The following is a 57,671-nucleotide window of genomic DNA, read 5'->3' on the forward strand; positions in this document are numbered from 1 at the left end:
TCGGCCAGCTCGTCGTACCCTTGCTGGCTGAGCGCCGGGGAATTCGCTTTGACGTCCGACACCCATTTGTCGAATTCGTCCTGGGTGGTCGCCTTGGCGATAAAGCCCATCTTGCCGAAATGCTCGCCTGTAAAGTTCGCGCCTTTGCCCGGATATTCGCCCGGCTCATCCGCCATCAAGTTCAGGTTCATCGCCATGCCCGACATCGTGTAGATCTGACCGCCGAGCTGCGGAATCCAGAACGAGTTCATCGGGGAATCGGCCGTCAGTTTAAAGTGAACGGGCACGTTCGCGGGGAACTCGAAGTAGTTGACGGTGGCGATTCCTTGATCCGGATACGTGAACAGCCATTTCCAGTCGAGGGAAGTGACCTCGATCGTAATCGCCTTCGAGTCGGACTGGATCGCCTTGGAAGGCTCCAGCTTGTGCGTGTACTGAACGGTAATAATCGCAAGGATCAGAATGATGACGATCGGCACGCCCCACATCACCGCCTCGATCTTCCCGCTATGCGCCCAGTTCGGCTTGTAATCGGAGTCGTTGTTCCGGGCTTTCTGGCGATAGCGCCAAGCGAACCAGAACGTCATCACGAGTACCGGCACCAGAATAATCAAGCACAGTATGGACGCGATGATCATCAGGTCCAACTGCTGCTTCGCGATGGTTCCTTTCGGGTCCAGCACGCCCATGTTCACGCTGCATCCCGACAGAAGGAATGCCATCGCGGCAAGCGGAATCGCGGCAGCGAGGCGACGATACCATCCCTTCTTCTTCATCCTTGCTCATCTCCTTGCATGCCTGACGGCATCGTCATTGCGCAGACGGACTGCTCCTTCTGCGCTGCTGAACCTAAGATACCAGAAAGATCGGGCTTCGGCTCCTCAGTTAACAAATGCGTCAATGAACCGTTGATAATTTGCAATACTTTGTTCACCGATTTGACGTAAGTCGAATCTTAAACGCAAAAAGACTGCCGGAGAGCGGACCGGAAGGTCCGCGCCGGCAGTCCCGACGAGATTTCATTTAAGCTGGAGAGCCGCGTTCAGACGAGCTCTTCGGTCGTATCGAGCGGAAGCTCCTCCGTCTTCTTCTGCATCAGCGGAGCGACCATGCCGAACATCAAAATTTGAATGCCTCCGACCAAAAAACCGATTCCGACCATCAGGCCGAGGTTCCGATCATTGAACTGAGACAGGTTCCATACGCAGCAAACGATACCGCAGGCGATCACGATGGCGGAGATCCATTTCAACGCTCTGAACATGTCAAAACCCTTCATCCCGAGCTCACTCCATTCTGGAAGCGCTATATGTGAACATTATATCACAGAAATTTGACGAAATCATGTACTTCTAAAAAAATAGTTGACTGCCCCTATGCGCTTGTGGTTTAATCAGCGCCTTTACCTCCTTGCCATCCCCACCGGAGGTCGGGGATGGTTCCCAACTCCCGACCGTGCCGATCCACTTTCCGGTAATTTATAATGCAATTATCAGTTGCGGACGACTCCGCAAGTTCCAAGGGAGAGTAACATGACGAGAAACGAATATTTGAACGTTCTTTATCATTCCCTAACTTTCTTACCCGATGAGGAACGCCTTGCGCTCGTTCGGAGCTACGACGATTATATCGAAAGCTCCCTTAGGCAGGGACGCAGCGAGGAAGAACTTTACCGTGAGCTTGGGGACCCGAGCGAATTGGCCCTTCGAATCCGCGGCGCGCGCCAGACTCCGCCTCGGCCGGATCCGCGGCCCATGCCGCCTCCGGCCCCTTATCCGATCGAACCGCCCGCTCCGCGGACGGGAGGCCCGGCACGCTGGTTGGGAATGGGGATCGTCCTGTTCTTCCTTAACCTGGCGGCCGTTCCGACCGGCATCGGGCTTTGGTCCGCCTTGGCGAGCTTCGGCGCCGCCTCCGTGGCCGCCCTGTTCGCTCCCTTCGCCGTGCTGCTCGACTGGGTCAGAATACAGGAATTTTATCCGGCGACGCTGTTCGCCTCCATTGCAGCTACCGGAGCAGGACTGCTGATGATGGCGCTGTTCGTTCTGCTCTTCAAGGCCGCGTGCCGGGCAACCGCGGCATACGCCAGATGGAATTTGAGAACGTGGAGAGGCTGGTAATCACATGGCAAAACGATTGGCAAGCATCGGCATCGGCTTAATCCTCGTCGGGATCGGCGGCGCCGCGTTGTACGGCTTCAATTTCGGCAAAGACCTTCCGACCTACAGCCAGCAATGGACATTCAACGCGAATGAGCTCCACCGCCTGAACGTAGTCGGCGATCAGGGGTCGATGGAAGTACGGTTCCAGCCCAGCGCGAACGGCGTCAATTCCGTCAAGATCGAAGGGCGAGCGGATGAAGACGTCGTCCGGAGTATGAAGGAAGCCCGGCTTCAGAACGGTTCGTTGGATGTGCGGTTGAAGCCGGCAAAGCAGCGGATTTTCAACCTGGATTTCAAATCGTTCCGCACGCGGCAGATCGTGACCGTCTCTCTGACCCCCGAAGCCGAGAACGCCCTGGAGACGCTGAACCTCAGCAATGACTCCGGCTCCATGCACGTGAGCGGCGCCAAGGCTCGGACCGCCGAGATTTCGACGGATTCGGGGAGTATCGACATCTCCGGATATGAAGGCAAGCAGCTTTCGCTGGCCAACGACTCCGGCAAAATCCACGCGGCGAATATTCATGCCGATCTGAAAGTCAAGAACGATTCCGGCGGCTTCAGCGGAGAGCAGCTGGTCGGCGCCTTGACGGTCACGGTCGATTCCGGAAGCATTCACGTGGAGCACCTGACGGGCGCGGCCCAACTCAGCGTCGAATCGGGAAGCGTAGGGCTGCTCAAGGACGATACGTCCTCGGCCGACATCAAGACCGATTCCGGCAGCGTGAGCGTTCAGCTTCCGTCTTCGTTCGCCGGCTTCTACGACCTGAAGACGGACTCGGGATCGGTTCACGCCCCCGAAGCCAAAGGAACGTCCGGCGAAAAAATCAAAGTCCGCACCGACAGCGGCAGCATCCGCGTCAGCACGACGGACGAATAAGCAAGCGATCGGGCGGGCCGTGAGGCCCGCCCGATGTTTTTGACGCGCCTCCGAACGGACTCCCCGGGCAACATTTTTTGCCCCGCTCTAGTAAGAAAAGACCTTTTGTGAGAAAATGAGAGTAACGTTGACATATGGAGGCCAAAGCGTGGCAAAGCATGAGGATTTGGTCGAACTTTTCGGACTGATACGGCTCCATACCCGTCTGTGGCGGAACGAGTGGGAGAAGGACAATCCCCAAGATATCTCGTTCAGCCAGCTTCAAACTTTGGATATTCTGATGTCGGAAGGCCCCCGGCCCAGCACTTACCTGTCCCAGATGCTCGGCGTAACGTCGGGAGGCATGACCGTCATCTCGGATAAACTCGTCCGGCAGGAATTGGCGCAGCGGATCAGCGACGCCAACGACCGCCGGGTCGTCAAGCTGGAGATTACCGAAGCCGGCAAAGCCGCGCTGGAAGAAGCCCAGGAGAAGCGAATCGCCTTGATGGAGAAGCTGTTCAATCCGCTTACCGAAGACGAAGTCCATTCGATGGTCCTGTTCTACCGCAAGCTGACCGATCCCGAAGCCGATAAACTGATCGGGGACGCATCGTTCTGAACGGGCGGGCGCCCCGCTTCGTTTTGCCCCAAACCGGGCCGGCCGCGGCCCGGTTGCGGAATGTCCCGCCTTATTCGCTTCGCTCCGCACATCATCCCAGCCGGCGTGCGGGCGTTTATCCTCCCTTTTTTGCCGATCTGCCCGGTGGAATGAGAATGCCCGGAAATTGGGCGATAGGACCTATTCATTGAAGCTGCCCAAAAGCCGATGGCATGAATGACGGAAGAACCATCGGATTACAAGGAATGCACGGATCTACGGAGGTTTAAGAATGAAAGGCTTGTTGGTCGACGACGAGGCGCTGGCGCTGTTGGATTTGGAGAAGCAATTGGGCAAGGTCGGCGGAATCGAGATCGTCGGGACCTATCAGAACGTGCACGATGCCCTCGAAGCGGCCGAACGGCTCAAGCCGGACGTCGTCTTCCTGGATATCGACATGCCGGAGATCGGCGGATTGGAAGCGGCCGAGCGGTTTCACGACCTTCTTCCGTCCATCCAGATCGTTTTCGTTACCGCCTACGAAGAGTATGCCGTGAAAGCGTTCGAGCTGCAGGCGCTCGATTATATACTGAAGCCCGTCCGCGCGGAGAGGCTGCGCTTGACAGTGGAGCGCATCGCATCCCGGTTCCGGACAGAGGAGTCTCTCGCCCCGGTCTCCGGCCCGATCGCCATCTACAGCTTCCAGAGAATGCAAATCGAGTACCACCAGCGCGAGCAGCTGCCTTGGCGAACCGCGAAAGCGCAAGAGCTGTTTGCCTACTTGCTGTTCCGGCGCCATCAGCCGGTGCGCAAGGACATGCTGGTCGATATCCTGTGGCCGGAAGCGGATGCCAAGAAGGCATACACCCAGCTCTACACGACAATTTATCAGCTTCGCCGGTCGCTCGATGCGGCCAAGCTGCCGATTCGCATCGTCAATTCCGGGAACAGCTACTCCCTCGATCTGGGCGAACTCGAGAGCGACGCCGAGCAGTGGGAAGCGAACCTGAAGGCGGAAGCGGAATCCGATACGATCACCACGGAGCGGTATGCGGAACTGCTAGGGCTTTATCGCGGGGATTACTTCGAAGAACATGACTACGTATGGGCGGAGAACGAACGTCAGCGGCTGCGCGACCTATGGCAGCATCACGCCCTGCGGTTGGGCAAGCTGCTGGAGGAGAGCGGGGACCGGACTTCCGCCGCGGACTGGTACGCTTCCGTGCAGCAGCGGGCTCCGTATTTGGAGGAGCCGTACTTTGCCCTGATGAAGCTGCACGCCGGCCGGGACGAACGCGTTCTTGTCGTGCAGCAGTACAATCGTCTGCGCGCCATGACCGAAGAAGAATACGGCGCCGAACCGGCACGGGAGATCTTAGCCTGGTTCGAAGAGTGGCGGCAAGGATCCCGTTAGTCCGAGACGCCCTCGCCGAATGACGCAAGGTAGTGCTCGCCCCATTCCTGCATCATCGAGATGAGCGGGATCAGCGTCCGGCCGAGCTCGGTTAGGCTGTAGCCGACCCGCGTGGGCATCTCCGAGTAAACCCGCCTGTGAACGACGCCGCTCCGCTCCAGCTCCCGCAGTTGCAGCGTCAGCATTCTTTGGGTAATGCCGGGGATGACCCGGCGGATTTGGTTGAATCGCAATTCGCCGGCGGCGAGATGGTAGAGAATGATCCCTTTCCACTTGCCTCCGACGACCTGTACCGTCGTTTCGACAGCCGCTTCCGGCCAGTGACGGGACTCTTTCCTCTCGCTTTGCAACATTTGGTTCCTCCCTGATTTCCGTCTTCTTCATTTGTAACATGGCCCGCTGAACAATTTCTGAAACGACAAACGAGAACCCCCCCGAATTTCCGATTCGGGGGGGTTCTCGCCATATTGCGACGCTTATCGTTATTGCATCGAGCGCGAGCTCGTCGAGCTCATGCCGGCTGCGAAACCGGAAGAACCGGTCGCGGACGTACCGTGCTGCTGCGAACCCGAAGCGGACATGCCGTATGAATTCGAAGCCGTAGCGGACGTGCCGTAATGGGAGCCGATGTTGGAAGAACCGTAACCGGAAGCGGAAGAGCCGTAGTTCTGCGACGCATAGTGGGAACCGCCGAAATTCGACGGTTGGCTCATGGAAGACTGGCTGACGTAAGAAGGAGCGGAGAAATGAGTTTGGTTCGTTTGAGCCATGGCCATGCGGGATTGAGCTTGAAAGCTTTGCTCCGCTTGATGGCACAAGCCGGAAATTTGCTGCAGCTGTTGAACCACCGATTGATGGCCTTGCAGCGCCGTTTGAATGATCTGAGCGGCTCTTTGCTCCCGGGCCGCCAATTCTTCAAGACGCTGGGCGTTTTGCTGCTCTTGCTGCAGCAGCTGCTGATAGTTCTGGCTGGCTTGGTTCGTTTGGTTGATCAGCTGCTGAACGATTTGCTCGCATTGGTGAATTTGCTGCGACCAGTTGGCGCTGTTGGATTCGTACACGGTTTGGTATTCCTCCTTTGAGTTTAGAACCGCATTTATTATGTCAAAGGAGGTCCGTTGTATACCTACCGGATTATAGGCTGTTCTCGTCCCGTTCCGCGATGTCGCGAGCCACCTGCCGCATCGTGATGCCGGCCAGCTCCCGTTCCATCGCCGTCTGCGCCCTCGCGAACACCCGATCCAGAGCGCCCTGGATATTCCTTCCAACCTGGCAGTCGGGATTCGGATTCTCATGCATGGAGAACAGCTCCTCGTCCGAACGCACGGCGCGATAGACGTCGAGCAGCGTGATCTCGTCCAAGTCCCGGGCCAGCGTCGCGCCGGCTACGCCGGCGACGGTTCGCACGAGCCCGGCTTTGACGAGCATCCCGATAATCCGCCGCACGACGACGGGATTCGTATTGACGCTTCCCGCCATCGTCTCGGAAGACAGCCGTTCGTTCGGGTTCAAGGCGATGAGCGATAACAGGTGAGCGGCCACGGAAAACTTGCTGCTGATCGCCACTTTTCTCGCCTCCCGTCATTCGTTGCCGTTAGATATATATCAGCCTTCAACGTCCCCCGGATCCGGCAGGACGCGCAGCTTCCCGAGCGCTTCCGCGGCTATCCGGCGAGCTTCTTCCGCCGTATCGGCCGCCGCCAGCGCCACGGCCAGCCGGCGGCCGGGCTTGGCAACCGGCTTGCCGAAGACGCGAAGCTGCGTGTCCGGCAGCGCGAGTGCGTCTCCCGAGCCGGCGATTCGGTAGGATTGCGCTTCGACGTCCGACTTGAGCGGGCGGCTGGCGCCCGCGGAGACGAGCTTGATCTCGGGAATCGGCAGCCCGAGAATGGCCCGTACGTGAAGCGCGAACTCGGACAGGTTCTGGCTGGCGAGCGTCACCAGACCCGTATCGTGAGGCCGCGGCGATACCTCGCTGAAGTAAACCTTGTCCGCGGCCAGAAACAGCTCGACGCCGAAAATGCCGGTTCCGCCGAGCGCATCGGTGATGGCGCGGGCGATCCGCTTCGCTTCTTCCAGTTGGGAAGCCGACATCTCATGGGGCTGCCACGATTCGATATAGTCCCCGTCCTGCTGGATATGGCCGATCGGAGCGCAGAACAAAGTCCCTTGGGCCGAACGGACGGTCAGCAGCGTAATCTCCGACTCGAAGCGGATGAATTGCTCCACGATGACCCGACCCTGCTGAACGCGTCCTCCCTCCATCGCGATCCGCCAGCTTCTGTCCAGCTCCTGCTCGGACCGGCAGACGCTCTGCCCTTTGCCGGAGGAGCTCATCAAAGGCTTGACGACGCACGGAAAGCCCATCTCCCCGGCTGCGTCCGCAAACTGCTCATACGTGTCGGCGAAGCGGTAGCGCGCGGTCGGCAAGCCGAGCGTCTCGGCGGCCAGGCGGCGAATGCCTTCGCGGTCCATCGTCAGCCGCGCCGCTCTCGCCGTCGGAACGACCCGGAAGCCTTCCTCCTCCAGCTTCTCCAGCTCGGAGGTCGCGATCGCTTCGATCTCCGGCACGATCACGTCCGGCTTTTCCCGCTCGACGACGTCTCGCAGCGCCTGCTTGTCCATCATGTCGATCACGTAGGACCGGTCGGCGACATGCATCGCCGGGGCGCCGTCATAGCGGTCGACGGCCACCGTCTCGATGCCGAGCCGTTGGGCTTCGATAATGACTTCCTTGCCGAGTTCTCCCGATCCCAGCAGCATCATTTTTGTCGTATGGAACATGCTCCAGCCTCCGTCATCCTGAATCTTGTTCCTATTATACATGAACGAAGGAACGGCAAGAAACACCGAAACTCCCTTTCCGGTGCTTGCGCAGGGTATGAACGTCCGGTTTTTCACCCATCCTATTCGGTGAAGGGAGGTGAGATCATGGCCAAGGACGTGCTGTGCGAAGTCAACTCCTGCAAGTTTTGGGCAGCAGGCAACCAATGCTCCGCTTCCTCGATCTATGTCGTGAACAACCGGGGCAAGGACGCCAAAAATTCCGAAGAAACCGACTGCAAAACGTTCGAAGCGAAAATTTAATCCGCATCCGCAAGCCGGAGCGGGACAGGGGGAGCGGCCGGGCATGGCCGCTTCCTTTCTCATTATATCCGCCAGTGAGAATAATTATCATAGTCACGGAAAATTTTCGCCGCCTAATCCTCCAGCACTTCTTCCGTCACGGACGCTTCCATCGTGTTGATGAAGAAACGCAAGCCGTTCATCATGCCGTAGGACACTTCCCCGGCTTCGTACATCGACTGCAGCGCGTCCCGTTCCATCTGAATCGCTTTGCGCTCGTACTCCTTCTTGCAGCGGTCGAACTCTTCCCGCCGATGAGGCGCTCCCAGGTCATGCGACAGCCGCTCGACGATTTCTTGATATTGCACGATGACGGGCAGCGCCGATTCCTTTCGGCTGTTGTCTGTTTCCTCGCCGAGCTTTTTCAGAGCCGCCTTGCACGTCTGCACCTTCAATCGCCGAATCTGCTCCCGCTCGGCGTAGCCGTCCGCCATCGGCCGAGTCCCCTTCAGCTTCCGCCGCAAGCGGCGTGCCGCGATCTTCGCCGTGCGCGCCAGCATGCGGACGCGTCCGCCGGCAAGCAGCGATTCCGTTCGCGACAGCTGCGCTTCCAGCATGCCGGCCGGTTCGCCGCCGGCAAGCCCCGCCCGGACCAATCCGCCAAGCTCTTCGCGCTCCGCCTTGAGCGCCTCCATCCAAATCTCGCGCATCGCCTCCCGCCATTCCGGCCCGATTCCTCCCGCCTGCATTCGAATTTGGTTCAGCTTGCGGTTGTAATCGCCGATCACGGCCTGCACGACTTCCTTGTTGTCCTCGTCGATCTCTTCCCGCAAAGCCGCGACCGTTCGGCTCAGAATGCGCATCTGCGCTTCGTGTTCCGACAGATGCTTGCTCTCGGCTGCCGGCCCCGCACGACCCGACAGGAGCGGCAGAACGACGCTTGCCGCAAGCAGCGTTAGCAGGATCACGCCGGCGGACAGGAACAGGATGAGATCCCGGACGGGAAAAGGACTTCCGTTATTCAGCCACAGCGGGATGGAGAACGCGCCGGCCAGCGTCACCGCCCCGCGGACGCCGGACAGTGTGGTAAGCAGAGAGATTTTGAACCGCTGCCGCCCCGTCTTTCCTTCGCGCGCCAGCGCCGAGAACAAAAACACCCAGACGAAGCGGAGGGCATACAGCAATAAGGTAATGACGACGATATATCCGATCGCTTGATAATTATTGAAGTCCGGCGAACGGAAAATAACGGCGGCTACGTCCGGAATCTGCAATCCGAGCAGCAAAAACACGAGGCCGTTCAGAACGAACAGAAGCACCGACCATGTGCTGGCCGACACCACTTGAAGCTTCGTGGCGTAGGGCTCCATCCGGTCCTTGGCGACCGCATGGAAGATGCCTCCCGCCACCACCGCCAGCACGCCGGATACGCCGGCTTCTTCCGCCAGCAGATAGATGACGAACGGGGTCAGAATCTGGATGAGCACGTGCATCGTTACGTCCTCGATGCCGAGTCGGCGGAGGAACGTGCGAAGCACGATGATCAGCGCGGACAGCACGACGCCGGCCAGCAAGCCCCCGACCGCGATCAGCACGAAGCTAAGGGAAGCTCTCGGCAGCGAGAAGATACCGGTCACGGTAGCCGCGACCGCGAATTTGAACGCCACGAGACCCGATGCGTCGTTCATGAGCGCTTCGCCCTCGAGCAATCTTAGGATCCCTTCGGGCAGCCGAATGCGTCCCGCAAGCGAGCTGACCGCCACCGCGTCGGTCGGCGACAGAATGGCCGCCAGCGCGAACGCCGCGGAGAGCGGAATCGTCGGAATCATCCCGTGAATGGCGTAGCCGCCGATCAGCACCGTCGCGAACACGAGCCCGACGGCCAGCAGCAGGATCGACCCGCGAAGCTGCCAAAGCTCGTCCCGCGGCGTCCTCCTGCCGTCGTTGAACAGAAGCGGCGCGACGAACAGCACGAAGAAGAGCTCGGGGTCGAATTCCATGTGAATGCCGAACGGATTCGCGGCCAATACGGCACCCAGCGCGATCTGGAACAGGGGCACCGGGACGGCCGGAACGATCCGGTTCAGCACGTTGGAGAGCGCGATCAAGGCCAGCAAGCCCAATACGATGAGGAAAAGCTCCATCCCGACTTTTTCCTTTCCTAGCCGCGGGAGTCCGCCCGCTTCCGTAGACATGCGGCGGACGCCGGCAGCGATTGTCCTTAAAATTCCTTGCATTCCGGGAAACCATTCAAAAACGGCTCCTCGTTCGCGGAAGAAAAAAGGAGTTCCGCCGCAGGCAGCCGCCTCGTCGGAACTCCGTCCGCATTCCATTCTCCTAGCCCGCGTTACCCGATATCGATCGTATACAGCCGGCTCGTCTCTTCCCAGATCTCGCCCTTCTCCAGCCCGATCAGCCCGATGTCTTCGGCCGGCAGGTCGACGTTCGGCGCGTTGACCAGATTCACTTGGGGTTCCGGACAGAAAAAGCCGCCTTGGGCGAAGTTGTTCCAGATCATCCACATCTTGTAGCCGACGCCGACATCGTAGACGAGCTTGACGCCTGCGCGGGAGTCGGTCAGCTCCATATAATTGCGGCCGTTCTGCGTCTGCGAGGTGTAATGGTTGTCCATCGCTTCGAAAAAGGGCGATTGGCCGCCGTCCCTCATCTTCTCCTCGCCCGCGGTCAGCGGCTGGAAGCGGCCGGTCGGCAGCATCCGGTCTCCGCTCAGCTCCCAGCGCTTGCCGATCGTCAGCTTGAAGCCGACATCCGACGTTTGGCTGCCCGGCGCGAACGGCGCATTGACCGCCGTATGGAACGCGAGCAGGCAAGGCAATCTTTTCGCGCCATTGTTGCGTACGCTTACGCGCTGCAGCAGTCCTTCTTCGCTAAGCGCATATTGCAGCTTCAACGTAAATTCGAACGGCATGTAGGCATACACCGGATGGCCTTCCCCTACGGTCAACGAGAGCGTGACGCGGCTCTCCCGGTCGTCCGCTCCGTAGCTGTCTACGCGCCACGGCGTCGTATGGGCGAAGCCGTGCAGATGATTGCCCCGCGCCGTCTCGTTGACCGGGAATTGGTATGTCGTCCCTTCCCACGGGAATTTGCCCGCATCATAGCGGTTGGGCGGGAACAGCACGGGAATGCCGTGCACCCCGGGATTCGCCTTGAACGCTTCCATCCCGTCTTCCGCCGGTTCCCGCAGGAACGCGTATCCTCTGCTCGTATCCCGGAAAGCGATCAGGTTCGCCCCGATCTGCGGCAGAACCGCCGCTTCGTACGGCCCCGATCGAAGCCAAATCGCCTGTTCACCCTGATATTCGCCTTCATAGGCTTTGTTCGTCGCTTCCACCAACGTCCGTCCTCCTCCGCAAAACTTGTACGCACATCTTCTTCCTAAGCATACCATAAGAAGCTTTTCGGAGGCACGTCTTCCCCTAACCTTTTGTTTGGCGGTTTTCGAGCGTCTCGCCTTCAGGGTCCAGTATCGCCGAGGTTTAAGATCAGGGAGTTTCCAGCAGCTTTCCCGCAGGGCGGCCGACCGTCACCGGACGGGATCCGCGCACGAGCAGCCAATCGTACAGCAGCGGAATGACGAGCAGGCTGATCAAGGTAGAGCTGATCATTCCGCAAACGACGACGATGCCGAGCGATCGGGAGATAACCGTATCGCCGTCGCTCGAGAAGCATAACGGAAGCAGCGTCAGCACGGTCGTGACCGCCGTCATGAGCACCGGCCGGACCCGGGACGCGGCCCCCGTCAGAATCGCTTCCCGAGGAGGCATTCCCGACGCCAGCCGGCGCTCCACCCGATCCACGAGCACGATTCCGTTCGTCGCCGCGATTCCGGTCAGCATCAGAAGGCCGACCAGCGTGGCCAAGTTCCACTCTCCGCCGGCCAAGAGCATCCCCGCGACGGACCCGATGAAGGCAAACGGAATGCAGCAGAGCACGACAAGGGGAGCCCGCCATCCGCGAAACATCATGCTCAGAATGAGAAGAATCAAGATGACGGAGACGGAGATGGCGATTCCCATCTCCCAGATCATCTGCTCCACCTGCGCGGTAATGCCGTTCGTCGAATATCGGACGCCTGCGGGCAGCGTCAGCCGGCTCAGCTGTTTGCGGACCTCTTGGGCGACCCCCTCGATGTCCCGCGACGTCATATTGGCGGTCACGACGGCGAACGGCGTTCCGTCGCGTTCCCGCAAGACGGAAGGCCGATCGTCCCGCGTCAACGTGGCCAACTGCTCAAGCGGAACGTCCTTGCCGTCCTTGCCCCGGAACGTTTCCCGGCCGAGCAGCGCGAGCGCTTCCGTCTCCGGAAGCTGAAGGCCCGAAGCATCTTCCGGCATGGCCGGGAGCTTCGTCCGAATCTCGAGGGGAACGGTCGTCCGGTCTCCGGCGTTCACCTCCACCCTCGTCCCTCCGGACAAATAGTTCCGCACCCGTTCCAACACTTGATCCGGCTGAACCCCTGCCTGCTCCAGCTTGGCCCGGTCCAGCGCCACCCGATAGCCGGGTGCTCCGGCCTCGTCGTCGGCCTCGCCCATGACGCTCAGATTCGGAATGTCCTTCAGGCCGTTGCGGACGAGGGCGGCCGCTTGCGCGAGCGTCGCTTCGTCCGCTCCGGTCAGATCGATCCTGAGCTGGGAGTCGTCGCCGGATATGTTCTGGTTCGTTACCGTGACGACCGCGCTGTCGGACAGGGAGACAAGGCGATCCTTCAGCCGGTCCGTTACCGCATCGACATCCTCATCCTCCCGGACCGATACGGCGATGTTGGCGATATTGCCGCCTTGGATCCATCCTCCCCCGGCGTCGAACACATCGTCGAATTGCGGGGTGAACGAGGAGCCGAGCACGGAAGAGAACGTCTCGACTCCGGGGTCCGCCTTCAGCGCTTGCTCCATCCGCTTGACGGACGCGTCGATTTGCGCAAGGGTCGTCCTTTCGGGATATTCCAGCTGGACATTGATCTGTCCGGACGTCTGGGCGGGCAGGAAGTTGATCGGCAGAAGCAGCGCTCCGGCGACGGCGGCCAGCAGAAGCGCCGCGAAGCCGGCGATCCATTTCCCTTTATGCGGAATCGCCCATTGCAGCAGCCGCTCCGAGAACGGTTCGACGGATACGGCCGCGGCGCCCGGACGCCCTCTCTGCCACGCATAATAGAGAACGGGAACGATCACGGCAGCCACCAGAAGAGAAATCAGCAAAGAGAGGACGACGGACCACGCGAAGCCGGAGAAAGCGGCCCCGATCATGCCTCCGACGAGCGCGATCGGAATGAATACCGCCACGGTCGTCGCCGTCGACGAGACGATGGCGGGCAGCATTTCCCCTGCCGCTTCCGCCATCAGCGCCGAGGACAAGAAAGGGCGGCCGGACTGCTGAAGCTTGCGATGCGCGTTGTCGAGAATAACGATCGTATCGTCGATGACCCTCCCCATGGCCACCACCAGCCCCGAGACGGTCAGGAGGTTCAGGCTGAAGCCCATTGCGCCAAGCAGCCCCGCGGTCGCCAGGATGCAGATCGGCAGCGACAGCGCGATGAGCAAAGTAGACCTCGTGTTGCGGAAAAAAAGCCAGACCGAAACCATGGAAAAAAGGCAGCCCAGCAGTCCTTCGCGCAACAATCCGTTTAGCGAGGATTGGACTTCTTTCCCTTGATCGTACGCGATCGCCAGCTTCGCGTCGCCCGGCAGCGCTAGCGAGACGTCCGAGATTCGGTCCCGGACGTTCTTCGACACTTCCGTGATGTTGGCGGACGGCTTCTTGAGGACGTCCAGCACGACGCTGGCGGCTCCGTCGGTCCGAGAGATCGTCTGCAGATCGACAAGCGACTTCGACACGTCCGCGACCGAAGAGAGAGGAACGGAGGAGCCGTCCGCCCCCCGTACGGAAAGGCGCTCCAAATCGGCGACTTCCGGAGCCCAGCCCGAAGCTTCGAGAGGGACGGACATTTGACTGTCGGTGAGATTGCCTTGAACGGACGGGAACGAGAATCCGGCCAAAGCCCGCTTCACGTCGTCTATCGTCAGGCCGGCCTTGATCAAATCGTCCATTCGAATCGTCAGCACGTAGCCGTTCTTGGCGGCGCCGGTAACCCGGACTTCGCCGACGCCGGGCGCGTGAAGCACTTCGTCCGATACGCGGGCTTGAACGGCCGTCCGCAGCGTATTTTCATCGACTTGGCCCGAGGGGCTTGTCAGCGTCAACCTCATCATCGGAAAAGAGCCCGTGCTGACGCGCGTGACCGTCGGCCTGCCGACTTCTTCGGGAAGCGATACGGGGAGCAAAGCGTCCGCCACTTCTCGCTCCGCCCGATCCATGTCGTAATTCAAAGGGAAGGCGAGGCTGAGCAGAAGCCCGCCTTCAAAGCTGTTCGTTTCCATCGATTGAAGCTCCCGCACCCCGCGAACCGCCTGCTCGATCGGCCCGGCGACGGACGTTCGGATCTGGTCGGCGCGATCGTGCTGCGCCTGCACCGTAATCATGAGGGTCGGATTGCTGATCGAGGGAAGGTAGTCCCGCTGCATGCGATAAGCGGACGCTCCTCCCCACACCAAGATCACGGCCAGCGAAATCAAGATCAGCACGGTGCGCTTCTTCGCCGCCTCGATCAATCTGTGCATCATCTTACCTCCGCTTCTATGGACAATCCCCATGTCCCGGGCGGGGAACGCCCGGAACGATGGGGATCGATTCGGTATCGCGGGCGGATTATTGCTCCGCTTTGCTTGCCGGCTGCTCCGCGGCTTCCGCGGGCGTCAGCACCTTATCCTCTCCCGGGTACGGCTGATCGAAGCCTTTCGTCGCGTACCAGGTCAAGTGGTTGAGCATGTTGGCGTTCGTCTCGTCCGGCGAGGCGTTGCTGCCGCTGAATTTGTCCTTGTTCTGATTGGACCATTCCGTCCACAGCTTCTCCAGCTCTTGGACCTCCGGCGTCGCCTCGGCCGTATTGGCAAGCGCCGCGGCGTTCGCTCCGGGCTGCCCGTTCAACGTATCGAGCGGAATCCGGTTCGGCTCGAAGTCGTACGGCGTGAAGTCGGGCGTATCGGTGAACAGCTCGCTCATCGGTACGGCCGCCGCATCGTTCTGGTTCATTGCCGGAAGGCCGAGAACCTGTTCGATCGTCCGGACCATATTGATGACCGTCCAGTAATGGCTGTCGACGACGTCCCGCTTCACCCAGGGGCTGATGACATAAGCGGGCGCGCGGTGCCCGTCCACATGATCCACGCCGTTCTGGGCGTCGTCCTCGGTCACCAGGATGAGCGAATCTTTCCAATACGGACTGTGGGAGATCAGGTCGACGATTTTGCCGACCGCCAGATCGTTGTCCGCCACTTGCGCTTGCGGCGTCGGGAAGCCGGTGGACGTTCCCGCGGTGTGGTCGTTCATCACCCACATTTGAACGAGATCCGGCAAGTCCCCGTTCTGGACGTACTGCTCGAATCTTTGCTTGAAAATCTCGAACCGGTATTGGTCCGGAATACCGGAATCGAACGTCGGGAAAGGCTTGTACGTGATCGGATCCAGCGAAGGAATATCGGTCTTCGCTTCGTAGTCCCCGACGGGCACGTGAAGGTCCCCCTGCTTCTGTCCCGACAGGATCAAATAATCGTTGTACCAGTCCGTCCAGGTACCGAAGTTCTCGGGACCGGCGAAGGCGGTCGTGTCTTCCCCGAAATTGACGACCGACCGGCCGTGGCTCAACGCGTTGTCCCAGAGATGCCCCGTCGACGCGTACGCCAGGGAATCTCCCGCGCCGCCCGGATAGCTCCGAACGTTGCCCGTGTCCGTTTCCTTATCCTCATAATCGGTGTTCGTGGCCTGCATGACCCATTGGTGTCCGCTCGCGGACTGGATGCCGGACACGTAAAAGTTGTCCAATAGCGGAAACGTGCTTGCGAGCTTGTGGAAGTTGGGCGTGACGTTCTCTCCGAATTGGGTGAGCGTCGGATCCGAATTGCCTTTGCCCATGTCGCCATGAATCTGGTCGTAGGTGCGGTTCTCCTTGATAATATAGAAAATATGCTTGATCGGGGAAGGCTCCCCGACCCGTTCCGGCATGGCCGCCGGCTTCTTGTTGTTGCGGGGCTTGGCGTTGCGGCCGGCGACCCCGAACCAGTTGTTGTTGGCGTACACATCGTCCGTCCAATGCACGAGATCGTTCTTGGCGAAGGGGAAAGGGACGATCGAGACCGAGCCCTGCTGCGCGTAGGAGGAATGGCCTTCGGCGCTGATCCCCTGGATCGTCAAGGTGCGCTCCGGACCGAGGGAGCCGACCCCGTCGGCGTTGGCGACGAGCACCCGGCCGCCGGCCGAATCGACCGCCAGATCGACCGGGAACCAAGCGGTCGGCACCAGCCCCTGAAGCCGCGGCGCTTCCGACGGCCCCTTCCAATCGTAGACCGCCAACGCGTTGTTGCGGCCTAGGCTGACCGCGAGCTGTCCGTCGCCGATCATCGCCACGGCGTTGGGGGCCGATCCCTTGGGCGCATCCGGATAGGGCTCCACATCGATGGTCTGCACGACTTCATTCTTTGCCGTGTCGATGACCGACACCGTGTCGCTGTTCGTGTTCGCGACGAAAACGAAGGAGCCGGAAACGGTCATTCGGGCGGGCTGGAGGCCGACGTCGATCGACTTGGCGACGGAGCCGGACGACAGATCGACCACCGACACCGTGCCGGACGCCGAGCTTCCCGTTTGCTCCGCCACGACGGGCACGCCGGAAGAGTCGACGGTGAGATCGCCGGACTCCGCCGTTCTGCCGCCCACGTTCGTGACGTAAGCCGTGTTGCCGCTAACGACGACGCTGGTCGGGGAATTGCCGACCGGGATGCGCGCGACGAGCTGATTGCTCTGCAGATCGATGACGCCCAGACTGTTGTCGCGATTCAGCGCGACGAGCAAGGTTTTGCCGTCCGGACCCATCGCGATGTCCTGCGGGTTGATGTTGCCGCCCACGGTCGCCAAGGGCAGGTCGATCGTCTGAAGAATGGCGAGAGTGCCGTCTTCGGCGACGGACAGAACGACCACTTTGCCCGTAGTGCCCGACGAGCCCGTCGCGTAAAGACGGCTGCCGTCCGAAGAGTAAGCCAATCCCCACATGTGGCTCAGGCTCAGATTGAGACTGTTCTGAATCAGATTCCCGGTCCTCAGATCCACGACGTTGATTCCCTTGCCGCCGTAATCGCTTCGACCGACAATGGCCGCGGCGGTTTTGCCGTCCGGACGCACCTTGACCGAGATCGGATTGCCGCCGAACTCCACCTGCCGGCCCGCCGGCGTTACATACTGATTGACGGGCGTCAACACCGAACCGTCGGACTGGCGCCCGACCAGATCCGTCTCGAAAGGATTCCCGACAGCCGCGTAAACGCTTCCGGCGCCGAGAACGAGAGACGCTGCCGACAATACGAGCAGTGTCTTTCGCTTGCTTACTTTTTTCCGCTTCATCAATTCCCTCTCCTTCTTCTGGCAATATGATTTGGAATTCGATCAGAATATAGATGGGAAATGTAAACGGACGGTTAGAGGAAAAGCTCATTTGTTTTAAAATGGAAGAAAATCATTCGAATTCCCTAATTGTTATAGCGAGGTCAGGGGCTATCCGACTAATTCGGCGTATCGGAAGACCCTGATCATCTTCGCAAGATGAGAGGCGGATACATGCATCCGGACGCCGTGTCCGAAGCCGCATTTTCGCAAAACAAGGAATATCTGCCTACGGATGCGCAATAAAACAACGGCGAAGGGTAAGAATGCATGAAGGGTACTCATGAGATCAACGGGAGGATGGATCGATCATGGAATTTCGCACGGAGCACGATACGATGGGAGAAATCCAAGTCCCCGCCGATGCGATGTGGGGAGCGCAAACCGAGCGGAGCCGGCAGCATTTCCGAATCGGGTCGGAGCGAATGCCGCTGGAGCTGATTCGCGCTTTCGCCTTGCTCAAGAAGGCGGCCGCTAACGTCAACCGCGAGCTGGGAACGCTTGATCCGGAGAAAGCGCAGGCGATCGCCGAAGCGGCGGACGAGGTGTACGAAGGCCGTTGGAACGAGCACTTCCCGCTCGTCGTCTGGCAGACCGGCAGCGGCACGCAGTCCAATATGAACGTGAACGAAGTCCTCGCCCGCAGGGCCAATCAATTGCTGGAAAAAGCGGGCAGCTCGCAGAAAGTGCACCCGAACGACGACGTCAACCGGTCCCAGAGCTCGAACGATACGTTTCCGACCGCCATGCATATCGCCGGATTGATCGCCGTAGAGGATCAGCTTCTGCCCGCGTTGGACGAGTTGAAAGAGACGCTGCGGGTGAAGATGGAAGCTTTCGGCCGGATCGTCAAAATCGGCCGTACCCATTTGCAGGACGCCACCCCGCTTACGCTCGGCCAGGAGATCAGCGGCTGGCGGGCGATGCTCGACCGGTCCGGCCTGATGATTCACGAAAGTGCCAAGTCGTTAGCCGAACTGGCCATCGGGGGAACGGCCGTCGGCACCGGCATCAACGCTCCTCCCTCGTTCGGCGACAAGGTCGCGGAGACGCTCAGCCTGGAGACCGGCAAGACGTTCGTCTCCTCCGCGAACAAGTTCCACGCGCTCACGAGCCACGACCAGATGGTGTACGCCCACGGCGCTCTCAAGGCGTTGGCCGCCGACTTGATGAAAATCGCCAACGACGTGCGCTGGCTTGCCAGCGGCCCGCGGTGCGGCATCGGGGAGCTGACCATCCCCGAGAACGAGCCGGGAAGCTCCATCATGCCCGGCAAAGTGAATCCGACCCAGTGCGAGGCGCTGACCATGGTCGCCTGCCAGGTGATGGGCAACGACGCCGTCATCGGCTTCGCCGCCAGCCAAGGCAACTTCGAGCTGAACGTGTTCAAGCCGGTCATCCTGCACAATTTCCTGCAGACGGTCCGCTTGCTCTCCGATGCCATGCGCTCCTTCAACGAGCATTGCGCCGTCGGCATCGAACCGAACGAGACGGTCATCCGCCGCAACCTGGAGCAGTCGCTCATGCTCGTCACCGCGCTCAACCCGCATATCGGCTACGAGAACGCGGCCAAGATCGCCAAGCTGGCCCACAAGGAAGGCCTCTCGCTGAAGGAAGCCGCCGTCCGGACCGGCCTGCTGAGCGAGGAGCAATTCGAGCAATACGTGAAGCCGGAAGATATGGTCGGCAAGCTGAATTGAAGCAAGGGCAAGGGCAGGGGCCGGTTCGCCGGCCCTTTTTTTGCGCGTTTATTTTTAGAAAAATTTCTTTTCCCGTTTACTTTTGCCCGCCAGATGATATAATGAACCAATCATCCTATGTTTGGAGGAATCGCCGATGGTTCTTCAAAATGCTACGCGCCTCACCCTAACCGACCAGATCGTCGCTCAGATGGACCGGCTCATCCAGTCCGGGGAATGGCCTCTTCACGGGAAAATCCCTCCGGAACCGGAGCTCGTTCGCCAGCTCGGCGTCAGCCGGAATACGGTGCGCGAAGCGGTCAAGGCTCTCATTCACGCCGGCATGCTGGAAGCCCGGCAGGGCGACGGAACGTACGTCGTCTCGACCAGCGAGCTGGGTCCGGCCCTTCGACGAAGGTTCGGCAAGTCCGACTTGCTGCAGACGCTCGAAGTTCGTTCGGCATTGGAACAGGAAGCCGCCCGTCTGGCGGCGGAGCGCCGAACGGAAGAGGACGCCGCCGCGCTGCGCCGGCGCCTGGACGAATTCCGCCAGGCGGCACGGGCCGAAGACGAGGAAGGCTTCGTGCGAGCCGATACGAACCTTCACAGGGAGATCGTCCGCGCGACGTCCAACACGCTGCTCATGGAGCTTTACGACCATCTGAGCGAGGCTTTGGAAGCTTCCGTCTCCATCGCCCGCACCCGAGAGGAGCTGGAGGAGCACGAACGGATTCACGCCGTTTTGATCGGGAGCATCCTCGAGCGGAATCCCGAAGCGGCGGCCCAAGCCGTTCGCGAGCATATCCGGCTGTCCAGGCAATCCGTCTCGAGATCCCACCTCGTTTGAGAATAAGGAGACATCGCCATCATGAATCGCATTCGCAATCGAACTCAACGTCCGGCGCGCGCAGGCTCCGTTCTGCTGCTGGTCGGCATTCTGCTGCTGGCCGCCAATTTGAGAGCGCCGATTACCTCCCTCGGCCCGCTGATCGGGGACGTTCGCGCAGATATGAGCCTGTCGAACGGGGCGGCGGGTTTTCTGACGACGCTGGCGCTGCTGTTTTTCGGCTTGCTGTCGCCGATCGCCCCGCGTCTGGCCCGCAAATTCGGCATGGAAACGACTTTGCTGGCAAGCTTGCTCCTGATTACGGCCGGCATCCTGCTCCGCACCTTCTCCCATGTATCGGCCTTGTTTGCGGGTACCGCTCTGATCGGCATGGGCATCGCGCTCGGCAACGTCCTGGTGCCGGCCTTGATCAAACGGGACTTCGCAGCCAGACTGGGGCCGATGACCGGCCTCTATTCCGTCTCTATGAACTTGTGGGCGGCGGTCGCCTCCGGCCTCAGCATTCCGCTGGCCGAATCCGCCGGCTGGGGCTGGCGCGGCTCGCTCGGCTGCTGGGCGCTTCTGTCCGCCATGGCGACGATCGTCTGGCTGCCGCAGCTGCGAGCCCGCGGGACCGCCTTCCCCGCAGGCCGTCATAAGACCGCCGCATCCGGCATCTGGCGTTCGAAGCTGGCCTGGCAGATCTCTCTGTTCATGGGCTTGCAGTCCTTGCTGTTCTACATCAACGTCTCCTGGCTTCCGGAAATTCTCCAGAGCCGCGGCATCTCCGGCTCCACGTCGGGGTGGCTGCTGTCGCTCATGCAGTTCGTCAGCCTGCCGGCCACCTTCCTTATTCCGATCCTGGCTTCCCGTTATCGTCGCCAGGACGTTTTTGCCGGCGCCATCGCCCTTCTTCTGTTCATAGGCTACGGAGGGCTATGGCTGGCGGGGGATCGGGTGTGGCTCGCTTCCGTATGGGTCGTCCTGCTGGGGATTGCCGCCGGCGCCGCCTTCAGCTTGTCCGTCCTGTTCTTCTCGCTAAGAACGAACCAAGCGCAAGAATCGGCCGAGCTGTCCGGCATGGCCCAGTCGGTCGGCTATCTGCTCGCTTCCGTCGGTCCGATCGCGCTTGGCTTGCTCCATGACTCCGTCGGCAACTGGACGGTGCCGCTCGCCGTACTGGTCGCCCTCTCCGTCTGCCTGTTCGGCTTCGGACTCGCGTCCGGCCGCGACCGGAAGGTTCGCCCCGCCGGCGTCGGTTCTGTTGCCGAGCAGACCGGCATGTGACCGCCGGTTCAGGCGATTGTGCTTCCAAAGCCAATCGGCTCCGCGTAACGAATCCTTAAGCTCTTATCAGGCCCAAAACAGCGGAGATTTGCTTTTAAAGAATCTGAGCGATCTTATCGGTTCCAGAATAGCACGAATAGGGCTGTCGCTTGCCCGATAAGGTCTTACAGATTCGTTACGTGTTGCAAATCGTCGTTTTGGCTTGAATAGCGTCTCTTGAATTCCTTAGGAGTATGGCGGTTACTCTCTTGCTCGCCGTCGCCCGTTTTTCCGGCCATGTGAGTAATGTGGTTGTACCCTTGCTCGCTGTCGGCCGCTTTTCCGCTCATGTGAGTAATGTGGTTACTCTCTTGCCCACCGTCTATCGTTTATCCGCCCATGTAAGTAATGTGGTTACTCTCTTGCCAAGCAAGCTCACCCTTTAAGAGCAAAAAGAACCTCCAAAGCTCCGGAAGATTCTCCGGGCTTGGAGGTTCTTTTCTCAATAATCTCATTGGCATTATCCGTTGATCCTGCCGGCATCGGAGCGGGCGGAAGGAACGGGCGGCGCGAAACCGTCCGAGGAGTCGCGGCCTTGGCGATTCATGAACGGCCACCCGTTCGCTTCGCCGAACGTGCGGACCATGACCGGGATGAAAAGCGGCAGGATGACGACCGCATAAAGGAACAATCCGCACAGAACGACCGTCGCGACTTGAAGCAGGGTCATAACCCCGGACGGCAGCATGGCCGCGAACGTTCCTCCCAGAATGACGGCTGCGGACAGGATGACCGAGCCCATGCTTTTCATCGCCTGGAGAATGGCTTCCTGCGGCGGCAAGTGACGATTTTCCCGGAACCGGTCCATCAGGAAAATGCTATAGTCGACCCCGAGAGCAAGCAGCAGCACGAAGCCGAAGAACGGCGTCGTCCATGTCACTCCCGCGTGCCCCAGGATGCGGACGAAGATCAGCTCCGTCATGGCCATCGACGTGTAATAAGTGCCGATGAGCGACAGGATGATGTAAAGCGGGATGACGATGGAACGGAACAAGGCGATCAGAATGAGCGCAATCCCGATCAGCATGAGAATGACGGTCCGCGAATAGTCGCCCGACGAGATGTGGCGGAGATCGTTGTTCATGCTGGACACGCCGCCGATCGACACTTGCGTTTGCGAGAACGCGGAGCCCTTCAAGGCGCGGTCGACCGCCGCCTTCAGTTCATCCACGTGGTCCAGCGTCTCGCTTGCGTACGGATTCTGGGAAAAGACGACGTCGATCTTGGCCAGCTTGCGGTCCTTGGACAGGTAGGTATCGAGCGCGGTCTGGAAATCGGCGTTCTGCAGCGCCTCGTTCGGGACCAGCCAGCCGCCGAGTTCTCCGTTCGAACCGGACGACAATTGGCCGAGATACCCCTGGGCGGACGACAAGCCGCTCGTGACCTGGTTCAAGCCGTCCACGCTCTGATTCAGCCCGCTTGTCAGCTGATCCAGCTGGCTGTTCAGCTGTATGAAGCCGTCGGCCAGCTCCTTCTGGCCGGAAGCGATCTTATCGGCTCCGCCGGAGACGCCCGGAATCTGCGCGATAATCTGACCCTGCCCGGCGGCCGCCTGGTCGATGCCGCTCTGCAGCGAAGCGATTCCGTCGGCCAACGTCTGCAGCCCGGCCGCCAGCTTCGCCTGCCCCGCGGCCGCCTGGCTCAGCGCGCCGTTCGCCTGGGTCAGCCCGGCGGTCACGCCGGCGAGCTGCCCGTTCAGGCGCTCCAGGCCGGACTGAATGCCGGACGCGTTCGTCTGCAGCTGCGACAATGCGCTCTGGGCTTGCTTGAACCCGTCGTCCTGCTGAAGTTCGGGATGCTGGTCGGCCAGGCTTCCCAGTCCTTGGCCCAGATCGGCCAAGCCGCTCACGAGAGACTTCTGCGAAGCGGCGAGGTCGCCGTAGCTCTTCGACAACGTCCCCAGGCCGCTCTCCAGCTTGGCGTAGTTGGCGGACAGCTCCTTGCCGGCCGCCGCCAGCTTGTCGGCGCTGGCCTTCGCGTCCCGAAGCCCCTGCTTCAGCTGCCCGGCTCCCGCAGAGCCGTCCCTCAGTCCTTGCTCGATCCGCTTCAGCCCGTCGCCGAGCTGGTCGATGCCTTTCTTCAAATCTTCCGTGCCGTTCGCCAGCTGTCGGGCCCCGGAAGCCGCCCCGCTCAGCTTGGATGCATTCCCTTCCAGCTGCTTGCCGGCGTCCGACAGCCCTTGGGCCACTTGCCCGATGCCGTTCGCCCCTTGGGTCAGGCCGTCGTCCAGCGCGCTTGCCTGGTTCGACACCTGGAAATCGCCGAGCGCTTCGCCGGTCGGCCGGGTCGCGCTTCGGACCGCCTCCACGCCGTCCACCTTGCCCAGCTCGCGCGTCGCTTCTTCGATCGCCGCCAAGCCTTCGGAGGAATCAAGCGGTTTATCCGACTTTAGCACGACCGTCGTCGGCAGCGCCTCGCCCGGGCCGAAGCTGTCCGCGATCACGTTGAACGCTTTGACGGAATTGTACTTGCTGCCGATCTCGTCCAGGGAGTCGAACGAGATGGTGCCTTTATACATACTCAGGAACGGGACGAGAATCACCGCGAGAACGACGAGCGCCCAGAGCGGCCGTTTCAGCGAGAAGGAGCCCAGCGCCCCCCACATCGCGTTCGGCTTGTGCTCCAGCGCTCCTCTGGAGGGCCAGAAGATCGCCTTGCCGAGCGTCGCCATGAAGAACGGAACGAGCGTGACGAGCGCGATCAGCAGCACCGCCACGCCGACCGCCACCGCGACGGCCGACCGGTACAGCCCGAACGTGGAGAATCCGATGGCGGAGAAGCCGACGAGCACTGCCAGACCCGAGACCAGCACCGTGCGCCCGGCCGTCCGGTAAGTTGTCAGGATCGCTTGTGTCTTGTCCCCGCCATTGTGGGCCAGCTCTTCTTTGAAGCGGCTGATCAGCAAGATGCAGTAGTCGGTCCCGATGCCGAACATGATCGCGACCATGAAGATCTGCGTAAAATTGGACAGCGGAAAATCGAGGTACCGAACCAGATACGATACGACCGACTGAGCCGCCACGTAGCTGATCCCGACCGCGAACAGCGGGATAAACGGCGCGATCGCGGAACGGAACACGACGAACAGAATGATCAGGATGAAGCCGACCGTGATGAGCTCCGTCTTTTTCAGCCCGCTCTCCGAGCTTTGGACGACATCTTCTTCGATCATCCAGCCGCCCGTAAAATAATGCTCGACCTTCACGGTGCTGAGCGCGTCGTACAGAGAATCGCTGACCGCGGACGCTTCCCGGCCTTCCAGGTCCACGTTCACCAGCGCCAGCACGGTCTTGCCGTCCTTGGAGACCATCTGATCCGCCAGTTCGGGATTGTCGAAAGAGGAGGTGACGCCGGTCACGCCCAACTGGCTCCCCTGCGCCTTTAGAGATTCGATTCCTTGCTTGATCTCGTCAAGCTGGTCCTGCGTCAATTTCCGGTCGCTATGAAAAACAAGCGCCGTCGATTGGCCCTTCGAGCCGCTGTCATCCTGGGCGCTCATCTCGTTCAGCCATTCGTTCGCGTTGGACGAGGAGTAGCCGTTCGGCACCGTGATCTGCCCTTTCTCCCGGACCAGATCGGCCATGTTCGGCGCCGTAAGCGCCAGCGCGGCGACCGCCGCCAGCCACAAGGCCAGCACGAGCCACCTCATTCGCAAAATCGTCTTCATCTACTTCGTTCCCTCCGCTCTCCGATCGGCCTCTTTTTATTCCTGAGTCGGCAGCGACAGCGCCTGGGCCAGCTTCTCGTAGGTCTCGATGAACTGCGTCGCTTCCGCCTCGTCGAAATGAAGCAAGTACCCGCTGAGCACTTTGGCGATGCTGTCGTTCGCCTCTCGGGTCAACCGCTCTCCGTCGAGGGTCAGTTCCAGATAGGTAACCCGCCGGTCCTTGTCGTCCGGAATCCGCAGGATCAGCTGCTTATCGAACAGCCGGCCGATCATGGCGGTAATCGAGCTTTTGCCGACCGACAGAAGCTCGGACAGCTCTGTCGACGTGCAGCGCCCGCGCGACTTGGCGTACTGCAGGATACAGTATTGTTCCAGCGTCAGCTCTTCCGGCATCGCTTCGCGCAGCAGCACGTGCAGACGCCGTTCGACCGTAAACATGGCCTCTTTGTATCGATCGATAAGCTGGTTCAGCAAAGCGTTGTCCATTTTGTTTCATCCTCTAACTGTTTTACTGTAGAATAGTTTTATACATGAACTTTGTCAAGATCCGAAAAATCATTCACTTCAGTGAAAGAAGCCGCTAGCCCAAAAAATAGACCCAAAGTTTCTTGATGAAAAAAATTGAAGGCTAAATTATAGTGTATAAGTACTATTTATTCGACAAATATCGATTTTTTGGCGTATTTTTTAGAAAATGTTCAGTTTGATCGGTTAAAGTAATGTAGAGTGACTTGGAGCGATTATTGCGAAGGAGCCGTCGCCATGACCTATCGCCGGCTGACGTTGACGGGACTCTATCTGGCGATCTGCGCCGTGCTGATCGGCGCCTGCGGCAGGGCTTCCGCTCCCAATGATAGCGGAACGGCAGAGCCTTCTGCCGTCCGGCACGAGAACGCTTCGGACGACCCGAAGCGTCTGGACCTGGAACGGTTCGTCACGACCGTCCTGTCCGGCAAAGAGGGAGTTTATACCAACCTGATCGAGACGGACCAGAACGGAGAGGCCGCAAGCGGGCATGAAGTCCTCAGCGAGTCGGCCGGCTTGCTGATGCGCTATGAGGCGCTGAGCGGGGAACGCGGGGCTTTCGACGACGCCTGGCGGCTCGCCCGGTCCGTTTTCGATATGAAGACCGCGTTCAGCTACCGATTCAGTCCCGCTACGGGCAAGCTTTATCCGCTGAACGCGGCGGTCGACGACTTGCGGATCATCAGAGCTTTGTATGAGGCGGGTCAGGCTTTCGGCTGGGATGAGTATACGCAAGAAGCGGACCGGTATGCCGCCAGGTTTCTCTCGCACAACGTCCGGGACGGCCGCATGTACGACATTTACGACGAGAAATACGGCACGAACAATTCGTTCGTCACCCTGTGCTACATCGACCTGCCGACGCTCGGTCTGATAGCGGACCGCGTGCCCGGCGGACAAGATCTGCTGGCTTCGATGCGCAGCGTGGCGACCGGCGGTTATCTGGGCGACCGGTTCCCGTTCTATGCCGGCCGCTACGATTACGAGAAAGGAACTTATTCTTCGGAAGGCGGCATTCAGACCGTAGAGTCCCTGCTGACGATTCTATCGCTGTCCGAGGCGGGGCTCGAGCACCCGGCCAGCATTTCCTTTCTGAAGGAGAAAGTGCTCGCCGACAAGCTGTACGGCCGGTATAACGCTGCCGGCGAAGCGCAGAACGATATTCGTTCCACTGCCCTCTATGCCATCGCGGCGATGATCGGCTCCGTCGTCCAGGACCCGGAACTTCGCGATGCCGCGCTGCAACGGATGGAATCCTTCCGCGTTACCGATACAGGCAGCCCCCTCTACGGCGGATTCGGCGATCCCGTCGCCGGGCAAGCCTATTCCTTCGACAACCTGACGGCCCTGCTTGCTTACCATTATTCTCAATGAGGCATTCGCAATCGAGGTGTTAACGCAATGAATCGGGTATCGGCCCCTTCTGCCGTTCGGCTCCGCCTTTTCTTCCATGCGTCGTTTCGTCACATCACCCCTGCCGTCTTCGCGGCGGGCGCGGTCCTTATCATCGCGATCATCGCGCTGTTCGTAAAGCCGTACATAGGCATGGCCGACAACGGAGACTATTTCCGAGCGCTGTACAGCAACGGCATCTACTTCAATGCGCCGGATTACGATAGCAGCTACTTCGGGTATTTCGTCAGACATTACGGCATTTTCCAGTATTATAACGAGAACGGCGCCACTCTCACTTCTTCGCAGGCGCTCTTCATTAAGCTTGCTCTTTGGCTGAACATCTGGTTTTACGACTCGAAGACGTTCGATATCCGTTTTCTGGCCGCGATCTATCTGGCCATGTATACGGCTGCCGTCTACTTGCTCGTGGAGAGCCTGACCTGGAAGGCTCCGGCCAAGCTCGGCTACGCGGTCGCCGCAATCGCGGTGCTGGCGTTCGGGGATACCGCGTATACGGCTTACTTCAATTCTTTCTACGGCGAAGGTTTGATGCTCGTCATGATGATGTTCATCTTCGCCTGCGGCTTGCTTCTCTATCGCGGAAGATACAACGACTACGTCATGCTGGCGCTGCTGCTTGTCTGCTCCTTGATCCTGACGACCGGCAAACAGCAGAACGCGCCTATGGGCGTCCTAATCGCGCTGGCCGGCCTATTCGCCGTATTCGTCCGGCGAAGCCGTACCTGGAGGATTGCCGCGGGCGGCGGCATGACTCTGCTTCTGCTGGCCGGGGTCGCTTCGTACGCGCTGATCCCCCAGGAATTCGTCAACATCAACAAGTATCATGCCGTCACCCGCGGCGTGCTGCCCGATTCCCAGGATCCGGAGCAATCCTTGAAGAGCCTCGGCATCGATCCGCAGTTCTCGCTGCTGAGCGGCACGATCTATTACGAACCGTATACGACCGTAGACGTCAATTCCAATCTGATGCTGCAGCAGTTCTACGGCAAATTCGGCTTCGGCTCGGTTCTCGCCTACTATATCGCCCATCCCGACCAAGCGATGAGGATGCTGAACCTGGCCGCCAAAGACGCGTTCACCACCCGCCCTCCCGCCATCGGCAACTACGAGCGGGCGGAAGGAAAAGCGTTCGGAGCGCATACGCATTTCTTCAGCTTGTACAGCTTCTTGAAGATGACGCTCGCTCCGAAGACTTTCGGCTTTATCTTCCTCTGGATCCTGATCGTCGCCGGGCTCTACCTGCCCTCGTTTATCGCCGCTCTGCGGTCCAGGGACCGGCGGCAGGCGCTCCGTCTGCCCATGGTGCTGCTCATGATGACGATCGGTCTGGCAGGGATCGCGATCTCGATCGTCGGCGCGGGCGACGCCGACCTGGGCAAGCACGAATTCGCCTTTACGGCCGCGTTCGATCTCGTCACCTTCGTAACCGTCGCCGATGTCATGCTCGGCCGGCTGTGGCGCCGCGTGCCGGTCGCCGTCCGCGCGGCCGAAGCTTGAAGGAGGGATAGCATGATACGTTGGCGAACGATCCCTCTTGTTGTGCTGGCTCTGGCAACCGTCGTCTCCTTCTCCGGCTTCGGCCGACCGGCGAGCGCCGCCGCGGCGCAGCAAGGGGCCTTGCTGCTTTACGACAGCGAAGCCAAGTCCACGCCGCACGAAGGGAATATCGAGACGCTGCAGCGGCTGCTCGCCTCGTTCGGTCAGGCCGTGACCGTTCAATCGGAAGACGACTACCGCTCCGGAGAAATGTCGGCTTATGACCGGGTCCTGGTCGTCCGCAACGCCCCCGACCTGGAGCCGCGCAATCCGGACTACATCCGGGATTTGGCCGCCTACGGCGGAAGCTACCTCCAGATCGGCGGAACAGATATCCCGAAGAGGGTGCGGGACCGGCTGGCCCTGCGCGTCGTTTCGTCCCCGTCTGCCGCCTATCGCCTGACCGCAGGCGGTTACAGCCAACTACTGCCCGGCATGCCGGAGACGGACGCTTTCACCATCGCCGGTGCCGGCGGGCAAGCCTACGGCCAAGTCATACCAGAGAGCACCGGAGCGGCATCTCCCTATGCCGTCTCGGACGGAACGGTCGCCTACGCCTCCGATCTGGAGAGCGGCACCCTGACGGAGATCGCGCTTGCCGATTTGCTGAAAGATTGGTTGAAGGCTTCCGGCGATCCGGGTATGTATGTACTGATCAAGGAGATCTATCCGTTCTCCGATCTCCATCTGCTGAGATCGATGGCGGACAAGCTGTACGGAGCGGGCATTCCGTTCCTGATCGCCGTCAAGCCGGTCTTTTACAACACGGATTATCCGGCGATGAAGCGGTACCTCCAGGCTCTGGCTTACGCGCAGTCGCGCAACGGTACCGTCGTGGTCGACGCTCCCGCGGTCGCCGCGACTTCCACCGAAGACGACCGGTCGCTCGGCGGGAAAATGACCGGTTTTCTCGACCTGCTGGCGGATAACGGAATCGCTCCGCTCGGCATGAACGCCCCGTTGTTCTGGGCTTACGACGAAGGATACCGGTCTGCGGGAATGAAATTTTTCGACTCGGTGTTTCTGCAGCCGAACGACCCGCAGCTGGGGATCTCCGCTTCGGGAGCGACCGTCCCTTTCGCGTCTTCGCCCTTCAGCATTCCGTTCGAGCAGCTGCGGCAGTACCGGCCGGAGGGCGGCCCCGTTCGGCAGCCGCTGCCGATGGAGACCGCGCTGACTTTCGATTTTTTCCGGGACGAAGCGCAGTTGGACGATTCCGTAGCGGCTCTGTCGGACAGCTGGATTCCGTTCGCCGATTACAAGTCGGGAGTTCATGCCGTGCAGACGGAAAACCGGGAGACGCATTCCGGCGGCGGCGTTTTGTTCGTGAACGGGAAGAGCGTGGACCTGAACGGCGCCTCCGAGGAAGTGGACGGGGATTACGCTTATACGCAGCAAGCCGACGTGAGCCTCAAAAAGCTTTTTAGCGTGCAGAACCGGATTCTGATGGTAGTCTTCCTCGCGGTGCTAAGTCTCTTCTTCCTATTCCTGTTCCTAGGCTACCGCCGCTACAAACGCAAATTTTATCATTTCGGAGGCCGCAATGACGCCTTATGACATTCTGATGCTGATCTCGGTCATCTGCATCTGGTCGCTGCTCTTGGTGAACGTCGTGCTGACGATCGCGGGCTATCTTTTCTACATTCAGACCGACGACTTGCCGGTTCCGGCTCTGCCGGAAACAGCCCCGTTCGTCTCGGTCATGGTTCCGGCGCACAACGAAGGCAAGGTCATCGTCCAGACCGTAGAGGCGCTTCTGGCTCTGGATTACCCGCACGACCGCTACGAGATCATCGTCGTCAACGACAACTCTTCGGACAACAGCGCCGAACTGCTCGCTAAGATTCAGGACAGGCACCTCGGGCGGAATCTGATCGTCATCAACACGGACAAGACGAACGGCGGCAAAGGCAAGTCCAACGCGCTTAACATCGGCTTCGCTCGGAGCAAGGGCGAGCTGATCGCCATCTACGACGCGGACAACACGCCGGAGCGAAACGCGCTTCGTTATCTGGCGGCCGAAATCTCGGCGGACGCGAAGCTCGGGGCCGTCATCGGCAAATTCCGGACGCGCAACCGCAACGCGAGCTTGCTGACCCGCTTCATCAACGTCGAAACGCTGTCTTTCCAGTGGATGGCGCAGGCCGGCCGCTGGCGGCTGTTTAAGCTGTGCACCATTCCGGGCACGAACTTTATCATGCGCAGGGAGATCATCGAGGCGATCGGCGGCTGGGACGTCAAGGCGATCGCGGAGGATACCGAAATCAGCTTCCGCATCTATCTGATGGGTTACCGGATCAAGTTCCAGCCCAAGTCCGTCACCTGGGAACAAGAACCCCAGACGCTCAAAGTTTGGTTCAAGCAGCGGTCCCGGTGGGCGAAGGGCAACGTCTACGTCATCGTCAAAAACATCCCGCTGCTCTTCAAACGATCGGCGTCGCGCATCCGGTTCGACATCTTGTATTTTATCGCCATCTACTTTCTGCTCGTCACTTCGCTCGTCATATCCGACCTACTGCTCGTGCTGCACACGCTCGGCTACGTGACCACTACGCTCGCCAGCTTCAGCTCGTTCCTCTGGCTGCTGGCCATCGTTCTGTTCGTCGTCGGGACGTACATCACGCTGATCACGGAGAAAGGCGAGATGAACCTGTCCAATCTGTGGATCATTATGCTGATGTACGTCACCTACTGCCAATTATGGATGGTCGTCGCAGCTTTCGGTCTATACAACTACTTCAAAGACCTGGTGCTGAAGCGCGAAGCCAAATGGTACAAAACCGAGCGTTTCTGAAGATGAAGGGGGATTCCCAATTGAAAAAGTTCGCGAAGCTCATGCTGCTGACCGTACTGCTGGCCATGCTCGTACCGGCCGGCGCCGCCCTGGCGGAGACTAGCGGCACGAACGGCGATCTGATCTACCGCACGCCAATCGCAAGCGCCGATATCTCGCTGAACGGCAGCTCGTCCCGGCAGCAGCAGTTTTTCCAAATTTTATCTTATTGGAAAGTAACAGGCGTCCAGGTCTCGCTGGACTATCTGGCCTCGCCGCTGACGCAGAATAACCGGTCCAGCGTCACCGTTCTCGTCAACGGCACGGCCGTCACTTCCTTCCGTCCGGTCGCGGACGGACAGAAAAGGCAGCATCTGGTCATCGACGTGCCCGGCAGCGTCCTCGTCCGCGGCGCCAACACGCTGACCGTCGAGGGCAACCTCACGACCGGCGACGACCTGCAGATCTGCACGCCGAACAACGAGAGCGAGAACTGGCTCGAGCTGTTCAAAACGTCCGCCGTTACCGTGCGGTACGTTGCGCTGCCTCTTACCGGCACGATCGGCGACTTCAACGCCCGCTTTACCGGCCCGGATGCGATCTCAGGCGAAGAGGGCGCTATCGTCGTGCCGAAGGACGCGGAAGCTTCCGAGCTGGAGGCGGCCGTTTACGCCCTCTCGGGCTTCGCCCAAACGGCGGGCGGCGGCAGCATCCCTCTTCTAGCCGCGGGCGACGACGACGCTTCCGGCAAGAAGCTCCTTGTCGTCGTCGCGCTGCGCAGCCGTCTGCCGGCCGGACTGTCCGCTCTAATCGGCGATTCCGGACTGGCGGACAAAGCCGTCGTCCGGCTCGTCCGCCCGGACAGCCAGCCGACGCTGGTCGTTACCTCCGACAATCCCGATCTGCTGGTCAAAGCCGGAAGGTTCGTCGGCAATCCGGCGCTCCTGTCGCAGCAAAGCGAAGGCGCGAAGGAGATCACAACCGCAACCGACACCGATACTCCGCCTGTCGCCATTGCGAAGATTACGAATCTGACCGCAAGCGGGGACAAGCTGACCGGTCCCGGACACCTTGCGCAAAATTACTTTATCGCGCTGCCGGCCAACCGCTCTATCGCCGAGGCCAGCAAGCTGAGCCTGAATTTCCGGTACGCCCGGAATCTCGACTTCGATCGCTCGATGGTGACCGTGCTGATCAACGACAAGCCGATCGGCAGCAAGAAGCTGACCTCCGAACTGGCAGACGGCGACACGTTGAATTTGACGATTCCGAAGAACATGGATCTGTCCGGCAACTTCACGGTGTCGGTCGCGTTCGACCTCGAGCTTCTTAACACGACTTGCGCCGACCGGCAATCCGATATGCCGTGGGCCTATATCGACAAAGAATCCGTTCTGCAGTTGAATACCAAGGATCGGACGGAGCTGTTGTTCAACAACTATCCTTATCCTTTTCTGAGGGACGGCATTTACAACCACGTCGGCGTCGTGCTGCCGGAAGACCGCGGCGACTACACGTACCGCGCCATCGGCAATTTGTTCAACCTGCTCGGCCAATATGCCGAGGGCAACACAGGGGAAGTCGCGTTCCTGGAGGACGGCGCTTCGGCCGACGAACTGGCGGGATTCAACCTGATCGCGATCGGCTCCTACCGGAACAATAAAGTGATCCGCGACCAGAACGGCAAGCTGTATTTCCAATATAACGGAGATGGCAGCGGGTTCGTATCCAACGAGAAAATGAGCATTGACGAGACCTACGGCCAGCGGCTCGGCTCGCTGCAATTGATCGATTCTCCGTACGCGTCCGGGCACGGGCTGCTGGCCGTGACGGGGCCGGACGACGAGTACGTCTACCTGGCGTCGAAGCTGATCGCGAGCCAGGCAGAGATGTGGAAAGTATACGGCGACGCCGCCGTCACCGATAAGGACGGCCATACCGCCGCTTACCGCTTCAAGCTGGAGAAGACCGATCAGGCCCCCGTCGTGCAGAATATTCTGCAGCGGAAGGACGCGCTGACCTTCACCGCTGCGGCGGTCGCCGTCATGGTACTCGTGCTCGTGTCGTTGATTCTGATGATTCGCAAACACCGGAAGAGAAGGGGGTAGGCGCGATGAGACGCAACCAGGGCGGACTGCTGTCGGACGGGGCTTATCTGCTGCTGTTTATTTTCTCCTTTATCTGCATCGTGTACATGGCCGGGGATCCCGATCGTTACATGTACAATATTATTTTCCTGAACGTAGCGTTCTTGATCGCCATCATCACCTATTTCACGAACGTTACCACAGGACTTATTCTGAACATCTTGTTCATTTTCGGATACGGCACGTATGTTCTGTACACCACGGTGGTCCAAGGGGCGCTCGTCAGCGCGCAAAACTACGTCTGGCTGCTGTTCACCCCGATGCTCACCCTGATCACCTGGATGATGACTCAAGCGAACCACAAGCTGCAAAACGAGAACGCACGGCTTCAAAAGCTGAACAGCTCGCTGGCCACCATGGACGAGCATACCGATCTGAAAAACAACTTGTCTTTCCAAAAAGACGCCCAAACGTTCATCGCGCTGTCGACCCGCTATCAAATTCCGCTGACGCTCGTCGTGATCGGCGTCAAATACTGGGAGGAGATTCAGCGGTTGATCACCCGGGAACAGATGACCGAAACGGTCTACGCCATCACCCAGTTCAGCCTGTCGAGCATTCGCAACAACGATTCGCTCTATATGCTGAACAGCGATAATCCGACTTGGGGGCTGCTGCTGTTCACCGACCGGGAAGGCGCGAATGTGGTCATCGAGCGGCTTCGGCAGCGGAATCGGGAGATGAACGAGAGCATGGACAGAAGCAAAAGGAACGTGGAACTGAACCTGCGGATCGGAGCCTATCAGTTCGATCCCGAGACCTCCCAGTCTCCGCTGGAATTTCTGGCGCTGGCAAGGAAGCAGCTGGAATACGACGTGTAAGGGCTCCTTACTCTTTCCGAAGAGTAGGCGGACCGCTCCAGGCCGGAACCCAAGCGGAAAGCGGAGCGCCGCGCTGGACCGGCTCGCGGGCGGGAAAGGCGGCGGCGCCGTGGTTCAAATATTTGCGAAGAAAGCCCATAACCGTCTCCCAGTAAGCTTCGGGATCGGTAAGGATCGACATGCCGTGCTGGGCTCCCGGGACGATCAGCCGCTCCTTGTCGCCGGGAATCGCATCGTAAATTTCGGCGGCCATCGCCGTCGGAACGTAGGTGTCGTCGCCGCCGTGAATGAGCAGAATCGGCAGGCGGCTTTGCCGGAGCTGCCGGACCGCCGACGCTTCGCCGAAGAAAAAGCCCGCCCTCAGCTTGCAGATCATGCTGGTCAGCGGAAGAAGCGGGAAAGGCGGAAGCCGGAACATCTGCCGCAATTGATAGGCCAGAATGCCGACCGCCGAACTGTAGGCGCAGTCCGAGATGACGCATTTGACCTGCTCGGGAAGCGGTTCTCCGGCGGTCATCAGCACGGTCGCTCCCCCCATCGACACGCCGTGCAGCACGATCTGGGCCTGCGGTCCGATCCGGCGGATCAAATAGTCGATCCAGGCAGCGTAATCTCTGCGGTCGTGCCAGCCGAATCCGATATACGCCCCTTCGCTTTGCCCGTGCCCGCGATTGTCCGGCATGAGCACCCGGAACCCGCGTTCCTTGTATTCCTTGGCGAAGTACGCCATGTCTTCGCCTTTTCCCGAATAGCCGTGAGCGAGAACGATCGCACGGTCCGAAGGCTCTTCCGGCTCGAGATATTGGCCTCGCAGCTTCAGCCCTTCCTCCGACGCGATCTCTACCGGCTCGAACGGCTGGCTTCGGAACCATTCGCCGATCTGCCGTATCCGCTCGTCCTCCACTTTGGGCATGTTGGGGTCCGTCGCAAGGAACGGTTTGCGGTTGCGTTGTATCGCAAGCCGATACAGGCTGAAGCTAAACAATACGATCTGCGCGGCGAAAGCGGCCGCTCCGACGAGAACGATCATCCAGCCTCGAGTCATTCTTGTTGTCCTCCCAACGCTTCCCCTTGCGAACAAATCCCCCCTAGTTTGGCCCGATCAGGCGCCCGATCATACAGCAAGCTCCATCTTTCCCTGCCGCTTATCGGCTTACGTTCCCGCGGCCGGGCAGCCGATCGGGATCGACCTCTACTCTGATAAGTCAATGGGGGATAGCGGGCTGCTGCAAGTGCACGGGATGCACTTAGCGAGGTGCTCGGGAGCGGGGAACGGGATCCAAGTGCACGGGATGCACTTAGAGCGGCGTTCTGGAGCGGGGAACGGGATCCAAGTGCACGAGATGCACTTAGCGAGGTACTCGGGAGCGGGAAGCGGGATCCAAGTGCACGAGATGCACCTAGCGCGGCGTTCGGGAGTGGGAAGCGAGCTCCAAGTGCACGGGATGCACTTTGCGCGGCGCTCGAGGTTTGGAGCTGGCTCCACGTGCGCGAATCAAAGAAAAAGTCCGTCAAATCCCGTATTTTTCGGGCGACAGACTGATTTAAGTGCGACCTCTTATTTGGTAAGGGTCTAAAGACTGTTGTCCTAGATGCCCGACTTGCCCTTATTATTGCGAGGATAGCGCATTGCGCGTCGCAAGAATGTACTTGGCTTGGTCGAGCGGATTGACGCCGCGGCGGGGCCGCCGCGCGTCAACGTCGGGCGGGCAATCCCGGTACCCGTCGAACGAGACGGACAGCACGCCGCGTCCTTTGGTCATCGAGCCGAGCCGTGCCGGAAAATCAAGCGAGGTCGCGACCGGGAGCGTCCCTTCGAGCTCCATTCTCCCCTGTTCGAGAACCGGACTGTCGAAAGAGCCCCGCATCAGCATCAGCTCGTTCATCAATTTGCCCCCGAACTCTTCCGGAACCGACAGCTTAAAGCGCAGAATCGGCTCCAACAGCTTCGTTCCGATCCGGTCCAGGCCGTTCATGATGCCCATCGGCGTGGCCACGACAAAGTCGAGCGGGTGCGTATGCCAGACGTGGTGCTCGCCTTCGACCAGCGTGACCTTCAAGTCGGTCACTTCCCAACCCTTCAGCCCTTGCTGCAGCGCCTCCGGCACCCGGCGGGCCACCTCGTTCTGATAGCTCTCCAGCAGATGCTCCGGCCGGACGGCCGATTCGTACCGCACGCCGGTGCCCCGCTCGCCCGGTTCCATCCGAAAGCGCAGAATGGCCCAGCACGGCTTCGGCGCCAGATAGGCAACGTAGCCTTCGCCCGCCCCGGCCAGCGTCTCCTTATAAATGACGGAAGGCTCGCCGAACGTCACGTCCAGACCGAAACGGCTGTGCATGACATGCGTCAGCACTTCGATCTGAATCGGCCCCATCACCTTCAAATGCAGTTCGCGCTCGTCCTGCAGCCACTGCAGATCGAGCAGCGGATCTTCGTCCGCCAGCTCCTGGAACGCGGCCACGACGGCGGGATACTCCGCCTCGCTCCCCCAGCGCGCCTGCACCGTCAGCAGCGGAACGGCCAGCCGCCGCTCGCCGGGAACGCCCTCGGGCGCGCCGAGAATGTCGCCGATCCGCGCCCGGGACAAGCCGTATACCGCCGCGATATCGCCGGCCTCCAGCACCCCGACGTCCTCCGAACGCCGGCCGTCGATTTTGCGGATTTGCGTCACCTTGTCCGGCGCGTCCAGCGAATCGTTGCGGACCGTGTCGCGGTTGCGGATCGTGCCGCCGAACAGGCGAACGTACGCGATCCGCCCCATCGCCGGATCGCGCTCCAGCTTGAACACGAGTCCCGACACCGGCGCGTCGGGGTCTCCCGCCGGAGCCGGAAGCCAACGGACCATCGCGTCCATCAGCCGCTCGACGCCGATGCCCAGGCCCGAAGCGCCGAACAGGACCGGGTACAGCTCCGAAGCCCGCACATTGGCCTCGAACGCGGCGGCCGTCTCGGCATCCGTCAGCTCACCGAGCTCGAAGTACCGCTGCAGAAGCCCCTCGTCCCGCTCGGCCACCGCTTCGTGCAGAAGGCGACGAAACGGCTCGTACCAGGGGGAACTGTCCGAATCGGTAGCCGAAACGGAGACAGACAATCCGCCCGACATCCCGGCCTCCCCCTGCTCCGGCAGCAGCTCGATCGAGCCGCCGAAAGCCGCCTCCGTTCCGATCGGCGCCTGAACCGGCACCGCTCCCGGAGACAGCAGGCGGCGAATCTGCACCAAGGCCGCCGCCGGGTCGGCTCCGATCCGGTCCAGCTTGTTAACGTAAAGCAGCGTCGGAATGCCCATCTCCCGCAAGGCGTGCCAGACGACTTCCGTCTGCGCCTGGACGCCTTCGGCCGCGGAGACGATCAGCACCGCGCCGTCCATGACGCGCAGCGACCGTTCCACCTCCGACAGGAAATCGACGTGCCCCGGCGTGTCCACCAGGTTGACGCTGACGCCCCGCCATTCGAACCGCGTGACCGCCGCTCTTACCGAAATGCCCCGTTCCCGCTCCACGTCCAGCCAGTCGGTCTGCGCCGTCCCTTCGTCGACGCTGCCCGGCTCGCGAATCCGGCCGCTGCGGTATAAGATTTGTTCGGTCGTCGTCGTTTTGCCCGCATCCACGTGGGCGAAAATGCCGATATTCCTCCTGGGCCGCCCCAAGCCGGCCTCGCTCGTTCCGCTCATTCGCTTATCCCCTTGTCCGGTCTTGCCGCGGCTGCGGCAGCGGGTTTCCCCGCCCCCGACGCAGTCGCGATTCTCCCCTGAAGTTCTACGTCCATTGTACGCCATCTCTTCCCGGAGTCAATTTTCGAAGCGCCGCCGGGAAATAGTAAGAAGCAGCGCCAGAACTTACAGGCAAGGAGACTCCCATGAAAGCCATCGCCCGAATTTATGCCGGCGATCTTCGCCGGATCGTCACGAATCCGGCCGCCGCCGTCATCATCGCCGGCTTGGCCGCGCTGCCTTCGCTCTATGCATGGTTCAATATCGAGGCGTCCTGGGACCCGTATGGACAGACCGGCCGGCTGCCGGTCGCGGTGGTGAACCGGGATGCCGGCACCACCGTGCGGGGAACGCCGGTCAACGTCGGCAAGGAGGTCGTCGCCGCCCTTCGGCAGAATCCGAAGATCGGCTGGGAATTCAAGGACGAAGCGGAAGCGATGCGGGGAGTGAAGTACGGGGACGACTATGCGGCCATCGTCATTCCGCCCGAATTTTCGGCCCGGCTCGCCACCGTGCTGGAGGAGACGCCGCAAGCCGCCGAGATCGATTATTACGTCAACGAGAAAATCAACGCCATTGCGCCCAAGATCACGTCGAGCGGGGCGACCGGCATCGTGGAGGAAGTCAGCAGCCGGTTCGTGGAGACGGCGAACGGCATTATTTTCAACATCTTTAACCAGGTAGGAAGCGAATTGGAGGCGAATCTTCCGGAGATCGAGAAGCTGGAGTCGCTGATCTTCGAATTGGAGGACAAATTTCCGGAGATCCGCGCGGCCGCGGACACGGCGCAGTTGGACTTGGAGAAGCTGAACGGGATCGTCGGGACGGCGCGCCGGCGCCTGCCGGAAGCCGCCAAGCTGGTCACGGACGGCCAGGCTCTGGCAGGCAAAGCGCAAACCGCTCTGCAGCAGGTCGGAGCCGCGCTGAGCGGTCTTGCCCCCGGCATCAAGCAGGACCTCGTCCTGCTCCGCGGGCTTGCGGGCGCGGCGGCCGACGCGTCTCATCTGTTGGCGAACGCGAGCGCGGACCCGCAAGCCGCCCGCGCGGCGCTGGCCGGCGCAGCCGACCGGGCCGGGGCCGCCGCCGATGCGATCGGCCGGATCGCCGATCTGCTCGGACAGGTCGATGCCCTCGCGTCCGCTCATCCGCTTGCCGGCCCGATCGCCAAGCTGAAGGAGGCCGGGGACAGCTTTCGCAACGAGGCGACGGCGCTGAAAGCGCTGGAAACCGCCGTCTCGCAAGGTCAGACGCCGGCCAAGGAGCTTGCCGACCGGGCCTCGAACGCTGCCGAGCAAGCGCGCAGCCGGCTGGATGACTGGATCGGGAGCTACGACACCGTCGTCGTCCCGCGCGTCAATCAGGCCGTCCAACAGGCCGGGACCGTGGCAGGCAACGCGCAGAAGGCGCTCGCGGAAGCCGTTCAGGCCCTCCCCGAGGTGCAGGATATTTTAAATCGCGCGTCGCAAGGGCTGGCCGTCGGAACGAAGGGCCTTGCCGCCATCCGGGCCGAGCTTCCCGCCGCCGAACAGAAAGTCAGGGAGCTGGCGGACAAGATCCGCGCGTTCCGGCAGGAAGGCAACCTGCGCGAGCTGATCGCCTTGCTGCGGCATAATGCGCAGCGGCAGAGCGAATTTTTCGCCAAACCGGTCGTCCTGAAAGAAAACCAGATGTTCCCCGTCGGCGGCTACGGCTCCGCGATGTCGCCCTTCTTCTCGACGCTGTCGCTCTGGGTCGGGGCGCTGCTGCTCGTCTCCCTGCTGTCCGTGGACGTGCACGAGCCCGGCGCGGCTTACCGGACCCATGACGTATACTTCGGGCGGTACCTCACCTTTGCCACATTGGCGGCGGTGCAGTCGCTGATCGTTACGCTCGGGGATATCTGGCTGCTCGGAACGCACGTTGCCGCCAAGGGCTGGTTCATCCTGTTCGGAGTCGGGCTCAGCCTGCTGTTCATGCTGATGGTATACACGCTGGTCTCCGTCTTCGGCAACGTCGGCAAGGCGATGGCCATCGTCCTGCTCGTGCTGCAGCTGGGCGGGGCCGGCGGGACGTTCCCGATCCAGCTCGCGCCGGCGTTCTTCCGCGCCATTCATCCTTTTTTGCCGTTCACGTACGGCATCGGCCTCATGCGGGAAGCGGTCGGCGGCATTCTGTGGGACGCGGCCTTCGAAGACATCGTCCGGCTATGCGCCTTCGCCGCCGGCGCGCTCGTTCTCGGCCTCGCGCTGAAACGGCCGATGGAACGGCTGACGGCCGGCATGGTCGCCAAGGCGCGGGAGAGCCGGCTTATTCACTAAACCTTCAATCGCCCTTGATGTCGCCGTACAGCCGCCGGGTCACTTCGGACGGCCCGATGCCGAGCTCGCCGAGCTTCTCGGTCAACTGTAGGTACACCCGAGCCACCTCGTCGTGCTTGCCGATCGCCGAATATCCTTTCATGAGCAGCCGGTACGCTTCTTCGTCGTAAGGGGACGCGGCCAGCTGCTCCTGCGCGACCGCGATCAGCCGGTTCCAGTCGGCGTTCCGCTCGCAGCGCTTCGCCAGCTCCAGCCGCAGCTCGCTGACGGCCTGTTCGAGCTTCCGGTTGTCTTCTTCGGCCCAGACGTAATCTTCCGCCCGGAACAGCGGGGCCTGGTACAGCGACAGCGCGCGCTCCAGCTCCCCGGTCTCCGGTTCGGCCGAGCTCTTGGCCGCCCGGATGGCGCCCGTCAGGCAATCGTAGTCCGTCTTGAGCAGTCCCGGCGTAAGATAGTAAGCCTCTCCTTCGTACTTCAGCGCATCCTCGTATCCGAGCTGGCGCAGGTCTTTCCGGAGAAAGCTGACGCAAGTATGCAAGTACACTTTGGCCTTCTGGTAATGCTCGTCCGGCCACAGCGCGTCGACGATGAGGTCCCGCGGAAGCCGCTCCTGCCCGCGCAGAGCGAGCATCGCGAACAGCTCCTTCTCTTTGCCCGTCCGCCACCTTAACCGCTCCTGCCCGACGCCTTCCACGGCGATCTCGCCCATCAGCCGCACGTTCGGAGCGTGGCCGGCGGCGGCAGGCTTCGCAGAAACGGCAGCCGATTCCTCGGGCCGCCGCGTATCCCTTTTCAAACGTTGAATGGTTTTGGCCAGGCGCTCCGTCTCCAGCGGCTTCAGCAGGTAGTCGACCGCGTCCCGGTCGAACGCGGATATCGCATATTGATCATAAGCCGTTACGAACACGATCTGCGCCCGCAGGTTCTCGCTGCCCATCCTCTCCGCGAGCTCCAGCCCGTTCATGCCGGGCATCTCGATGTCCAGAAACGCCACGTCCGGATTGGCGGCATGCAGCCGCTCCATCGCGTCGAACCCGTTGCTCGCCGAGCCGACGACCTCGACTTCCCCTGTCCGCTCCAGGAACAAGCGGAGCAAATTCAACGCATGCTCTTCGTCATCCACAAGAAAAGCCCGGATCATCGCTTCTCCCCTCCTTGCCTATCGTCCGTCCCGATCTTCGCGGGAATCGGAAGCCAAATCGTCACTTTCGTCCCTTGGCCGGGAACGCTCGCCAGCTCCGGCAAGCGCCCCGTCCGGTGGCGAACCCTTCGCATAATGTTGGCCAGCCCGACGCCTTCCCCGGTCCCGCCGTCCCGTTGAACCGCCTGCAGCCGTTCGGCGGCCATGCCGACGCCGTCGTCTTCCACCGTGATGCGGATCTGCCCCGGATGCAAGGCGAGCCGCAGCCGGACCGTCCCTCCTTCCACCTTGGGAGCGACTCCGTGCCGGATCGCGTTCTCGACGAGCGGCTGAACGGTCAGCGGCGGAATCGGAGTATCGAGCAGCCGCTCGTCGGCCTCGATCTCGAGGGTAAGCCGCTTGCCGAAGCGCTCCTTCTCAATATCGGCATAAGCCCGCACGAGCTCCATCTCCTTGCGAAGCGTCACGGTCTCGTCCGGCCCGTTCTGATGGAAGATCATGCGCAAATACCGGCTGAACACGGCCAGAAGCTCGCCGGCGCGAGGGCCGTCCGTGTAGCAGAGCGACATGATCGTGCCCAGCGCATTGTACAGGAAATGGGGCTTGATCTGCGACTGCAGGAACGCCATCTCGCTCGCCGCCGCTTCTTTGGCCAGCCGCTTCATCGTCAGCAGCGTGCGGATCCGCACCCGGATCTCCCCGGCGTCTAGCGGCTTCGATACGAAGTCGTTGCCTCCGGCCGCGATGGCGGCGGAGACGTCGGCCGGCGTGCTCCGGGACATCAGGAACAGAATCGGCAGCTCCATCGGCGTATGGACCTCCCGAATTCTTCGGCCGGTCTCGAAGCCTCCGGATCCGGGAAGCATCACGTCGAGCAGCGCGAGGTCCGGCCGCCGCGGCGAGTCGACGACCCGCCACACCTCGGTGTCGGAATGGGCGGTTACGACCCGGTATCCTTCCATGGCGAGCAGCTCCGTCAGCCACTCCAGATGGCTGCTCAAATCCCCCGCTACCAGAACGCAGCCGGCCTCTCCTCCCGCAAGCCCTTCTCGGAGCTCTTCGTCCGGCTCCTCTTCCGGACCGGGCTCCCAACCCGCCTCCGACCCGGCTGCCGTTTCGCCGCGGGCGTCGCCGATTCCGGGCGGGATCGCCGGCGGGAGCTCCGTTGGGATCGATACCAGAAAACGCGGAGCGACGCCCGGATCGAAGGCCGATGCGACCAGTTCTCCGTCCATCAGACGAACCAGCTCGATCGCCGTCATCAGGCCGACGTCCGCATCTTCCTCGCGCATCGACTCCTCCCGGACCCCGGAGACGCCCTTCTGCAGTCTCCCGTAGGGTCTATCCCCTTCTTCGCCCCGTATTTCGACCTTCACGTTCTCGCCATCTATCCGGGCGGCGATCGTCACGCTTCCTCCCTCCGATCCGCGCATGCACTGATCCAGCAGATTGGAAAGCACTTGCATGAGCCGGCTCTCGTCGGCCCGGACGTAGCGCGCGGCCGGGTCGATCCCGCTCATCAAGGCGATGCCCTGCTCCTTGGCCTGAAACCCGTACACCTCGAATGCGGTGCGAACGCAAGCCTCGAGGTCGACCCGCTCCAGCCGCACGACCAGCCTTCCTTCCCTCAGCTTCGCAAGATCGATCAGATCGTTCACCATGTTGGCCATTCGGTAGGCGATATTCCGAATGGTCAGAGCCTTCTCCCGGGCCCGCCGGCCCGCCGCCGTCGGCGCGGGCTCCTCCAGCGCCGCCTGGGACAAGCCGATGATGCCGTGAAGCGGCGTGTTCAGCTCGTGCGACGTTCGCAGCAGAAACTCGTCTTTTTTCTGATCCTCGATTTGCAGCCGCTTCGTCAGGGCCACCATGGACGTGTACGTTCGATAATAGCGATACGCCAGCTGCGCGATGACAAGAACGACGAAGAGCAGAACCAGGAAATAGGTAAGCCCCGTGGACGCCGGACGAAAGCCCTGGAAGAGAAACAGATTGATCTGGAACAGCGCCAGGCAGGCGATCGCCGGGATGAACATTTGAATTTCCGTTTTCCCGTAGGGGCCGTATCTGCCCTGGACGTATAAGCGGACCAACAGGAACAGAAGCAGCCCGAACGCCGCGGGAAAAGAATACATGAACGTCTCCAGAAGCTGCGTATAGACCCGGTACGGAAGAACCGCGATCGCCGCGCAGTATGCCGCATACGCGACGGAGAGCCCGGCCATGATGCCGCGCCCCGCGCCAAGCTCGAAAGAACGGAGCGTATAAACGGCCAATAGCGGGAACGTGGCGAAAATGGTGAAATCTTTGATTTTCCAGGCAAGCTCGAACGGCACGTCCGGGAACATCTGCATGAACGTCCTCTCGCCGTTGAACCAGATCGCGATGCCGAAAAAGAAAAAGAACAAACCGAAAAACAAAAACGTCGAGTTGCGGTTGAATAGCCCGTACAGCACCAAGAACAAGACGCTGAAAATGAGCAGAACGATGACGCCCGTCCACTCAAGCGAGATTTGGGCCTGTCGGACGGTCGCCAGCTCGTTGCTCAGCCCGAGCGTCAGCGGGGACACGATGCCGCCGCTCTTATATTCGTAATTCGCCACTTGCACGACGATGTCGAGCGTGCCGTCGGCCGGGACGGGAAACGAACCCAAATGGGGCGCGTTGCCGGGTTCGTATTCCGCCCTGCTCGCCGCGGGAAGCCCGGACTGGCCGATCAGTCGTCCGTTCACGTAGATCCGGTCCGAGAAGCGAATGATCTTCTTCTGGATGGCGAGCAGCTCGTCCGTCGGCCGGACCTTGACGCGCAGCCTGTACGTTCCGTAGCCATGCGCGCGCATGCCGGAATCGCCGTTCCAGACCGAAGGGACCCGCAAATGAGCCGGCGCGGGACCGGATCGGCCGGCCAAGTCCTCCGGCCCCAGCAGCTGGTTCGGATAGAATTCCCATTCGCCGTTCAAGGGAAGAACGCCTTGCCGGGCGAAGTCCCAGCCGGTCAAATCCAGATCGCCTCCGCGAGCCGTCGGCGCGCCGGTCCCGCCGCCGCCAAGGATGAACATCAGCGCGATGGCGAGCGCGGCGCAAAGCGACACGACGACCAAGTATCGATCCGCGATCCATGCCCTCATCCGCTCACCGCCGATCCTCTGCGTTTTCCTCAGAATTAGATTACCTTTTCTCATGAACCGGGTACAGCAATTTTTCGACCAGTTCCGCCAGCCTTCCGGGCAGAATCGGCTTCACCACGTAGTCCTTGGCGCCAGAGTGAATCGCCTGGATGACGGTCTGCTGCTGGCCCATGGACGAGCAGATCACGATCTTCGCCTGAGGATCGAATCGACGAATCGTCTTCATCGCCTGAAAGCCGTCCAGCACGGGAAGCGCCAGATCCAACGTGAGCAGATCGGGGCGATGCTCCATGTAGAGACGAACCGCGTCCTGCCCGTTCGCGGCCTCCGCCACCACGTCGTAGCCGGACGATTCGAAAAAGCGTTTGAGAATTTTACGCATGGAAACCGTCTCGTCGACGATCATGATTTTGCCCGGCACTTGCCTCGCCTCTTTCTCCGTCCCGGAAGAGACACCCTCCGCCTCTCCCCCTCCTTCTACTATGAACGATCGTTCTTAACAACCGCTGAACACGACGCGGCTTAAATGATTTTGATTTGTTGTTCGTGCTAATCAAAAAACCACTCCGACAGTTAATGCCGGAGTGGTCTTATCCCATTAGCTGATTAATATGCTCGCTTCTTTTCGACCATCATATAGTTTGCACTTCATATTCATTAAAGGAGTTAATTATACCGGGGCGAATCGGCTTTTCTGAATCATTAAGAACAGCGAAATGCTTTGAGTAGGGTCTTCGATTTTCCTTCGTTTCTCTTGAAGTCATGAACATGTCGTTTACAGTTATCATGGAGTGCGATGCGAAACATCGTTAGCAGCACATTCCGAAGCCTGGCACCGTGCGCTAACGATGCAAATCATCGCATCGGGAGCCCCTTCGGCAGACTTCGGCGGCGAGCCTGTGCGCTTGCGATGCGAAACATCGTTAGAAGCATATTCCGAAGCCTGGCACCGTGCGCTAACGATGCAAATCATTGCATCGTGAGCCCATTCGGCAGACTTCGGCGGCGAGCCTGTGCGCTTGCGATGCGAAACATCGTTAGCAGCACATTCCGAAGCCTGGCACCGTGCGCTAACGATGCAAATCATCGCATCGGGAGCCCCTTCGGCAGACTTCGGCGGCGAGCCTGTGCGCTTGCGATGCGAAACATCGTTAGCAGCACATTCCGAAGCCTGGCACCGTGCGCTAACGATGCAAATCATCGCATCGTCATAACCCTCCCTGTAATATGAATATGCGTACGGGAAACTTCAGTGCCGTCTGGATTAGGTATCCATACGTAGAAGATTGACTGACTTTTTATAACGGGTTTGATAACGCCTCAACACATCGGATAAGTCCCTGCGTTCGACTGGTTCCCTGAGGGACGGGGATTTCGAACTTAAGGCGAAATAAAGCTTTGCGTTATCGCCTTGAATAGCACCTGCTTGTCTATTTTTCATCAGCTAACTAATTCATAAGCCCGATATCGTCCAGCATCGCTTGTCCCTGATGTCCGGAGAACGCGAAGCCGATCTCCTTGAGCCGATTCGGGTCCAGGGAAGGATTGGCCTGTAGGAATTCGCTCAAGGGAATCTCATACGTCTGCAAGGCGGACTCGACCGAATGGCTGTACTTGCCGTCCGCCATCGTGTTCTCCAGCCAGCCCAGCCAAGTGAACGTCGTGCGGGGCGACGGCTGGACGGACATGACGCGGCTGAGCGGCACGCTCGCCGTCTCGCCCCCATCGTCCTTCAGCGTGACGGTGAGTTGGGGAAGAGGCGGCGTCTTTCCCTTGCCCGGCTGTCCGTCCCAAGCCAGGTCGGACATGGAAAAGACCACGAAAGACGCAGGCGCCGAAGCCGTCTTGCTCGTTGATACGGCCAAGCCTGCCGAATCCGCGCCGACGGCGTCGTCGGTGCCGGTTGCATTCGCCGCGTCGCCTGCTTCGGAGGAATCCGGCATCGCGAACGTGCCGTCGGCGACCAGCGAATACGAGCCGCCGTCGGGCGACCAGCGGAGCACGACGCCGTGATTCGCCGTCTCGTCGCCGTTCCGGTCGTGCGCGTCTTCCACCGCCGCCGTGATCGAACCGTCCGTCCGCGAGGCGGCGGAGACGATCTGCTGCCGGCCTCCGCCGTCCTCGTAGCGGGCCAGCGCCTGGAACGAGCCGTTCTCGTACCGGCTCACGTATTCGGTGTCCGGCAGAAAGGAAGCCCCCGCCCGCGCGTCCCGGAACAAAGCCGTGTAATCTCCCCCTCGTCCCAGCGCCGTATCCAGAAACGCCGACACGTAAGCTTTGGCGATCTGTCTCTGGTCGTCTCCGGACAGCTCCGGATCGCGGAGGAACAGGCTCGCCGGGAGCGAATCGTCCTTCGCTCCCCAAGACGTGTTGAACTGGCCGTGGTTCGCCCCCCCGATCCGCAGCGCCGCCTTGAAGCCGGACGCCGCGGAAGAGAAGTCGGCTCTCCCGTATTGCCGCTCGCCGTAGAACGAGCTGATGTCGCCGTCGGCCGCGCCCTGCAGCACAAGGTACGAAACGTCGTGCAGCCGGGCGAACTTGCCGTCCACCATCGTATCGGTCGGGGCCAGCGCCGCTACGGCCCGCACTTGATATCCGGAAGAATCGGGCAGGCTGCGGTCGCCCGCGAACCACTCGTCGGCATCCGCCGCCATGGCGACCGCCTGACCGCCGCGCGAATGGCCGAGCAGAGCGACCGACCGGAAGTCGATCTTGCCGTAGAACGGCGTGGACGGATCGGCGGCGAACCGTTCCAGCTGGCCGATATGCTGGAGCAGCATCCAGGCCCGCGGCTTCATATCCTCCTTCGGAATTCCAGACCATACGGAGTAGTTCAGGAAGTTCTCGTCGACGGAGATCGCGATGTAGCCGCGGCTCGCGAGCAGTTCGCCGAGGTAGGCGTAGCCCGCGTCCGAGAAGTCCTCCATCAGATGGTTGCCGTGTACCATCAGCACGACGGGGAACGGCCCGTCTCCTTCCGGCATCCATACTCTTCCGTTCAGCGGCAGGTTCTTCTGGTCGAAGCCCCAGAACAGGGTTCTGAGCGTCGACCAATTCCGAATGTACGCAGAGGCGTCGACGGACGAGGATACGAGCGTCGCATCCGCTCCGAATTCGGAGCGGTGCCGGTCTTTGCCGCTGCCGTAAGTGAAAGACCGGACCGCGTAGCTTCCCTCGGCCGAAGGGTCGGCGGCGCTCAGCGGCTCCACGGCCTCGATCGCGGCGTAGGAGTCGTCCGCGTCGAAGGACGCCGGGAGCGCCGCGCTTCCGCCCGAAGGCCATACATCCGCGGCGACCGGCACGCCGATCCCGAGCGCGAGGACAAGCAGGGCGGCTGTCTTCTCGCGCGGGCCGAACCGGCGGCTCGCGGCGATGCCGGTCAGCCAGCCTGCGACGGCTCCGGCCAGCAAGTAAAGCACGGCAGCGACGACGGAGAAAAGCAAGCCCAAATCGGCATAATCGAGAATGGAGATCAGAATCGCAGCCGAGTAGAGGGTCCCGGCGATCGTCAGCGGGGGCAACGGCCAGCCGACGAGCCGGTGCAGCCAGGCGACGGCCCAGCCCGCCAGCGCCAACCCGGCCGCATAAAGCAGCACGGCCGCCGCGATATCGACGCCGGCGCCCAGTCCGGTCGGCGCGCCGAGCACGCCGACGGCGGCTCCGGCCGCCCCGGCGACCGAGACCCCGCCGAAGACGGCCCGCCACAGGCCCCTGTCCAGCCGGTACGGGCGCTTGAGCTCCCATCTCGGCCAGGGCCGCCTTTTCACGGACGGTTGCGCATAATCTATCGCTATCGTCTCGTTGTTCATACGAATTCCTCGTTTGATAGGACTTGATGTTCCATGCAAAAAATATACGCAACGCAGCTTAAATCAAACTTAAATCGTTCGAGAAAACACAGATTCGGAAACCTGGTAAAAAAATCACGCAAAGCCGAAACCATTCTCGCATCGGAGGATCCTTGATCCGCTAAGCGGCATGCCGCAAAAGAGAGGAAGCGGCAATCGTTCGCAAGGCGCAAGCTCCGGATGCCTATCGCCCGCCGCGAACCCGGAATTGTTCCGGCGTCATGCCGGACGCCTTGAAGAAAGCCCGGTAGAACTGGCTGGGGCTGGAGAAGCCGGTCTCGAGGCCGATGTCGGTGACGGTGCTGTCCGTCTCCGCCAGGCGCCGTTTGGCGTCCTCGATTCTCGTGCGCAGAACGTATTGGTAGGGAGACAGGCCCGTGAACGCCTTGAAGGAACGGATAAAATGGAACCGGCTCTGCAGCGCGATCGCCGCCAGCTCGTCGATCCGCAGCGGCTCGGCGAAATGCTCCCGAATGTGGGCGAGCACCCGGGCCAGGTGACGCTCTTGGCCTTCCGCGCCGGACCAGATCGGCGCCTCGTTCCCCCCGTTCATATGGCTGCCCCGCAGCTCGCGGTGCAGAAAGCGAAGAATGCGCGTCTCCAGTTCGTCCACGGCGAGCGTATCGAGGCGATCGCGCGAGAACATCTCCCCGGACCAGGAGCGGAAATGGTCCAGCGCTTGCCGCGGATCGACCGACTGGCGGAACGACAGCTCGACCGGCGCTCCGGCGCCGATCCGGTTCAAGCTTCCCCGGTCCACCTGTACGATCAGAATTCCCGAGCCTTCCTCGATCGTGAACGAATGCCGGTCCTGCGGATATTGGACGAGCGCCTCGCCCGCCGTCAAATCGTAGGTGACGTTCTCATGGGTAAAAGCGCAGGCTCCGTATAGAGGAATCGACACCTGAAATTGGTCTTCGTGCAAATGAGGCGTGTTCTCGAACTTCTCGTCGATTCTCCACACCTGCATTCGCGGCGTCGCTATGGTCATTTGCATTCGGCATCACCGCCTCCATTATAGCAAATGTTGCGCCCCGGCCAGGCAATAATCTCGGCGACGGCTCTTTTCTTCCCCTTTAAGATAAGGGAATCAAAGAGAAGGAGAGATTCCCATGCCGATCGTAACCGCCGCGGACCCCGCCGGCGCCGCGAGCCGCACCGCCTTCCGGATGCTGCTCGGCGTCAGCGCGGCCCATCTGCTGAACGACGCCATGCAGTCCGTCGTTCCGTCCGTCTTCCCGCTGTTCCGGGAGTCGATGCATCTCAGCTTCGCCGAAGTGGGGTGGGTTGCTTTTACGCTGAACATCACCGCCTCCGTGCTTCAGCCGCTCATCGGGGCTTATACCGACCGCCGGCCGATGCCGGCCTTGCTTCCCTTAGGCATGGCGTTCACGCTGCTCGGCATGGTCGGCTTGGCCTTCGCGCCGAGCCTCTGGTTGCTGCTGGCCGCCTCCGCGCTCATCGGCATCGGCTCGTCCGTCCTGCATCCCGAATCGTCCCGGGTCGCCCATCTGGCGGCGGGGCGAAGCCGCGGCTTCGCCCAATCCGTGTTCCAGGTCGGCGGCAATGCCGGGCAGGCGATCGCCCCGCTGCTCGTCGCCTTCGTCGTGACGCCGCTCGGCCAGCGCGGCTTTCTGTGGTTCATCCTGCTGGCCGTCGCCGGCATCTTCATCCAGTCCGGCATCGCCCGCTGGTACGGTCGCCAGTCCGGTCCCGCGAGCCGAGGCGGCTCCCGGCACGCGGCCGCGGCCGGAGCCGTCCCTCGGACCAAGCTGTTCGTCGGCAGCGTGCTCGCGATCCTGATTCTGATGCTGTTCTCCAAGTTCGTCTATCTGGCCGGCATGACCGGGTATTACTCGTTCTACTTTATGGATCGCTATGAGCTGCCGCTCGGCCGCGCCCAGATCTGCCTGTTCGCGCTGCAGTTCGCCGGCATGGTCGGCACGTTCGTCGGCGGCCCGCTGGCCGACCGGTTCGGCCGCAAGAACGTCATCTGGTTCTCGATCTTCGGAACCGCGCCGTTCTCGCTGCTTCTGCCTCATGCCGGTCCGATCGGCGCCGTGCTGCTCTGCCTGGCCATCGGCTTCATCCTGATGTCCGGCTTCTCGGTCATTATCGTTTACGCCCAGGAACTGCTCCCCGGCCACGTCGGAACGGTCGCCGGCCTGTTCTTCGGACTGGCGTTCGGACTCGGCGGGCTCGGCTCGGTCGTGCTGGGCAAGCTGGCCGACTCCGTCGGGGTCTCTTCCATGATCCACGTATGCGCGTTTCTGCCGCTGCTCGGCGCGCTGGCGCTGTTCCTGCCGCGGGATTCCGCCCTGATGGGCGTACCCGATACAAAAAAATTTTCCAATCCCGCCTGAAGAGCAGGTATAATCAGAGCAGGCCGTCTCCGCAAAATCCGACAATTTCGTGAACGGAACGGAACTCTGTGACAGCGAGGACGGGACCGGCATGCAGCATCACATTCATGGCTCTTACGACATGATGTTGGTTGTTTTCTCCTACGTCGTCGCCGTCGTCGTCTCCTACACCGTGCTCGATCTCGCGGGCATCGTCCGGGCGGCGAACGGCGGGCGGCGATGGGGATGGATCGCGTTCGGCGGCAGCGTCATGGGGCTGGGCATCTGGTCGATGCATTTTATCGGCATGCTCGCGTTCTCGCTTCCGATCCCGGTCGCCTACGATCTGCGCCTTGTGGCGCTGTCCGTGCTTCCCGCCATCTTCGGCTCCTTAGCCGCTCTCGGCTTCGTCGGCCGCCCGAAGCTGACGACCCGCGGGCTGTTCGGCGCGGGAACGGTGCTTGCCTGCGGCATTTCCGCGATGCACTATATCGGCATGTCCGCCGTGCAGATCGACATCGCCTACCGCCCGTCCTTCTTCGCGCTTTCCATTCTGATCGCTTTCGGAGCATCATTGGCCGCGCTTTGGCTTTCTTTATATTTTCAGAACGGCGGAAGCCGCCCGTTCCGCGAAGTCTCCCAGAAGATCGCCAGCGGGCTGATCATGGGAGCCGCGGTCGTGGGCATGCACTATACCGGAATGGCAGCCGCCCGATTCCACGCCGGGGACAAGGCGCACGCCGCTTCCGGCATGATTCTCGCGCAGCATTGGCTCGCCTACTTCATCGCCGCGGGCACGCTGCTCTCGCTCGGGCTGTCGCTGCTCGGCATCTATATCTCCAAGCGGCTCTCGTACAAAGATTCCGAGATTCGCGAGACTCGCGAGGAGGTCGTTCGCAAGAACCGGGAGCTTCAGGAGCTTAACGACCGGCTGGAAGAGCTGGTTCGGGAGCGAACCGAACAGCTTCTGCTCGCGCGCGACGAAGCGATCCGGGCCAACCGGATCAAGAGCCAATTTCTCGCCAACATGAGTCACGAGCTGCGGACGCCGCTTAATGCCATCATCGGCTACAGCGAGATGCTCATCGAAGAAGCGGAGGATTCCGGGCTGGAGCAGTTCTCCCGGGATTTGGAGAAGATCGGCCAGTCGGGCAAGCATCTTCTGGCGCTGATCAGCGATATTCTCGACATTTCCAAGATCGAAGCGGGCAAAACGGAGTTTTATTACGAGGAATGCGATCTGAGCGCTCTCGTCCGGAACTTGCTTCCGACCGTGACGCCGATGATCGAAGGCGCCGGCAACCGGTTCGCCTCCCGCTGCGAGCCGGGCACTCTCACGACCGATGTCGTCAAGCTGCGTCAAATTCTCATCAATCTGCTGAGCAACGCCGCCAAATTCACGAAGAACGGGAACATTGAGCTGGACATCGCCCCGGAAGACCGGGAGGGACGCGCCGGCTACCGCTTCCGGGTGACCGATACCGGCATCGGCATGAGCGGCGAGCAGATGGAAAGGATTTTCCAACCGTTCACCCAAGCGGACTCGTCGACGACGCGCAAATACGGCGGCACCGGTCTCGGTCTCGCCATCAGCCGAAGCTTCTGCCTCGGCATGGGCGGCGATATCGAGGTCCGCAGCGAACCGGGGCGCGGCAGCGCCTTCACGTGCTGGCTTCCTTCCCGGCCGAATTCGCCGGCCTAACCCTCCCGCCGCGGCAACGTCAGTACGGCATATCGTCGTCCCGCTCCGACCGGCGGGACCGCTGCCGCTCGTCCATCCGCCGCAGCACCTCGTCGATCTCGTCCGGGTACAGCAGCTCGACCGGCGAAAGTCCTTTCTCGAATTGGAACGTATCCCCCTCGATCAGCACGACGTACCGGCCGTTCATGCGGGCGAAATGCACGCAATCCCCGTAATGGGCCAGCTTCCCCTTGACCGCGATCTCGTCCAGCTTGAACTTCAAATCCAGCTCCGGCTGGTATTCGGTCAATTGCGCCGTCGCTTGCGCCACGTCTTCATGCGTCCACTTCTCCTGCAGCTGCCGCTTCTCCCCGGCCGCCCATACTTCCAACTGGGACTCTTCTCTCCTGCGCTCCGGGCTCCAGCTGCCTGAAGCCTGCGATAGCGGCTCGGATCGCTGCGTCTCATATGGATCGGTCTCCAGGAGCGGTTGCGGTTGTTCCGGCAGCTCCGCCCCTTCCCCCGCTTCGGACTCGCGGGAAGCCTCGTACGCGGGGACCGGAACAGGGGCCGCTCCCGGCGCGAAGTCGCCCTGCCACTTCGAATCCATATACTGCTGCACCATTCCGAGCACCTGGTCCGTCACGATCTCCGGCTTCGACTTCTCATACGTGACGTACTTCAGAAAATCCTCGAAATACCGAGCGTGCGAAGCCTGGTGTATTTTCAGCTCGAACGGCTCGAGCATCCCTTCCTCCGGCATGTGCGGATATTGGATCGACTTGATGTTGCGGGCGCTGATCGCCATCTCGACCTTGGAGATCAGGCTCCGTTCGTCGGAGACGCGGGCGATCTTCGATTCGAAGTCGCACTTGAGCACGAACACGAACGGCTCGTCGAACAACTCGTTCAGCTTGGCCGAAGCCACGATAAAAGCGCCGCCGCGAACCGCGCTCGTGTCCATGTAGATCCGCAGCATATCGTCGCAGGTCGCGTGGAACTGCTGCTTGTCCGCCGCTTCCCGCAGCCTTCGGAACAGATTATAGTTCGGATTGCTGTCCAGTTCGTGGCCCGGCTCCAGGATGAACCGGCCGATCTTCGTCGGCGCATTGTCCGTCTCGGAATGAACCTCCGCCTTGCGCTTGCCGATTCGGGTAAATTCGCTGTCCAGGAACGACTTGATCTCGCTGTCCTCGTATCCGAAATGATCGAGCGTCTGATAATGCTTATACCGCTTGATCGGGTCCTGCTCTTGGCTGTCCTGATGAATGACAAAGAACGATAGGAATTGGATGGAAAATTTCATGGCGGCTCCCCTACGATTCATGTTGTTCCATCATAGCACCCGTTCCGCCCGGCGTTCAATGCCCGTCCTCCGACCAGTCGGCGTGCGACCCGGGCCGCATGGCATTCCCGACCCGAGGGCGTCCTCCCCCCGATCCGTCCGTGGTAGCATGAAGCAACAAGCAACGAGTATGGAAGGGGAGATTATGGTGGGCCGTCTTTTCCTTACATCCCGATGGGCCTCGCTCAGCCTGCTGCTGACCGTTCCGCTGCTGAGCCTTATCTACCTATATGTCAATCGAATGAACCTGCCCGCTCTTAGCCTGGAGACCGGCTTGGACCGCCGAATCCCGTTCGTCCCGGCGTTTATCCTGCCGTACTTGGGCTGGTTCGCGTTCCTGCTGGCCGCCTTCGTCTATCTGGCGTTCCGGGACCGCCGCCTGTACCTTCGGACGCTGCTGCGCTTCGACATCGGCCTGCTCGCCTGCTACGTCGTCTATCTGTTCTGCCAGACGACCGTGCCGCGTCCAGTCGTCGCCGACACAAGCTGGCTGAACCATCTCGTCCTCTTGGTATACCGCAACGACGAACCCGTGAACTGCTTTCCGAGCACGCACGTACTGACTTCGTACTGCCTGCTCAGAGCGTACCTGTCATCGCCCGGAATCCGCCGGCCGATCCGATACGCGGTCGCCGGGTCCGCCATCTTGATCATTCTGTCCACCCTGTTCGTGAAGCAGCACGTGCTTCTGGACGCAGTCGGGGCGATTGCCCTCGTCGAAGCCATCTACGCGCTCGCCCGTCCGGTACGGATCGCCGGCTTGCGGCTGCTCGGCAGAGTCCCTTCGCAAGCGGCTGTCTCTTCGAAGTCCTGATCGCCTATGCACTCGGAAAGATCAGGCTGAACTCGGTTCCTTGGCCAATTTGGCTGGCCACTTCGATCCTGCCGTTCATTCTCTTGATAATGTTGTAAGAGACCATGGTGCCGAGTCCCGTTCCTTTCTCCTTCGTCGAATAATAGGGACTGCCCAACCGCCGGATCTGCTCGTCGGACATCCCGACGCCGGTATCCCGAATAATCACCGCGAAGCCTCCCTGCCGCTTTTCCGCCTGCAGCTCAAGCGTTCCGCCGCTCGGCATCGCTTCAATGGCATTCTTGCCGATATTGATCAGCGCCTGGCGAAATTTGTACCGGTCGCCTCTCGTGCAAAGGCTGCCGTCCCGCGGAATCTCGATCTCGATTCGAATATTGTTGTAATTGGCGTAGGTGAGCAAGACATTGGACAGGTAGAGAATCTCCTCGTTCAGGTCGATATCCTCCATCCGTTCCGGATCGGGCTTCGCCAGCGACAGATAATCGGAGATAATCTGTTCCGCTCGATGCAGCTCGTCCAGGCACAGCCTCATGTACTCGGCCTTCTTCTGCGGATTCATATCGACGGTTCCAAACAGTTGGATGAAGCCTCTCACCGTCGTGAGCGGGTTGCGGATCTCGTGGGCGACGGAAGCGGCCATATCGCTGACCATTTGCATTTTCTCGCTGCGGATCACTTCGTCCTGCAAAAGAAGATACCGTCTAAGGAATTCGAGCAAATAGACGCATCCTCCAGCGACCAGGATTTGCAGCGCGTAAGTGTCCAGCATAGCCTTGGGAGATCTGAAGATCATGGAAGGTGCGCCGGTTAGCGTGAAATAGAGGGTTAACGTCGAAAATTTGATTAAAGCGGAGTAGAGGGCGGCAATTCCCAATCGGCCAACGAAGCGGGATCGGAGGAACGGACCGTGAAGGAACAGGCCGAAGACGAATGCGGGCAGGATCGACACCGCGTAAATCCATTCGTTCGGCAAGCCCATCACGAAGCGGACCGTGATGACCGTCAAGAACAGCGCCGCGGATACGTAGGGTCCGCCGTATAGCGATCCGATCGCCAGCGGTACGGCCCGCAGATCGTTTTCGACTCCTTGAATGGTAATCGGAGAATACATCGTGATCGCAATTTCAGTCGCAAAAAAGATAAATAGCAGGAAGCTTTGGAAGTGTTTCCGCTCTCGAATCTTGTAAATGTGAGGGTACAATGCCAGAGGGAAATAGATGACGACAATGTTCAACAAAAAATCCTTGAAGTAGGTCATCATAAACGCGGCCTCACTTCGTCTGCCATAATTTTTCGTAGAAGCTGCTATAACTATATCACGGCAAGAGAACTTGGACTATTCGAAAAGAGATCAGTAACGCAAAATGGCGGCACCGGGATGACTTCCCCGGCACCGCCATTTCTTCCTTTCCGCCTACGGCTCCGACCGGTTCGCCAGCTTCTCCTGCGCGAGCCGGATCATCTCGCGCACCATCGAGCCGCCGATCTTGCCGCCGACGTGGCCGACCGATTCGGTGGACAGCTGCCCGTTATCGCCGGGCTCCAGCGGAACGCCGAGCGACTTGGCCACCTCGTACTTCACGTTGTCGGGCCGATTCGGATCGACTGCATAGCCTTCCTTCTTCATCACTTCCGCCTTGAAGGCGCTAAGGCCTTGTTCCGCGCCGGGAACGACCGGTCTTCTTCCGCTTCTTCTGGACATGTGGCTTGCCTCCTTCGGGCGGACCGCCGCCGATTTCCTTCGATCCTGATCATGCCCGAAGATCCGCTCTCTTATGCCTCCTGCGGAAGCAGCGCCGCAATCTTGTCCAGCAGCCGCTGCCAATCGATCGGCTTCGTGTCGAAGTCGTCGCAGCCCGCCTCCAGCGCTTCCCGGCGGTCTTCCGCCATGGCGTGCGCCGTCAGCGCGATGACCGGGATCCCGCTCGTGCCCGGTTCCCGCTTGAGCAGGCGGGTGGCGCTCCAGCCGTCCATGACGGGCAAGCTCATGTCCATCAGGATCAGGTCCGGCGTTTCCGACCGCGCCTTCTCCACGGCTTCCCGGCCGTCCGCCGCGAGCGACACTTCGAACCCTTTGCGCGTCAGGCGGCGGAACAGCATATCCCGATTCAACTCGTTGTCTTCCACCAGCAAAATTCTAGCCATCGCGGACAGGCTCCTCTCGCTCGTCCGGCAGACCCGATAAAGCCAGGAGCCGGCGAATCTCTTCCAGCAGCGTCTCCTTGCGGAAGTCCCCCTTCTGCATAATGTTCGCCGCGTATTCGTTCAGACGGTTGCGCTCCTCCGCGCTAAGGTCCTTGGCCGTAACGACGAATACCGGGATTTCCCGCCGTTCCTTCCGCGAGCGCAGTTCCGTTACGAATTGGAAGCCGTCCATCTCCGGCATCATCAGATCCAGCAGAATCAGCTTCGGATCAACCCGGTCGAGCTTCTCCAGAGCCTCGCGCCCGTCCTCGGCCCGCTCGACCCGGTAGCCCTCCCTCCGCAGCATCCGGCTCATCATCTCGCCGGTCGCATCGTCGTCTTCGATCACCAGCACCGGCTGCGTCCGGCGCTCCTTGAGATGCTTGTCGAGCAGCGCGACCAGCTTCTCCCGGTAGATGGGCTTGATCAGGAAATCGGAAGCTCCGAGCGCGTATCCGAGCTGCTTGTCGTCCGTCATCGAGATCATCGCCACCGGAATGCCGGCGAGCTCCGGGTCGCTCTTCAGCGTGGCCAGCACGGACCAGCCATCCATTCCCGGCATCATGACGTCCAGCGAGATCAGCCTCGGCCTCAGCTCCTTGGCCCGCCGAATGCCTTCAGATCCGCTCGAAGCCAGCGCCACCGAGAAGCCTTCCCTGTTGAGCAGCTTCTTCATGAGACCCAGCATCGTCGGATCGTCGTCGATGACCAGCACCGTCGGCTGCCCATCCCCGAGCATTCCGTCCGGCTCCGCTTCGGCCGGCGTCCCGGGCTCCGTCTCTCTCCCTTCAAGCGAGCCGGGAAGCCACACGGTAAAGGCCGAGCCGCGTCCCGGCGCGCTCTCGACGGCGATCGA

43 protein-coding genes (2 of these 43 running past the window's edge) are annotated in these 57,671 nt (G+C 60.9%); 18 read left to right on the top strand and 25 right to left on the bottom strand.

The features are described from left to right. Positions 1–776 carry the 5' portion of a ubiquinol oxidase subunit II gene (gene cyoA / locus H7C18_RS19330; protein ID WP_185130732.1) on the bottom strand. Its footprint begins 220 nt before the window's first position, so 776 of the gene's 996 nt are visible here — the first part of the coding sequence; it begins with the start codon at positions 774–776; the stop codon falls past the left edge of the window. Positions 777–1,042: 266 nt separating this feature from the next. After that, the gene (locus H7C18_RS19335; RefSeq protein ID WP_185130733.1) at positions 1,043–1,264 is read right to left on the bottom strand and encodes a hypothetical protein; all 222 of its coding nucleotides are present in this window, start codon (positions 1,262–1,264) and stop codon (positions 1,043–1,045) included. 268 nt (positions 1,265–1,532) lie between these two features. Between H7C18_RS19335 and H7C18_RS19340 the strand changes: the two genes are divergently transcribed. The 4 genes from H7C18_RS19340 (at position 1,533) to H7C18_RS19355 (ending at position 5,036) form a co-directional block, all read left to right on the top strand. Further along, positions 1,533–2,120: a DUF1700 domain-containing protein gene (locus H7C18_RS19340; protein ID WP_185130734.1), complete on the top strand. Its 588-nt coding sequence runs from the start codon at positions 1,533–1,535 to the stop codon at positions 2,118–2,120. Positions 2,121–2,124: 4 nt separating this feature from the next. Continuing rightward, on the top strand, positions 2,125–3,042 hold the full coding sequence (locus tag H7C18_RS19345) for a DUF4097 family beta strand repeat-containing protein (protein WP_185130735.1): 918 nt from the start codon (positions 2,125–2,127) through the stop codon (positions 3,040–3,042). Positions 3,043–3,190: 148 nt separating this feature from the next. Next, the gene (locus tag H7C18_RS19350) at positions 3,191–3,643 is read left to right on the top strand and encodes a MarR family transcriptional regulator (protein WP_185130736.1); all 453 of its coding nucleotides are present in this window, start codon (positions 3,191–3,193) and stop codon (positions 3,641–3,643) included. Positions 3,644–3,914: 271 nt separating this feature from the next. Next, a complete protein-coding gene (locus tag H7C18_RS19355) occupies positions 3,915–5,036 on the top strand; it encodes a response regulator (protein ID WP_185130737.1) in 1,122 nt (373 codons plus the stop codon). Here H7C18_RS19355 and H7C18_RS19360 read toward each other — a convergent pair. The 4 genes from H7C18_RS19360 to purT form a co-directional block, all read right to left on the bottom strand. Next, complete coding sequence (locus H7C18_RS19360; protein WP_185130738.1) at positions 5,033–5,389, bottom strand: winged helix-turn-helix transcriptional regulator; 357 nt, start codon at positions 5,387–5,389, stop codon at positions 5,033–5,035. The genes H7C18_RS19355 and H7C18_RS19360 overlap by 4 nt on opposite strands. 129 nt (positions 5,390–5,518) lie before the next feature. After that, positions 5,519–6,097: a hypothetical protein gene (locus tag H7C18_RS19365; RefSeq protein ID WP_185130739.1), complete on the bottom strand. Its 579-nt coding sequence runs from the start codon at positions 6,095–6,097 to the stop codon at positions 5,519–5,521. Between the two features lie 73 nt (positions 6,098–6,170). Next, positions 6,171–6,602: an Rrf2 family transcriptional regulator gene (locus H7C18_RS19370; protein WP_185130740.1), complete on the bottom strand. Its 432-nt coding sequence runs from the start codon at positions 6,600–6,602 to the stop codon at positions 6,171–6,173. Between the two features lie 39 nt (positions 6,603–6,641). After that, on the bottom strand, positions 6,642–7,820 hold the full coding sequence (purT, locus tag H7C18_RS19375; RefSeq protein ID WP_185130741.1) for a formate-dependent phosphoribosylglycinamide formyltransferase: 1,179 nt from the start codon (positions 7,818–7,820) through the stop codon (positions 6,642–6,644). A 147-nt stretch (positions 7,821–7,967) separates the two neighbouring features. Here purT and H7C18_RS19380 point away from each other — a divergent pair, with 147 nt between their 5' ends. Next, complete coding sequence (locus H7C18_RS19380; protein WP_185130742.1) at positions 7,968–8,123, top strand: DUF1540 domain-containing protein; 156 nt, start codon at positions 7,968–7,970, stop codon at positions 8,121–8,123. 113 nt (positions 8,124–8,236) lie between these two features. Here the strand turns inward: H7C18_RS19380 and H7C18_RS19385 are convergent, their stop codons facing one another. From H7C18_RS19385 to H7C18_RS19400, 4 genes are all read right to left on the bottom strand, one after another. Continuing rightward, positions 8,237–10,246: a Na+/H+ antiporter gene (locus H7C18_RS19385; protein WP_185130743.1), complete on the bottom strand. Its 2,010-nt coding sequence runs from the start codon at positions 10,244–10,246 to the stop codon at positions 8,237–8,239. A 203-nt stretch (positions 10,247–10,449) separates the two neighbouring features. Beyond that, on the bottom strand, positions 10,450–11,457 hold the full coding sequence (locus H7C18_RS19390) for an aldose 1-epimerase (protein ID WP_337913763.1): 1,008 nt from the start codon (positions 11,455–11,457) through the stop codon (positions 10,450–10,452). A gap of 151 nt (positions 11,458–11,608) precedes the next feature. Further along, the gene (locus H7C18_RS19395) at positions 11,609–14,740 is read right to left on the bottom strand and encodes an efflux RND transporter permease subunit (RefSeq protein ID WP_185130745.1); all 3,132 of its coding nucleotides are present in this window, start codon (positions 14,738–14,740) and stop codon (positions 11,609–11,611) included. Between the two features lie 88 nt (positions 14,741–14,828). Then, positions 14,829–17,573, bottom strand: a complete 2,745-nt coding sequence (locus H7C18_RS19400) for a bifunctional YncE family protein/alkaline phosphatase family protein (RefSeq protein ID WP_185130746.1) — start codon at positions 17,571–17,573, stop codon at positions 14,829–14,831. A gap of 350 nt (positions 17,574–17,923) precedes the next feature. Between H7C18_RS19400 and fumC the strand changes: the two genes are divergently transcribed. From fumC to H7C18_RS19415, 3 genes are all read left to right on the top strand, one after another. Then, positions 17,924–19,312 carry a class II fumarate hydratase gene (gene fumC / locus H7C18_RS19405; protein WP_185130747.1) on the top strand — a complete coding sequence of 463 codons (1,389 nt, stop codon included), beginning with the start codon at positions 17,924–17,926 and terminating at the stop codon, positions 19,310–19,312. 136 nt (positions 19,313–19,448) lie between these two features. After that, positions 19,449–20,138, top strand: coding sequence for a FadR/GntR family transcriptional regulator (locus H7C18_RS19410; RefSeq protein ID WP_185130748.1), 690 nt, complete (start codon positions 19,449–19,451; stop codon positions 20,136–20,138). A gap of 21 nt (positions 20,139–20,159) precedes the next feature. After that, on the top strand, positions 20,160–21,404 hold the full coding sequence (locus H7C18_RS19415) for a CynX/NimT family MFS transporter (RefSeq protein WP_185130749.1): 1,245 nt from the start codon (positions 20,160–20,162) through the stop codon (positions 21,402–21,404). Between the two features lie 499 nt (positions 21,405–21,903). Here H7C18_RS19415 and H7C18_RS19420 read toward each other — a convergent pair whose 3' ends face one another. Both H7C18_RS19420 and H7C18_RS19425 read right to left on the bottom strand, forming a co-directional pair. Beyond that, the gene (locus tag H7C18_RS19420) at positions 21,904–25,110 is read right to left on the bottom strand and encodes an efflux RND transporter permease subunit (protein WP_185130750.1); all 3,207 of its coding nucleotides are present in this window, start codon (positions 25,108–25,110) and stop codon (positions 21,904–21,906) included. A 36-nt stretch (positions 25,111–25,146) separates the two neighbouring features. Further along, complete coding sequence (locus H7C18_RS19425) at positions 25,147–25,596, bottom strand: MarR family winged helix-turn-helix transcriptional regulator (RefSeq protein WP_185130751.1); 450 nt, start codon at positions 25,594–25,596, stop codon at positions 25,147–25,149. A gap of 276 nt (positions 25,597–25,872) precedes the next feature. Here H7C18_RS19425 and H7C18_RS19430 point away from each other — a divergent pair, with 276 nt between their 5' ends. The 6 genes from H7C18_RS19430 to H7C18_RS19455 are packed head-to-tail and all read left to right on the top strand — an operon-like array spanning position 25,873 to position 34,328. Continuing rightward, complete coding sequence (locus H7C18_RS19430; protein ID WP_185130752.1) at positions 25,873–27,009, top strand: glycosyl hydrolase family 8; 1,137 nt, start codon at positions 25,873–25,875, stop codon at positions 27,007–27,009. A 27-nt stretch (positions 27,010–27,036) separates the two neighbouring features. Further along, positions 27,037–28,548 carry a glycan biosynthesis hexose transferase WsfD gene (gene wsfD, locus H7C18_RS19435; protein ID WP_185130753.1) on the top strand — a complete coding sequence of 504 codons (1,512 nt, stop codon included), beginning with the start codon at positions 27,037–27,039 and terminating at the stop codon, positions 28,546–28,548. 12 nt (positions 28,549–28,560) lie between these two features. Beyond that, positions 28,561–30,144 (top strand): hypothetical protein, encoded by a 1,584-nt coding sequence (locus H7C18_RS19440; protein WP_185130754.1) that lies wholly within the window; start codon positions 28,561–28,563, stop codon positions 30,142–30,144. Further along, on the top strand, positions 30,131–31,381 hold the full coding sequence (locus H7C18_RS19445) for a glycosyltransferase family 2 protein (protein WP_185130755.1): 1,251 nt from the start codon (positions 30,131–30,133) through the stop codon (positions 31,379–31,381). Before H7C18_RS19440 ends, H7C18_RS19445 begins: the two co-directional genes overlap by 14 nt. Before the next feature lie 20 nt (positions 31,382–31,401). Then, a complete protein-coding gene (locus tag H7C18_RS19450; RefSeq protein WP_238357810.1) occupies positions 31,402–33,468 on the top strand; it encodes a cellulose biosynthesis cyclic di-GMP-binding regulatory protein BcsB in 2,067 nt (688 codons plus the stop codon). Positions 33,469–33,473: 5 nt separating this feature from the next. Beyond that, positions 33,474–34,328 (top strand): diguanylate cyclase domain-containing protein, encoded by an 855-nt coding sequence (locus tag H7C18_RS19455; protein WP_185130756.1) that lies wholly within the window; start codon positions 33,474–33,476, stop codon positions 34,326–34,328. A 7-nt stretch (positions 34,329–34,335) separates the two neighbouring features. On the opposite strand, the gene H7C18_RS19460 is transcribed toward H7C18_RS19455, so the two are convergent. Both H7C18_RS19460 and H7C18_RS19465 read right to left on the bottom strand, forming a co-directional pair. Beyond that, the gene (locus tag H7C18_RS19460; protein WP_238357811.1) at positions 34,336–35,373 is read right to left on the bottom strand and encodes an alpha/beta hydrolase; all 1,038 of its coding nucleotides are present in this window, start codon (positions 35,371–35,373) and stop codon (positions 34,336–34,338) included. A gap of 565 nt (positions 35,374–35,938) precedes the next feature. Next, on the bottom strand, positions 35,939–37,999 hold the full coding sequence (locus H7C18_RS19465; protein ID WP_185130757.1) for an elongation factor G: 2,061 nt from the start codon (positions 37,997–37,999) through the stop codon (positions 35,939–35,941). 185 nt (positions 38,000–38,184) lie between these two features. On the opposite strand from H7C18_RS19465, the gene H7C18_RS19470 reads away from it, so the two are divergent. Further along, entirely contained in the window at positions 38,185–40,335 is a 2,151-nt protein-coding gene (locus H7C18_RS19470) for a YhgE/Pip domain-containing protein (RefSeq protein ID WP_185130758.1), read from the top strand. A gap of 4 nt (positions 40,336–40,339) precedes the next feature. On the opposite strand, the gene H7C18_RS19475 is transcribed toward H7C18_RS19470, so the two are convergent. The 6 genes from H7C18_RS19475 to H7C18_RS19500 form a co-directional block, all read right to left on the bottom strand. After that, positions 40,340–41,476, bottom strand: coding sequence for a response regulator (locus H7C18_RS19475; RefSeq protein ID WP_185130759.1), 1,137 nt, complete (start codon positions 41,474–41,476; stop codon positions 40,340–40,342). Then, positions 41,473–44,601: an ATP-binding protein gene (locus H7C18_RS19480; protein WP_185130760.1), complete on the bottom strand. Its 3,129-nt coding sequence runs from the start codon at positions 44,599–44,601 to the stop codon at positions 41,473–41,475. The genes H7C18_RS19475 and H7C18_RS19480 overlap by 4 nt, the downstream gene beginning before the upstream one ends. 40 nt (positions 44,602–44,641) lie before the next feature. Next, on the bottom strand, positions 44,642–45,022 hold the full coding sequence (locus H7C18_RS19485) for a response regulator (protein ID WP_185130761.1): 381 nt from the start codon (positions 45,020–45,022) through the stop codon (positions 44,642–44,644). Between the two features lie 211 nt (positions 45,023–45,233). Beyond that, positions 45,234–45,389, bottom strand: coding sequence for a DUF1829 domain-containing protein (locus H7C18_RS19490; RefSeq protein ID WP_337913769.1), 156 nt, complete (start codon positions 45,387–45,389; stop codon positions 45,234–45,236). A gap of 660 nt (positions 45,390–46,049) precedes the next feature. Then, a complete protein-coding gene (locus tag H7C18_RS19495; protein WP_185130762.1) occupies positions 46,050–48,410 on the bottom strand; it encodes an alpha/beta hydrolase family protein in 2,361 nt (786 codons plus the stop codon). A gap of 223 nt (positions 48,411–48,633) precedes the next feature. Continuing rightward, positions 48,634–49,446: an AraC family transcriptional regulator gene (locus H7C18_RS19500; protein WP_185130763.1), complete on the bottom strand. Its 813-nt coding sequence runs from the start codon at positions 49,444–49,446 to the stop codon at positions 48,634–48,636. A 115-nt stretch (positions 49,447–49,561) separates the two neighbouring features. Between H7C18_RS19500 and H7C18_RS19505 the strand changes: the two genes are divergently transcribed. Further along, positions 49,562–50,812 carry an MFS transporter gene (locus H7C18_RS19505; RefSeq protein ID WP_185130764.1) on the top strand — a complete coding sequence of 417 codons (1,251 nt, stop codon included), beginning with the start codon at positions 49,562–49,564 and terminating at the stop codon, positions 50,810–50,812. 91 nt (positions 50,813–50,903) lie between these two features. Continuing rightward, positions 50,904–52,493, top strand: coding sequence for a sensor histidine kinase (locus H7C18_RS19510; protein ID WP_185130765.1), 1,590 nt, complete (start codon positions 50,904–50,906; stop codon positions 52,491–52,493). 19 nt (positions 52,494–52,512) lie between these two features. Here H7C18_RS19510 and H7C18_RS19515 read toward each other — a convergent pair whose 3' ends face one another. After that, complete coding sequence (locus H7C18_RS19515) at positions 52,513–53,778, bottom strand: DUF3900 domain-containing protein (protein WP_185130766.1); 1,266 nt, start codon at positions 53,776–53,778, stop codon at positions 52,513–52,515. A gap of 187 nt (positions 53,779–53,965) precedes the next feature. Between H7C18_RS19515 and H7C18_RS19520 the strand changes: the two genes are divergently transcribed. Beyond that, positions 53,966–54,631 (top strand): phosphatase PAP2 family protein, encoded by a 666-nt coding sequence (locus H7C18_RS19520; RefSeq protein ID WP_337913770.1) that lies wholly within the window; start codon positions 53,966–53,968, stop codon positions 54,629–54,631. 4 nt (positions 54,632–54,635) lie between these two features. Here H7C18_RS19520 and H7C18_RS19525 read toward each other — a convergent pair whose 3' ends face one another. From H7C18_RS19525 to H7C18_RS19540, 4 genes are all read right to left on the bottom strand, one after another. Next, a complete protein-coding gene (locus H7C18_RS19525; RefSeq protein WP_185130768.1) occupies positions 54,636–55,892 on the bottom strand; it encodes an ATP-binding protein in 1,257 nt (418 codons plus the stop codon). Positions 55,893–56,045: 153 nt separating this feature from the next. Beyond that, positions 56,046–56,333, bottom strand: a complete 288-nt coding sequence (locus tag H7C18_RS19530; RefSeq protein WP_185130769.1) for an alpha/beta-type small acid-soluble spore protein — start codon at positions 56,331–56,333, stop codon at positions 56,046–56,048. A 71-nt stretch (positions 56,334–56,404) separates the two neighbouring features. Further along, positions 56,405–56,776: a response regulator gene (locus H7C18_RS19535; RefSeq protein ID WP_185130770.1), complete on the bottom strand. Its 372-nt coding sequence runs from the start codon at positions 56,774–56,776 to the stop codon at positions 56,405–56,407. Further along, on the bottom strand, positions 56,769–57,671 hold the 3' portion of the coding sequence (locus H7C18_RS19540; RefSeq protein WP_185130771.1) for an ATP-binding response regulator. Its footprint extends 849 nt past the window's final position; only the last 903 of its 1,752 coding nucleotides appear in the window; its start codon lies off the right edge, out of view; it ends in the stop codon at positions 56,769–56,771. The genes H7C18_RS19535 and H7C18_RS19540 overlap by 8 nt, the downstream gene beginning before the upstream one ends.

The sequence above is a fragment of the Cohnella zeiphila genome (assembly GCF_014212055.1).
In the GTDB taxonomy this organism is placed as follows: domain Bacteria; phylum Bacillota; class Bacilli; order Paenibacillales; family Paenibacillaceae; genus Cohnella; species Cohnella zeiphila.

What these genes read in the sequence shown, in the direction of transcription:
- H7C18_RS19335 (WP_185130733.1), bottom strand. Translation starts at nt 1,264, where the DNA reads ATGTTCAGAGCGTTGAAATGGATCTCCGCCATCGTGATCGCCTGCGGT.
- H7C18_RS19340 (WP_185130734.1), top strand. Translation starts at nt 1,533, where the DNA reads ATGACGAGAAACGAATATTTGAACGTTCTTTATCATTCCCTAACTTTC.
- H7C18_RS19345 (WP_185130735.1), top strand. Translation starts at nt 2,125, where the DNA reads ATGGCAAAACGATTGGCAAGCATCGGCATCGGCTTAATCCTCGTCGGG.
- H7C18_RS19355 (WP_185130737.1), top strand. Translation starts at nt 3,915, where the DNA reads ATGAAAGGCTTGTTGGTCGACGACGAGGCGCTGGCGCTGTTGGATTTG.
- H7C18_RS19360 (WP_185130738.1), bottom strand. Translation starts at nt 5,389, where the DNA reads ATGTTGCAAAGCGAGAGGAAAGAGTCCCGTCACTGGCCGGAAGCGGCT.
- purT (WP_185130741.1), bottom strand. Translation starts at nt 7,820, where the DNA reads ATGTTCCATACGACAAAAATGATGCTGCTGGGATCGGGAGAACTCGGC.
- H7C18_RS19380 (WP_185130742.1), top strand. Translation starts at nt 7,968, where the DNA reads ATGGCCAAGGACGTGCTGTGCGAAGTCAACTCCTGCAAGTTTTGGGCA.
- H7C18_RS19385 (WP_185130743.1), bottom strand. Translation starts at nt 10,246, where the DNA reads ATGGAGCTTTTCCTCATCGTATTGGGCTTGCTGGCCTTGATCGCGCTC.
- H7C18_RS19395 (WP_185130745.1), bottom strand. Translation starts at nt 14,740, where the DNA reads ATGCACAGATTGATCGAGGCGGCGAAGAAGCGCACCGTGCTGATCTTG.
- H7C18_RS19400 (WP_185130746.1), bottom strand. Translation starts at nt 17,573, where the DNA reads ATGAAGCGGAAAAAAGTAAGCAAGCGAAAGACACTGCTCGTATTGTCG.
- fumC (WP_185130747.1), top strand. Translation starts at nt 17,924, where the DNA reads ATGGAATTTCGCACGGAGCACGATACGATGGGAGAAATCCAAGTCCCC.
- H7C18_RS19410 (WP_185130748.1), top strand. Translation starts at nt 19,449, where the DNA reads ATGGTTCTTCAAAATGCTACGCGCCTCACCCTAACCGACCAGATCGTC.
- H7C18_RS19415 (WP_185130749.1), top strand. Translation starts at nt 20,160, where the DNA reads ATGAATCGCATTCGCAATCGAACTCAACGTCCGGCGCGCGCAGGCTCC.
- H7C18_RS19420 (WP_185130750.1), bottom strand. Translation starts at nt 25,110, where the DNA reads ATGAAGACGATTTTGCGAATGAGGTGGCTCGTGCTGGCCTTGTGGCTG.
- H7C18_RS19425 (WP_185130751.1), bottom strand. Translation starts at nt 25,596, where the DNA reads ATGGACAACGCTTTGCTGAACCAGCTTATCGATCGATACAAAGAGGCC.
- H7C18_RS19430 (WP_185130752.1), top strand. Translation starts at nt 25,873, where the DNA reads ATGACCTATCGCCGGCTGACGTTGACGGGACTCTATCTGGCGATCTGC.
- wsfD (WP_185130753.1), top strand. Translation starts at nt 27,037, where the DNA reads ATGAATCGGGTATCGGCCCCTTCTGCCGTTCGGCTCCGCCTTTTCTTC.
- H7C18_RS19440 (WP_185130754.1), top strand. Translation starts at nt 28,561, where the DNA reads ATGATACGTTGGCGAACGATCCCTCTTGTTGTGCTGGCTCTGGCAACC.
- H7C18_RS19445 (WP_185130755.1), top strand. Translation starts at nt 30,131, where the DNA reads ATGACGCCTTATGACATTCTGATGCTGATCTCGGTCATCTGCATCTGG.
- H7C18_RS19455 (WP_185130756.1), top strand. Translation starts at nt 33,474, where the DNA reads ATGAGACGCAACCAGGGCGGACTGCTGTCGGACGGGGCTTATCTGCTG.
- H7C18_RS19460 (WP_238357811.1), bottom strand. Translation starts at nt 35,373, where the DNA reads ATGACTCGAGGCTGGATGATCGTTCTCGTCGGAGCGGCCGCTTTCGCC.
- H7C18_RS19465 (WP_185130757.1), bottom strand. Translation starts at nt 37,999, where the DNA reads ATGAGCGGAACGAGCGAGGCCGGCTTGGGGCGGCCCAGGAGGAATATC.
- H7C18_RS19470 (WP_185130758.1), top strand. Translation starts at nt 38,185, where the DNA reads ATGAAAGCCATCGCCCGAATTTATGCCGGCGATCTTCGCCGGATCGTC.
- H7C18_RS19475 (WP_185130759.1), bottom strand. Translation starts at nt 41,476, where the DNA reads ATGATCCGGGCTTTTCTTGTGGATGACGAAGAGCATGCGTTGAATTTG.
- H7C18_RS19480 (WP_185130760.1), bottom strand. Translation starts at nt 44,601, where the DNA reads ATGAGGGCATGGATCGCGGATCGATACTTGGTCGTCGTGTCGCTTTGC.
- H7C18_RS19490 (WP_337913769.1), bottom strand. Translation starts at nt 45,389, where the DNA reads ATGATAACTGTAAACGACATGTTCATGACTTCAAGAGAAACGAAGGAA.
- H7C18_RS19495 (WP_185130762.1), bottom strand. Translation starts at nt 48,410, where the DNA reads ATGAACAACGAGACGATAGCGATAGATTATGCGCAACCGTCCGTGAAA.
- H7C18_RS19500 (WP_185130763.1), bottom strand. Translation starts at nt 49,446, where the DNA reads ATGCAAATGACCATAGCGACGCCGCGAATGCAGGTGTGGAGAATCGAC.
- H7C18_RS19505 (WP_185130764.1), top strand. Translation starts at nt 49,562, where the DNA reads ATGCCGATCGTAACCGCCGCGGACCCCGCCGGCGCCGCGAGCCGCACC.
- H7C18_RS19510 (WP_185130765.1), top strand. Translation starts at nt 50,904, where the DNA reads ATGCAGCATCACATTCATGGCTCTTACGACATGATGTTGGTTGTTTTC.
- H7C18_RS19515 (WP_185130766.1), bottom strand. Translation starts at nt 53,778, where the DNA reads ATGAAATTTTCCATCCAATTCCTATCGTTCTTTGTCATTCATCAGGAC.
- H7C18_RS19525 (WP_185130768.1), bottom strand. Translation starts at nt 55,892, where the DNA reads ATGATGACCTACTTCAAGGATTTTTTGTTGAACATTGTCGTCATCTAT.
- H7C18_RS19530 (WP_185130769.1), bottom strand. Translation starts at nt 56,333, where the DNA reads ATGTCCAGAAGAAGCGGAAGAAGACCGGTCGTTCCCGGCGCGGAACAA.
- H7C18_RS19535 (WP_185130770.1), bottom strand. Translation starts at nt 56,776, where the DNA reads ATGGCTAGAATTTTGCTGGTGGAAGACAACGAGTTGAATCGGGATATG.